59 protein-coding genes and 2 pseudogenes (2 of these 61 only partly in view) are annotated in these 57,245 nt (G+C 52.8%); 38 read left to right on the forward strand and 23 right to left on the reverse strand.

Annotated elements, in window-relative coordinates:
- Positions 1–346, forward strand: the 3' portion of a protein-coding gene (osmV, locus tag NA197_RS01405) for an osmoprotectant ABC transporter ATP-binding protein OsmV (protein WP_000593088.1). Its footprint begins 803 nt before the window's first position; only the last 346 of its 1,149 coding nucleotides appear in the window; the start codon falls outside the window, past its left edge; its stop codon occupies positions 344–346.
- A 135-nt stretch (positions 347–481) separates the two neighbouring features.
- Positions 482–1,771, forward strand: coding sequence for a voltage-gated ClC-type chloride channel ClcB (gene clcB / locus NA197_RS01410; RefSeq protein WP_000554904.1), 1,290 nt, complete (start codon positions 482–484; stop codon positions 1,769–1,771).
- Here the strand turns inward: clcB and bioD are convergent.
- The 3 genes from bioD to NA197_RS01425 all read right to left on the reverse strand — a co-directional run bounded on the left by bioD (position 1,727) and on the right by NA197_RS01425 (position 4,795).
- Positions 1,727–2,422 carry a dethiobiotin synthase gene (bioD, locus tag NA197_RS01415; RefSeq protein ID WP_000919210.1) on the reverse strand — a complete coding sequence of 232 codons (696 nt, stop codon included), beginning with the start codon at positions 2,420–2,422 and terminating at the stop codon, positions 1,727–1,729. The genes clcB and bioD overlap by 45 nt on opposite strands.
- A 125-nt stretch (positions 2,423–2,547) precedes the next feature.
- Positions 2,548–3,768: a sugar metabolism global transcriptional regulator Mlc gene (gene mlc, locus NA197_RS01420; protein WP_000225092.1), complete on the reverse strand. Its 1,221-nt coding sequence runs from the start codon at positions 3,766–3,768 to the stop codon at positions 2,548–2,550.
- A 127-nt stretch (positions 3,769–3,895) separates the two neighbouring features.
- Positions 3,896–4,795, reverse strand: a complete 900-nt coding sequence (locus tag NA197_RS01425) for a LysR family transcriptional regulator (protein ID WP_001019577.1) — start codon at positions 4,793–4,795, stop codon at positions 3,896–3,898.
- A 119-nt stretch (positions 4,796–4,914) separates the two neighbouring features.
- Here NA197_RS01425 and NA197_RS01430 point away from each other — a divergent pair, with 119 nt between their 5' ends.
- Complete coding sequence (locus tag NA197_RS01430; RefSeq protein ID WP_000091792.1) at positions 4,915–6,168, forward strand: MFS transporter; 1,254 nt, start codon at positions 4,915–4,917, stop codon at positions 6,166–6,168.
- A gap of 66 nt (positions 6,169–6,234) precedes the next feature.
- Here the strand turns inward: NA197_RS01430 and NA197_RS01435 are convergent, their stop codons facing one another.
- Positions 6,235–6,327 (reverse strand): KPN_01571 family protein, encoded by a 93-nt coding sequence (locus NA197_RS01435; RefSeq protein WP_023227479.1) that lies wholly within the window; start codon positions 6,325–6,327, stop codon positions 6,235–6,237.
- Between the two features lie 235 nt (positions 6,328–6,562).
- Between NA197_RS01435 and asr the strand changes: the two genes are divergently transcribed.
- Both asr and NA197_RS01445 read left to right on the forward strand, forming a co-directional pair.
- Entirely contained in the window at positions 6,563–6,814 is a 252-nt protein-coding gene (asr, locus tag NA197_RS01440) for an acid resistance repetitive basic protein Asr (protein ID WP_058116173.1), read from the forward strand.
- A gap of 268 nt (positions 6,815–7,082) precedes the next feature.
- Entirely contained in the window at positions 7,083–7,904 is an 822-nt protein-coding gene (locus tag NA197_RS01445) for a trypsin-like serine peptidase (RefSeq protein WP_000549649.1), read from the forward strand.
- Positions 7,905–7,942: 38 nt separating this feature from the next.
- Here NA197_RS01445 and mdtI read toward each other — a convergent pair whose 3' ends face one another.
- The 3 genes from mdtI to NA197_RS01460 all read right to left on the reverse strand — a co-directional run bounded on the left by mdtI (position 7,943) and on the right by NA197_RS01460 (position 8,903).
- Positions 7,943–8,272, reverse strand: a complete 330-nt coding sequence (gene mdtI, locus NA197_RS01450) for a multidrug/spermidine efflux SMR transporter subunit MdtI (protein WP_023227478.1) — start codon at positions 8,270–8,272, stop codon at positions 7,943–7,945.
- A complete protein-coding gene (gene mdtJ, locus NA197_RS01455; RefSeq protein ID WP_064043437.1) occupies positions 8,259–8,621 on the reverse strand; it encodes a multidrug/spermidine efflux SMR transporter subunit MdtJ in 363 nt (120 codons plus the stop codon). Before mdtJ ends, mdtI begins: the two co-directional genes overlap by 14 nt.
- 111 nt (positions 8,622–8,732) lie before the next feature.
- Positions 8,733–8,903 (reverse strand): protein YdgV, encoded by a 171-nt coding sequence (locus NA197_RS01460; protein WP_001539987.1) that lies wholly within the window; start codon positions 8,901–8,903, stop codon positions 8,733–8,735.
- Between the two features lie 135 nt (positions 8,904–9,038).
- Here NA197_RS01460 and NA197_RS01465 point away from each other — a divergent pair, with 135 nt between their 5' ends.
- Entirely contained in the window at positions 9,039–10,073 is a 1,035-nt protein-coding gene (locus NA197_RS01465; protein ID WP_023233748.1) for an AI-2E family transporter, read from the forward strand.
- A 174-nt stretch (positions 10,074–10,247) separates the two neighbouring features.
- Here NA197_RS01465 and pntB read toward each other — a convergent pair whose 3' ends face one another.
- Positions 10,248–11,636 carry a Re/Si-specific NAD(P)(+) transhydrogenase subunit beta gene (gene pntB, locus NA197_RS01470; protein WP_000014056.1) on the reverse strand — a complete coding sequence of 463 codons (1,389 nt, stop codon included), beginning with the start codon at positions 11,634–11,636 and terminating at the stop codon, positions 10,248–10,250.
- Positions 11,637–11,646: 10 nt separating this feature from the next.
- Entirely contained in the window at positions 11,647–13,176 is a 1,530-nt protein-coding gene (gene pntA, locus NA197_RS01475) for a Re/Si-specific NAD(P)(+) transhydrogenase subunit alpha (RefSeq protein ID WP_064043438.1), read from the reverse strand.
- Between the two features lie 526 nt (positions 13,177–13,702).
- Here pntA and ydgH point away from each other — a divergent pair.
- Together ydgH and NA197_RS01485 are read left to right on the forward strand one after the other, a co-directional pair.
- The gene (gene ydgH / locus NA197_RS01480) at positions 13,703–14,647 is read left to right on the forward strand and encodes a DUF1471 family protein YdgH (RefSeq protein WP_000769294.1); all 945 of its coding nucleotides are present in this window, start codon (positions 13,703–13,705) and stop codon (positions 14,645–14,647) included.
- A gap of 298 nt (positions 14,648–14,945) precedes the next feature.
- A complete protein-coding gene (locus NA197_RS01485) occupies positions 14,946–16,328 on the forward strand; it encodes an amino acid permease (protein WP_000412353.1) in 1,383 nt (460 codons plus the stop codon).
- A 61-nt stretch (positions 16,329–16,389) separates the two neighbouring features.
- Here NA197_RS01485 and NA197_RS01490 read toward each other — a convergent pair whose 3' ends face one another.
- Positions 16,390–16,725: a GlpM family protein gene (locus tag NA197_RS01490; RefSeq protein WP_000524877.1), complete on the reverse strand. Its 336-nt coding sequence runs from the start codon at positions 16,723–16,725 to the stop codon at positions 16,390–16,392.
- A gap of 126 nt (positions 16,726–16,851) precedes the next feature.
- Between NA197_RS01490 and rstA the strand changes: the two genes are divergently transcribed.
- The 5 genes from rstA (at position 16,852) to tus (ending at position 23,490) form a co-directional block, all read left to right on the forward strand.
- Positions 16,852–17,583, forward strand: coding sequence for a two-component system response regulator RstA (gene rstA / locus NA197_RS01495; protein WP_001080048.1), 732 nt, complete (start codon positions 16,852–16,854; stop codon positions 17,581–17,583).
- A 479-nt stretch (positions 17,584–18,062) separates the two neighbouring features.
- Positions 18,063–19,214, forward strand: a complete 1,152-nt coding sequence (gene ompS2 / locus NA197_RS01500; RefSeq protein ID WP_000824320.1) for a porin OmpS2 — start codon at positions 18,063–18,065, stop codon at positions 19,212–19,214.
- A gap of 152 nt (positions 19,215–19,366) precedes the next feature.
- The gene (locus NA197_RS01505) at positions 19,367–21,073 is read left to right on the forward strand and encodes an amidohydrolase (RefSeq protein ID WP_074181628.1); all 1,707 of its coding nucleotides are present in this window, start codon (positions 19,367–19,369) and stop codon (positions 21,071–21,073) included.
- A 110-nt stretch (positions 21,074–21,183) separates the two neighbouring features.
- Positions 21,184–22,485 carry a two-component system sensor histidine kinase RstB gene (gene rstB / locus NA197_RS01510; protein WP_064043440.1) on the forward strand — a complete coding sequence of 434 codons (1,302 nt, stop codon included), beginning with the start codon at positions 21,184–21,186 and terminating at the stop codon, positions 22,483–22,485.
- A gap of 75 nt (positions 22,486–22,560) precedes the next feature.
- Complete coding sequence (gene tus / locus NA197_RS01515) at positions 22,561–23,490, forward strand: DNA replication terminus site-binding protein (RefSeq protein ID WP_064043441.1); 930 nt, start codon at positions 22,561–22,563, stop codon at positions 23,488–23,490.
- On the opposite strand, the gene fumC is transcribed toward tus, so the two are convergent.
- On the reverse strand, positions 23,487–24,890 hold the full coding sequence (fumC, locus tag NA197_RS01520; RefSeq protein ID WP_064043442.1) for a class II fumarate hydratase: 1,404 nt from the start codon (positions 24,888–24,890) through the stop codon (positions 23,487–23,489). The genes tus and fumC overlap by 4 nt on opposite strands.
- Positions 24,891–25,057: 167 nt before the next feature.
- Positions 25,058–26,704: a class I fumarate hydratase gene (gene fumB, locus NA197_RS01525; protein ID WP_000066609.1), complete on the reverse strand. Its 1,647-nt coding sequence runs from the start codon at positions 26,702–26,704 to the stop codon at positions 25,058–25,060.
- 199 nt (positions 26,705–26,903) lie between these two features.
- Here fumB and manA point away from each other — a divergent pair, with 199 nt between their 5' ends.
- From manA to add, 5 genes and pseudogenes are all read left to right on the forward strand, one after another.
- Positions 26,904–28,079, forward strand: coding sequence for a mannose-6-phosphate isomerase (gene manA, locus NA197_RS01530; protein ID WP_001170618.1), 1,176 nt, complete (start codon positions 26,904–26,906; stop codon positions 28,077–28,079).
- Positions 28,080–28,181: 102 nt separating this feature from the next.
- Complete coding sequence (locus NA197_RS01535; protein ID WP_064043310.1) at positions 28,182–29,690, forward strand: YdgA family protein; 1,509 nt, start codon at positions 28,182–28,184, stop codon at positions 29,688–29,690.
- 118 nt (positions 29,691–29,808) lie between these two features.
- A pseudogene (locus NA197_RS01540) lies at positions 29,809–30,029 on the forward strand (glucose PTS transporter subunit EIIB); the annotation flags it as partial.
- Between the two features lie 9 nt (positions 30,030–30,038).
- A pseudogene (locus NA197_RS01545) lies at positions 30,039–30,170 on the forward strand (transcriptional regulator); the annotation flags it as partial.
- Between the two features lie 225 nt (positions 30,171–30,395).
- Entirely contained in the window at positions 30,396–31,397 is a 1,002-nt protein-coding gene (gene add, locus NA197_RS01550; protein WP_000565565.1) for an adenosine deaminase, read from the forward strand.
- Between the two features lie 74 nt (positions 31,398–31,471).
- Here the strand turns inward: add and NA197_RS01555 are convergent, their stop codons facing one another.
- A complete protein-coding gene (locus NA197_RS01555) occupies positions 31,472–32,512 on the reverse strand; it encodes an oxidoreductase (protein ID WP_000998242.1) in 1,041 nt (346 codons plus the stop codon).
- A 207-nt stretch (positions 32,513–32,719) separates the two neighbouring features.
- Here NA197_RS01555 and blr point away from each other — a divergent pair, with 207 nt between their 5' ends.
- The 12 genes from blr (at position 32,720) to gstA (ending at position 43,060) form a co-directional block, all read left to right on the forward strand.
- Entirely contained in the window at positions 32,720–32,845 is a 126-nt protein-coding gene (gene blr, locus NA197_RS01560) for a division septum protein Blr (protein WP_001708800.1), read from the forward strand.
- Positions 32,846–33,142: 297 nt separating this feature from the next.
- Positions 33,143–33,358 (forward strand): transcription modulator YdgT, encoded by a 216-nt coding sequence (gene ydgT / locus NA197_RS01565; RefSeq protein WP_000217946.1) that lies wholly within the window; start codon positions 33,143–33,145, stop codon positions 33,356–33,358.
- Between the two features lie 88 nt (positions 33,359–33,446).
- The gene (locus NA197_RS01570) at positions 33,447–33,887 is read left to right on the forward strand and encodes a DUF2569 domain-containing protein (protein ID WP_000214061.1); all 441 of its coding nucleotides are present in this window, start codon (positions 33,447–33,449) and stop codon (positions 33,885–33,887) included.
- Between the two features lie 76 nt (positions 33,888–33,963).
- Positions 33,964–34,545 (forward strand): electron transport complex subunit RsxA, encoded by a 582-nt coding sequence (rsxA, locus tag NA197_RS01575; protein WP_000133179.1) that lies wholly within the window; start codon positions 33,964–33,966, stop codon positions 34,543–34,545.
- Positions 34,545–35,123 (forward strand): electron transport complex subunit RsxB, encoded by a 579-nt coding sequence (gene rsxB, locus NA197_RS01580; protein WP_001092600.1) that lies wholly within the window; start codon positions 34,545–34,547, stop codon positions 35,121–35,123. Before rsxA ends, rsxB begins: the two co-directional genes overlap by 1 nt.
- Positions 35,116–37,230 (forward strand): electron transport complex subunit RsxC, encoded by a 2,115-nt coding sequence (gene rsxC / locus NA197_RS01585; protein WP_208215003.1) that lies wholly within the window; start codon positions 35,116–35,118, stop codon positions 37,228–37,230. Before rsxB ends, rsxC begins: the two co-directional genes overlap by 8 nt.
- Positions 37,231–38,289 (forward strand): electron transport complex subunit RsxD, encoded by a 1,059-nt coding sequence (gene rsxD / locus NA197_RS01590; protein ID WP_064043312.1) that lies wholly within the window; start codon positions 37,231–37,233, stop codon positions 38,287–38,289. It abuts the gene before it with no gap.
- A 3-nt stretch (positions 38,290–38,292) separates the two neighbouring features.
- Positions 38,293–38,913: an electron transport complex subunit RsxG gene (rsxG, locus tag NA197_RS01595; protein ID WP_000920820.1), complete on the forward strand. Its 621-nt coding sequence runs from the start codon at positions 38,293–38,295 to the stop codon at positions 38,911–38,913.
- Positions 38,914–38,915: 2 nt separating this feature from the next.
- The gene (locus tag NA197_RS01600; RefSeq protein WP_001289628.1) at positions 38,916–39,608 is read left to right on the forward strand and encodes an electron transport complex subunit E; all 693 of its coding nucleotides are present in this window, start codon (positions 38,916–38,918) and stop codon (positions 39,606–39,608) included.
- Positions 39,608–40,243, forward strand: a complete 636-nt coding sequence (gene nth, locus NA197_RS01605; protein ID WP_001030318.1) for an endonuclease III — start codon at positions 39,608–39,610, stop codon at positions 40,241–40,243. Before NA197_RS01600 ends, nth begins: the two co-directional genes overlap by 1 nt.
- A gap of 601 nt (positions 40,244–40,844) precedes the next feature.
- Entirely contained in the window at positions 40,845–42,350 is a 1,506-nt protein-coding gene (gene dtpA, locus NA197_RS01610; protein ID WP_000100911.1) for a dipeptide/tripeptide permease DtpA, read from the forward strand.
- A 104-nt stretch (positions 42,351–42,454) separates the two neighbouring features.
- On the forward strand, positions 42,455–43,060 hold the full coding sequence (gene gstA, locus NA197_RS01615; RefSeq protein ID WP_000765727.1) for a glutathione transferase GstA: 606 nt from the start codon (positions 42,455–42,457) through the stop codon (positions 43,058–43,060).
- A gap of 58 nt (positions 43,061–43,118) precedes the next feature.
- On the opposite strand, the gene pdxY is transcribed toward gstA, so the two are convergent.
- The 5 genes from pdxY to anmK all read right to left on the reverse strand — a co-directional run bounded on the left by pdxY (position 43,119) and on the right by anmK (position 47,693).
- Complete coding sequence (gene pdxY / locus NA197_RS01620; RefSeq protein WP_000789732.1) at positions 43,119–43,979, reverse strand: pyridoxal kinase PdxY; 861 nt, start codon at positions 43,977–43,979, stop codon at positions 43,119–43,121.
- A 59-nt stretch (positions 43,980–44,038) separates the two neighbouring features.
- Entirely contained in the window at positions 44,039–45,313 is a 1,275-nt protein-coding gene (gene tyrS / locus NA197_RS01625; RefSeq protein ID WP_000168626.1) for a tyrosine--tRNA ligase, read from the reverse strand.
- 126 nt (positions 45,314–45,439) lie between these two features.
- Positions 45,440–46,096: a pyridoxamine 5'-phosphate oxidase gene (gene pdxH / locus NA197_RS01630; RefSeq protein WP_064043313.1), complete on the reverse strand. Its 657-nt coding sequence runs from the start codon at positions 46,094–46,096 to the stop codon at positions 45,440–45,442.
- A gap of 58 nt (positions 46,097–46,154) precedes the next feature.
- A complete protein-coding gene (mliC, locus tag NA197_RS01635; protein ID WP_001132086.1) occupies positions 46,155–46,484 on the reverse strand; it encodes a C-type lysozyme inhibitor in 330 nt (109 codons plus the stop codon).
- Positions 46,485–46,571: 87 nt separating this feature from the next.
- Complete coding sequence (gene anmK, locus NA197_RS01640) at positions 46,572–47,693, reverse strand: anhydro-N-acetylmuramic acid kinase (RefSeq protein WP_064043314.1); 1,122 nt, start codon at positions 47,691–47,693, stop codon at positions 46,572–46,574.
- 271 nt (positions 47,694–47,964) lie between these two features.
- On the opposite strand from anmK, the gene slyB reads away from it, so the two are divergent.
- Positions 47,965–48,432 (forward strand): outer membrane lipoprotein SlyB, encoded by a 468-nt coding sequence (slyB, locus tag NA197_RS01645; protein WP_000597179.1) that lies wholly within the window; start codon positions 47,965–47,967, stop codon positions 48,430–48,432.
- 47 nt (positions 48,433–48,479) lie between these two features.
- Here slyB and slyA read toward each other — a convergent pair whose 3' ends face one another.
- Positions 48,480–48,920 (reverse strand): transcriptional regulator SlyA, encoded by a 441-nt coding sequence (gene slyA / locus NA197_RS01650; RefSeq protein WP_000764556.1) that lies wholly within the window; start codon positions 48,918–48,920, stop codon positions 48,480–48,482.
- Positions 48,921–49,114: 194 nt separating this feature from the next.
- Here slyA and NA197_RS01655 point away from each other — a divergent pair, with 194 nt between their 5' ends.
- From NA197_RS01655 to NA197_RS01665, 3 genes are read left to right on the forward strand one after another with little or no spacing between them, the layout of a single operon-like run.
- Positions 49,115–49,351: a DUF1656 domain-containing protein gene (locus NA197_RS01655; protein WP_000649756.1), complete on the forward strand. Its 237-nt coding sequence runs from the start codon at positions 49,115–49,117 to the stop codon at positions 49,349–49,351.
- A 2-nt stretch (positions 49,352–49,353) separates the two neighbouring features.
- Positions 49,354–50,214 carry an efflux RND transporter periplasmic adaptor subunit gene (locus NA197_RS01660; RefSeq protein WP_064043315.1) on the forward strand — a complete coding sequence of 287 codons (861 nt, stop codon included), beginning with the start codon at positions 49,354–49,356 and terminating at the stop codon, positions 50,212–50,214.
- On the forward strand, positions 50,214–52,253 hold the full coding sequence (locus tag NA197_RS01665; RefSeq protein ID WP_023240032.1) for an FUSC family protein: 2,040 nt from the start codon (positions 50,214–50,216) through the stop codon (positions 52,251–52,253). Before NA197_RS01660 ends, NA197_RS01665 begins: the two co-directional genes overlap by 1 nt.
- Here NA197_RS01665 and sodC2 read toward each other — a convergent pair.
- From sodC2 to NA197_RS01680, 3 genes are all read right to left on the reverse strand, one after another.
- Positions 52,229–52,750 (reverse strand): superoxide dismutase [Cu-Zn] SodC2, encoded by a 522-nt coding sequence (sodC2, locus tag NA197_RS01670; RefSeq protein WP_000826813.1) that lies wholly within the window; start codon positions 52,748–52,750, stop codon positions 52,229–52,231. The genes NA197_RS01665 and sodC2 overlap by 25 nt on opposite strands.
- Before the next feature lie 79 nt (positions 52,751–52,829).
- Positions 52,830–53,726: an aldo/keto reductase gene (locus NA197_RS01675; protein ID WP_000250721.1), complete on the reverse strand. Its 897-nt coding sequence runs from the start codon at positions 53,724–53,726 to the stop codon at positions 52,830–52,832.
- Between the two features lie 50 nt (positions 53,727–53,776).
- The gene (locus NA197_RS01680; RefSeq protein ID WP_001538148.1) at positions 53,777–54,016 is read right to left on the reverse strand and encodes a DUF1289 domain-containing protein; all 240 of its coding nucleotides are present in this window, start codon (positions 54,014–54,016) and stop codon (positions 53,777–53,779) included.
- 102 nt (positions 54,017–54,118) lie between these two features.
- Here NA197_RS01680 and NA197_RS01685 point away from each other — a divergent pair, with 102 nt between their 5' ends.
- From NA197_RS01685 to rnt, 4 genes are all read left to right on the forward strand, one after another.
- Entirely contained in the window at positions 54,119–54,718 is a 600-nt protein-coding gene (locus tag NA197_RS01685) for a TetR/AcrR family transcriptional regulator (RefSeq protein WP_001041823.1), read from the forward strand.
- A 58-nt stretch (positions 54,719–54,776) separates the two neighbouring features.
- Positions 54,777–55,874, forward strand: coding sequence for an alkene reductase (locus NA197_RS01690; protein WP_000092927.1), 1,098 nt, complete (start codon positions 54,777–54,779; stop codon positions 55,872–55,874).
- A gap of 68 nt (positions 55,875–55,942) precedes the next feature.
- A complete protein-coding gene (gloA, locus tag NA197_RS01695) occupies positions 55,943–56,350 on the forward strand; it encodes a lactoylglutathione lyase (protein WP_001237787.1) in 408 nt (135 codons plus the stop codon).
- 100 nt (positions 56,351–56,450) lie between these two features.
- The gene (rnt, locus tag NA197_RS01700) at positions 56,451–57,098 is read left to right on the forward strand and encodes a ribonuclease T (protein WP_064043316.1); all 648 of its coding nucleotides are present in this window, start codon (positions 56,451–56,453) and stop codon (positions 57,096–57,098) included.
- A gap of 77 nt (positions 57,099–57,175) precedes the next feature.
- Here the strand turns inward: rnt and grxD are convergent, their stop codons facing one another.
- Positions 57,176–57,245, reverse strand: the 3' portion of a protein-coding gene (gene grxD / locus NA197_RS01705) for a monothiol glutaredoxin 4 (RefSeq protein ID WP_000108176.1). 278 nt of this gene lie beyond the right edge of the window; 70 of the gene's 348 nt are visible here — the last part of the coding sequence; its start codon lies beyond the right edge, outside the window; the stop codon is at positions 57,176–57,178.

Raw genomic sequence — 57,245 nt, forward strand, 5'->3', positions numbered from 1 at the left:
GCCTTCCATGCCGTTAAGCGAGGCGTTCGGCATTATGGATGATCACGATATTCGCGCCATTACCGTCATTGACAACGACGGTAAGCCACTGGGATTTGTGAAGCGCCGGGAGGCTCGGAACGCCAGCGGAATCTGCGCCGATATCACCCATCCTTTCCGTATTACGGGCAAAGCGGAAGATAATCTGCGTATTGTGCTGTCCAGATTGTACGAAAGTAATACCAGCTGGATGCCGATCGTTGATGAAGACGGACGCTATAACGGTGAAATCTCTCAGGATTACATCGCCGATTATCTCAGCTCAGGCCGCACGCGTCGGGCGCTAAATATTCACGAAAACAGCTAACGCTGCCGCCGGATGGCCTCTCGCTATCCGGCAATATCATTATTGTACGCAATATTATATCGCACATAGTGCTTTTGCGTCTGACGCCATTTCCCCGCAGAATAGGCTATCCTGAAACTCCCTGTTTACCCGCTCATGCATCGTTTACACGCTTACCCGGATCTGCGCGCGATGTTTCGTCGCCTGCTGATCGCTACGCTCATCGGTATTCTCGCGGCGCTGGCTGTCGCCGCCTTCCGTCATGCGATGCAATTGCTGGAGTGGATTTTCCTGAGTAATGACACCGGCAGTCTGGTGAATGCGGCTGAGGGGCTTTCGCCCTGGCGACGGCTGATTACGCCGGCGCTTGGCGGCCTGGCCGCTGGTCTGTTGCTGTGGGGGTGGCAAAAAATGAACCAACAGCGCCCCCATGCGCCCACTGACTATATGGAAGCATTGCAAACCGACGGGCAATTTGACGTTGGCGCCAGTCTGGTGAAATCGCTGGCCTCGCTGCTGGTCGTGGTCAGCGGCAGCGCAATTGGTCGCGAAGGCGCAATGATCCTCCTCGCCGCGCTGGCGGCATCCAGCTTTGCCCGACGCTTCACGCCGCGTGAGGAATGGAAATTATGGATCGCCAGCGGCGCCGCTGCGGGCATGGCGGGCGCTTACCATGCGCCGCTGGCGGGCAGCCTGTTTATCGCGGAAATCCTGTTCGGTACCTTAATGCTGGCTTCCCTCGGCCCGGTTGTCGTTTCCGCCGTCGTCGCCCTGCTAACCACCCATCTATTAAACGGTAGCGATTCACTACTCTATACCGTACATCTGACCGTTGATCTCCACGCGCGGGAGTACGTCATGATAGTCAGTACCGGCCTGGTCGCCGGTCTGTGCGGCCCATTGCTGATGTGGCTGATGACGGCCAGCCATAATAGTTTCTTACGCTTAAAACTGTCCCCGCCCTGGCAACTGGCGCTGGGCGGGCTTATTGTCGGATTACTGTCGTTACTCACGCCCACGGTATGGGGAAACGGCTATAGCGTCGTACAATCATTTCTGCTCTCCCCGCCGCTATTCTTGCTGATTGGCGGAATTTTTGCGTGCAAAATCCTGGCTGTGCTCGCCAGCAGCGGGTCTGGCGCGCCGGGCGGCGTCTTTACGCCAACATTATTTGTCGGATTATCAATTGGAATGTTTCTGGGTCGGATATGGGGATTCTGGCTGCCAGGCTCGGATGAAATAGCGATTTTATTGGGGCTGGCGGGTATGGCGACGCTACTGGCGGCGACAACCCATGCGCCGATAATGTCCACCCTGATGATTTGTGAAATGACCGGCGAGTATCAGTTACTCCCCGGTCTGCTGATTGCCTGTGTAGTCGCGTCAGTGCTCTCGCGAACGTTACGCCATGATTCTATCTACCGCCAGCACGCTGCCGAGCATTGACAAACGAATATACTGCCCCAGCTCACGCTGCTCGGCGCGCGGCAGGTACGGTAGCTCGCCAATCAGCGGCGCTGGCAGTTTTTTCCCAAGCACATCAATAATTTCAGCATAATGCGCCAGGCCAGGATTGATACGATTCGCCACCCAGCCAATTAAGGGCAGTCCATCATTAGCGACAGCTTGCGCAGTCAGTAGCGCATGATTAATGCACCCCTCCTGAATCCCTACCACCATCAATACCGGTAACTGTTCCTGTACCACCCATTCAGACAATGGACGTAAATCATTCATCAAACTACGCCAGCCACCAGTGCCCTCCACAACCACGTGGTCCACTTTATCGCTCAGGCTCGCCAGACCGTTGGACAGCAAGGTGTAATTTATAGGACAGCTATGCGCGACGCTGCTTTCCTCTTCGCTTAACGCGATCGGATTAATCGCCTCATACGGCAACTCCAGCGAAGAGACGCTTTGCAATACCAGCGCGTCTTTGTTGCGCATCCCTTCTGGAGTCTCTTTGCTCCCTTTAGCGACAGGTTTATACCCTGCAACGCTCTTACCACCCGACGCTAACGCTTGTAGTAATGCGCGGGAAACCACCGTCTTCCCAACAGAAGTGTCTGTACCTGTAATAAAGAAACGCTTCAGCATCACTAACTCCACCGTTATGCTTCGAAAATATAAGCCAGGAAAATAATACAGTGGAGAAAGTCTAAGATATGGCAAGGGCAATCAGCTTGAGTTAGCGCAAATTTTTGTACAACAGTTAAAAAATGTTAACCCTGTAATAGACGAATCAACAAAGAGCCGTTATACATCGCGTCTTTTACCAACGCCGCCCCGGCCATCGTGCCCTGGTTGGTAAACTGCGTGCTTTCCACAACCGTATTCCTGCTGTAGGCGGGCAGCGCCTGTTGACGGATACTGTCAGCAATGGCTGGAAAAAGGATATCAGCCGCTTTACTTAGCGGCGAACCAATAAGAATTTTTTGCGGATTAAATAAATTCACCATGATAGCCAGAATGCGTCCGACATGCGCGCCAACGCCGCTAATAATATCTTTTGCTAATAGATCTCCCTGCATCGCCGCCTGACACAGTGAATCTACCGTTAACGGCTGGCCGTGCAACATTGAACTCATCGACTGATTAAGCCGAAGCTGCGTAAGTTCCAGCACGCTATCGACGCTGGCGATGGTCTCCAGACAGCCATGATTACCGCAATAACAGCGCTTACCATAAGGATCGACCTGGGTATGCCCAATCTCTACCAGACTGCTACTGCCCGCATGAAGCAAGTGACCGTCGGTGATAACGCCCGCCCCCACATTATGATCAATCACCACCTGGATAACGTCGCGCGCGCCGCGTGAAGCGCCAAAAAGCGCCTCTGCCATCGTCCAGGCGCTAATATCATGCTGAATGTAAACCGGTACGCCAGTGTGCCGCTCCAGCGCATCTCCCAAAGGCATCTCTTTGACATCTTCGTAATACGGCATCCGGTGCACAACGCCGTTTTCGGTATCGATAATGCCCGGTAACGTAATGGCAATGGAGGTCAGACGCTCCAGTTTCTGCTGATGGCGGGTAAAAAACCGATCAACGTGCGTAATAATTCGCTCAAGCAACGGCGTGGCTTCGGTTAACGGCAGCGCCAGACACTCTTCTACCACCAGTTTGCTGCTAAGATCGCGTAGCGCAAGGAAAATTTCGCCACGGCTAATACGAATAGATAAATAGTGCCAGGCTTCCGTTTCCACCATCAGCCCGACGGCGGGACGTCCACGACTGCCCGCCTCTTTAATTTCAAGTTCCTGAACCAAATGCGCTTCCAGCATTTCGCGAACAATTTTCGTAATACTGGCAGGCGCCAACTGCGCCAGACGAGACAGGTCAATTCGCGATACCGGTCCGAGCTGATCAATCAGGCGATACACTGCGCCAGCATTGGTCTGCTTAATTTGATCGATATGCCCAGGCTGACTATCAGCAACCACCGCTCACTCCCTTTATTTTCGCGCTCCGAAATAATCTGTGTGCTATGGTGAAACACTTCAATACTCGCCGTCAACTTTTTGCTTAGCCGTGTGATTAACTGCACATTTTCACCCTTTTTAAGCGTAATTAATCCCGTCGGGCAGCCAGTAATAGCAGTTGGCAAAACCGCTGTACGGCATGACTCTGTTCATGATGCTTTGGCCATACCAGCCACATTTCAGATACGGCGTCCTCTTCCGCCAGGGGAACCCAGCGCATCTCGCTCATCTGTACACGCTTAAAGGATGCCGGCAGAATCGAGACACCCAGTCCCGCCGCCACCAGACCGATAATGGTCATTGCCTCGCCAACCTCCTGCGTGATGGTCGGCGACAGGTTATAGCGCCGCATCAGGCCGAGGATATCGTCGTAGAGGCCCGTCCCGACATGCGGATCGAAAAAGACGAAAGGTTCTTCCGCCAGTTCTGTCAGACTGACGACCGGCTTTTGCGCCAGCCGATGTTCGCGCGGGATCATGGCCATAAGCGGCTCATGCAAAATCACCTCGCGATTAAGTGTGTCGGGCAACGGCGTATTCCGCAGTAAGCCAATATCCAGTACGCCTTCGTTGAGCGGCGCGATTTGCTCACGCGTATTCATTTCACGCGTTTGCATATGCACCCCCGGATAGGACTGGCGGAACAGCGAAAAGGTATGCGATACCGCCCGAATAAAAGGCGCTGAAGACGTAAAGCCAATACGGATTTCACCCGCTTCGCCCTGATGCAACCGCTCGGCGCGAGCGGCGGCGTCGTTTACCAGACTCAGGATATGTCGGCTATCCACCAGAAACTGTCGCCCGGCGGCGGTTAACGCTACGCTGCGGTTGGTCCGCGCCAGTAATCGCGCGCCGACCTGCTGCTCCAGAATTTGTATCTGCTGACTGAGCGGCGGCTGCGAGATATTGAGGCGCGCGGCGGCGCGACCAAAATGCAGCTCTTCTGCTACCGCCACAAAGTAACGTAAATGACGTAATTCGATATTCATATTTTTAACGTCTTATTTGAGACAATTAATATATTAGACAGAATATTTTGCTTTTTCTATGCTTTACATGTCGGTTATACCCGTCTCCTGTTGACGGAGATGTAAAGCAAGGATTTAACGTGAGTCGTACAACTATTCTCGATGACGCCACGGCGAGCGATATCGATGAACAACGCCATTCTCAGCCGGTTCAATTTATTAAACGCGGTACAGCGCCTTTCATGCGCGTCACGCTGGCCCTTTTTTCCGCGGGCCTGGCGACTTTCGCGCTCCTTTATTGCGTTCAGCCTATACTACCGGTACTTTCCCAGGAGTTTGGCGTCTCCCCCGCCAGCAGCAGCGTTTCACTTTCTATTTCTACCGCCATGCTGGCTATCGGCTTACTTTTTACCGGCCCGCTTTCTGATGCGATAGGCCGTAAACCGGTGATGGTCACCGCCTTGTTATTAGCCTCCTGCTGCACATTGTTATCAACCATGATGACCAGCTGGCATGGTATTCTGATTATGCGCGCGCTGATCGGTCTGTCGTTAAGCGGCGTCGCCGCGGTGGGAATGACCTACCTGAGCGAAGAAATCCATCCCAGCTTTGTCGCTTTCTCTATGGGACTCTATATTAGCGGTAATTCCATCGGCGGGATGAGCGGGCGTTTATTAAGCGGCGTCATGACCGACTTTTTTAACTGGCGCATCGCGCTGGCGGCCATCGGATGCTTTGCGCTGGCGTCCGCGCTGATGTTCTGGAAGATTTTACCCGCCTCGCAACATTTCCGTCCCACGTCGCTACGGCCTAAAACGCTATTTATTAATTTCCGTCTCCACTGGCGCGATCGAGGGTTACCACTGCTGTTTGCGGAAGGTTTTTTACTGATGGGCGCGTTCGTCACCCTGTTTAACTACATTGGTTATCGCCTGATGCTCTCCCCTTGGGAATTAAGCCAGGCCGTGGTCGGACTGTTATCCGTAGCCTATCTCACCGGCACATGGAGCTCGCCGAAAGCTGGCGCAATGACCTCACGCTATGGCCGGGGGCCGGTGATGCTGTTCTCTATCGCAGTAATGCTGGGCGGGCTTTTACTGACGCTTTTTACCTCGCTTTGGCTGATTTTTGCCGGGATGCTGCTTTTTTCCGCCGGCTTTTTCGCCGCGCACTCCGTGGCCAGTAGTTGGATTGGCCCGCGTGCGCGCCGGGCGAAGGGACAGGCCTCGTCACTTTATCTTTTCAGCTATTATCTGGGGTCCAGTATCGCCGGGACGCTAGGCGGCGTATTCTGGCATAGTTACGGCTGGAACGGCGTAGGCGGTTTTATCGCGCTAATGCTGGTGCTGGCCATCCTGGTCGGGACGCGGTTACATCATCGTCTTCACGCCTGAAAAGAAATAATCCGGCGATAGCAACGTGCGCTATCGCCGGGCTGGTTTCACGCCACAACTCACTGTTCACCACAGACCTGTCAGGCTTGATACGCCCATAACTTCTCTGATTGCATCCAGCGCCAGAAGCGTAAATACCATCCAGATTATCGGATTCATATACGGTGTGCCTGTTATTCTGGAGGGCGGATATTACCGACTCTGCGACCAAAAATAACGGCCGGTAACGTAAAGCTACCTATTATGGTGGGGGCTTACATCGCGTTACCGGGGGATTGTACATAGCGTTACATGCCGAAACCAATCACTCACGGAAGCCTTTTGATAACAGCGATATAGTCATTTCACCGGCCCCGCAGTGGGGTTGAATGAAAACCAAATCGAGGGTATCAAAATGAAAAAAGTATTAGCTCTGGTTGTTGCCGCTGCAATGGGTCTCTCTTCCGCAGCATTCGCGGCTGAGACTGCAACGCCTGCAAAAACCGCAGCGCCTGCCAAAACAACCCAGAACACCCAGCACCACAAAAAGCAGCATAAAAAAACTGTTGAGCAAAAAGCGCAGGCGGCTAAAAAGCACCAGAAAAAAGATGGCAAAAAAGCCCCGGCCAAATCTGTGTCAAAAACAACTTCGCAGCCGGCTGCGTAAGTCGTAACATGCTGCGGCGCGCCCCCGCGCCCGTTTTTACGGCGCTAAATTGTTCTGGTTTAGCGCCGCCTTCCGGGAGGGCAAAAAAGTGTCTCGCTACCGCTTTGAGCTCATTCTTATCGTGCTTATTTTATGCGCCGTTATTGCCACGCATTTCTATCTTTCCTGAGTGTAGTTATCTGATTTTACTCCCACTTTCTTACCGTCACGTCTATAGTAGTACTGAGGGTTTGTTGTTAATAATCATAATTACCCACCAGAGTGTGATATGCATAAAACCATTGCTGTATTACTGGGCATAGTGTGTTTTTTACCGGTTATGGCGAAAGCCAGGGGGGCTGAAACAGACGCCACGGATGCCAGCGACGTCAAAACGCTTTTTTTTAACCATGACGATCGGGTGCCCGTCGCCGATCCTACCCAATCGCCGTGGGATGCCATCGGGCAACTAGAGACCGCCAGCGGTAATTTGTGTACGGCAACACTTATCTCCCCGCATATCGCCCTGACAGCAGGTCACTGCCTGCTAACGCCACCGAAAGGAAAACCAGACAAGGCGGTTGCGCTGCGTTTTGTGGCGCGAAAAGGAGTATGGCGCTATGAAATCCACGGCATTGAAGGCCGCGTTGAACCGTCGCTGGGCCGACGTCTGAAAGCGGATGGCGATGGCTGGATTGTGCCGCCTGCCGCGGCAAGCTGGGATTTTGGTCTGGTAATATTGCGCTACCCACCTTCCGGTATCACGCCAGTGCCTTTATTTACCGGCGATAAAGCGGCGCTCACTGCGGCGTTGAAAGCCGCAGACCGAAAAGTCACGCAGTCCGGTTATCCAGAAGATCATCTGAATGCGCTCTATTCCCATCAGGATTGCGTCGTGACCGGCTGGGCGCAGAATGCCGTACTCTCACACCAGTGCGACACGTTACCTGGCGACAGCGGCTCGCCGCTCTTATTGCACACGGATAGCGGATGGCAGCTTATTGGCGTACAAAGCTCCGCCCCTGCGGCTAAAGATCGCTGGCGCGCCGATAACCGCGCTATATCCGTCACCGGCTTTCGCGATAAGCTGAAAGCTCTGGCGCAGGATTAATGCGGGAATCGCTGCCTGACCGGCAGGCAGCGATCGTCTCAGGCAAATTTGATCATGACCATTCCGGCGAGCAGCAATATCACGCCAACCCAGCCTTTGGGGTTTAAGCGCTGGCCGAAGAGCACCCAGCCCGCCGCCAGCGTGGCGGCAATACCAAAACCGCCCCATAGCGCATACGCCACCGACAGGTCTATCCCTTTTACCGCCTGGGAAAGCGCGCTGAAGGCGGCCAGAACAGCGGCAAGCGATAAGATGCCATAGCATTTACGGCGAAAGCCGTCCGAAAATTTCAACAGTACGTTAGCCGCGATTTCCAGTATTATTGCCAACCCAAGCCAGGCGCCGTGTATCCATTCAAATTGTTGCACGAGTCGCCTCCTTCACCGGTTTGCCGGGTTTACGCGTCCCTGATTTGATCAATACGATGCCGGCGACCAGCGTCAGCAAGCCGGCAATCTTCATGGTTGATAATGCTTCATCAAATAGCAGCACGCTAAAAATGGTAATAAATAAAATGCCGATCCCTTCCCATAAGGCATACGCCACACCCAGGGCAATCTTTTTTACCGCAAAAGAAAGAAATATATATGACAGCGTGATCATCACCAGCATTAAAATAAAACCCGCCTTGCCATTACCCACGCTAGCCCATTTCATTGAGAGCGTGCCGGTAATTTCAGTCGCGATAGCCAGAGCTAATAAAATCCAGTAAAACATGACACTTCTCCTGCATGAGAATATACTCTTTCGAGTCTGCTGCACGCAGCAAACTAAAAAATAAAATCAGTTAGCACAGCGCATTGCGCCAGCTCAGGCAGAAGTAAGAGACTAAAGCGCGTTACGCCAGTGCTGCTCGCCGATAAGCAGGAAAAAGGAGGTAGAATGAAGATGCGTTTGCGTGGAGAAAAAAGCGCTGAACATATTGTCCATAATATTACAATTATCCGCAGTGTTGCTTCTCGTCATCGCGGATGATAATTGTCCTCGGTAGTTGAACACGCCTGATTTGTATCATAAGCCAGGAATTAACTCAAAATATTTTCACTTCTTTACCTGAAGTGTTTGATTTTAACCAGAACAGGTCGACCGACATCACATTATTATTCGTGTCGGCATCAGAAAACAGGGACTGATATGGCAAAACCGATCATCACGCTCAATGGTCTAAAAATCGTCATTATGCTGGGAATGCTGGTGGTTATTCTGAGCGGTATCCGCTTCGCCGCAGATATCATTGTTCCCTTTATTTTGGCGTTATTTATTGCAGTCGTTCTCAATCCCGTTGTGCAACGGATGACCCGATGTCGAATTCCGCGCGTTATCGCCGTATCATTGCTCATTGTGATTATTGTTATGTTAATGGTACTGCTACTGGCCTATTTGGGGACATCATTAAATGAACTGGCCCGTACCCTACCGCAGTATCGCTCCTCATTGGTGATACCGTTGCAACGTATCGAACCGTGGTTGCAGCGAGCAGGCATTGGCGTGTCGGTTGATGAGCTGGCGAAATATATCGATCCAAACGCCGCCATGACTCTGGTAACGAACCTGCTCACCCAGCTGTCCAATGCCATGTCGTCCATCTTTTTATTGTTATTGACCGTGGTATTCATGCTGCTGGAGGTTCCACAACTGCCTGAAAAACTGCAACAGATGATGAGCCGTCCGTTGGAAGGTATGGCGGCAATTCAACGCGCGCTTGATAGCGTTTCACATTATCTGGTGCTAAAAACAGCGATCAGTATCGTGACGGGACTGGTCGCATGGGGAATGCTGGCCGCTCTGGATGTCCGCTTCGCCTTTGTCTGGGGTCTACTGGCCTTCGCGCTGAACTATATCCCTAATATTGGATCGGTGCTCGCTGCCCTGCCGCCCATTATTCAGGTGCTGGTATTTAACGGGTTTTATGATGCGCTGCTGGTGCTGGCGGGCTATCTGCTGATTAATCTGGTCTTCGGCAATATCCTTGAGCCACGTATCATGGGACGTGGTTTAGGACTTTCAACCTTAGTGGTATTTTTGTCGTTAATTTTCTGGGGCTGGCTATTAGGTCCGGTGGGCATGCTGCTCTCCGTTCCGTTAACCATCATTGTCAAAATCGCCCTCGAACAGACCACCGGCGGGCAGAGTATCGCCGTTCTGCTTAGCGATTTAAACAAAAGATAAAATGCAATATATACACAAAATCATTCAAGATGCATCGCGGCGGCAAGGGAAGAAATCCCCGGGAGCATAGATAACGATGTGACCGGGGTTTCTGAGCGCAGCTAACAAAGAGGCAGCTTAAAGGATGAAGTGTATAAAAACGGCCTCCGAAGAGGCCGTCGCACGATTAAAAGATTAAAGCGCTTTCAGAATTGCATCCACGCTGGCTTTGGCATCGCCAAACAGCATTTGCGTATTCTCTTTAAAGAACAGCGGGTTCTGCACACCAGCATAACCGGTATTCATTGAACGCTTAAAGACCACGACATTCTGTGCTTTCCACACTTCGAGAACCGGCATACCGGCGATCGGGCTGCGGGGATCGTCTTGCGCCGCCGGGTTCACCGTATCGTTCGCGCCAATCACCAGCACGGTATCGGTATCGGCGAAATCATCATTGATTTCGTCCATCTCCAGCACGATGTCATAAGGCACTTTCGCCTCCGCCAACAGCACGTTCATATGCCCCGGCAGGCGACCCGCCACCGGATGAATGCCGAAACGCACGTTGATCCCGCGCGCACGCAGTTTTTCGGTGATTTCCGCCACCGGATACTGCGCCTGCGCTACCGCCATCCCGTACCCCGGCGTAATAATGACGGAGTGGGAGTTTTTCAGCATCTCAGCGGTCTCTTCCGCCGTGATTTCGCGATGTTCGCCAGCTTCCTGATCGTCGCCCGTTGAGGAGCCGTCAGTACCGAACCCACCGGCAATAACGCTGATGAAAGAGCGGTTCATCGCTTTACACATAATGTAAGACAGGATCGCGCCTGACGAACCGACCAGCGCGCCGGTCACAATCAGCAAATCGTTGCTTAACATAAAGCCAGCCGCCGCGGCAGCCCAACCGGAATAGGAGTTCAGCATTGAAACAACCACCGGCATGTCCGCCCCGCCGATAGAGGCGACCAGATGCCAACCAAACGCCAGCGCGATAATGGTCATCAGCAGCAGCGCCAGAACCTGTAGACCCACGCTTTCGGTACGAACAAAAACCAGCAGCAACAGGAAAGAAACAACCAGCGCCGCCAGGTTCATTTTGTGACGGTTAGGCAACATCAACGGCTTAGAAGAGATTTTGCCGCGCAGTTTACCAAACGCTACGATCGATCCAGTGAAAGTGACTGCGCCAATAAAGATACCGAGGAAGACTTCGGTCAGATGGATATTCACCAGCACCGGCGCCAGACTGGCGTCATGGTACAGATAGCTGTTAAAGCCAACCAGTACCGCCGCCAGGCCCACGAAACTGTGCAGAATCGCGACCAGCTCCGGCATCTCGGTCATCTCAACTTTTTTCGCCATGCGGATGCCAATCGCGCCGCCAATAATCATGGCGACCAGAATCCATGCCACGTTGCCGGTATCCGGCCCAAAAATGGTCGCCAGCAACGCGATCGCCATCCCGGCAATACCGAAGTTATTCCCCTGGCGGGACGTTTCATGCTTTGAAAGCCCGGCAAGACTGAAAATAAACAGGATCGCGGCAACAATGTATGCAGCTGTAACTAATCCTCCAGACATGTGTTACCCCTTAGTTTTTCCGGAACATTTTCAGCATACGCTGAGTCACGGTGAAGCCACCGAAAATATTAATGCTGGCGATAAGCACCGCGATAAAGCTCAGGAAGCTGACCCAGCCGCCCTGACCAATTTGCAATAATGCCCCGACAACAATAATCCCTGAAATTGCGTTGGTCACCGACATTAATGGCGTATGAAGCGCATGAGACACGTTCCACACCACGTAATAACCAACCACGCAGGCGAGCGCAAACACGGTAAAATGGCCGAGGAACTCTTTTGGCGCGACATCGGCCAGCCAGCCAAAAAGAATGATCGCCAGCGCCATTAACGCATACTTCCGCCAGGGTGAAGTGGGCTTTTCCGGCTCTTTTGGCGCAGGTGCTGCTTTAGGCGCGGCCTGTGACTGCGCGGAAACCTGGATTGGCGGCGCAGGCCAGGTAATGTCGCCGTCGCGAATCACCGTCACGCCACGGATCACGACATCGTCAAAATCCACGTCAATATTGCCGTCTTTCTCTTTGCACAGCAGCTTCAGCAGGTTAACCAGGTTGGTGCCATAAAGCTGGGATGACTGCGTCGGCAAACGCCCCGGTAGATCGGTATAGCCAATCACTTTCACGCCATTGTCCGTCGTCACAACCTGATTGGCGACGGTATATTCGCAGTTACCGCCATTCTGCGCGGCCAGGTCGACAATCACGCTGCCGGCCTTCATAGAATCGACCATATCGCGGGTAATCAGCTTCGGCGCAGGTTTGCCCGGAATCAACGCGGTGGTAACAATGATGTCGACCTCTTTGGCCTGGGCGGCAAAGAGCGCCATTTCCGCTTTGATAAACGCCTCGGACATCACTTTGGCGTAACCATCGCCGCTACCGGCTTCCTCTTTAAAATCCAGTTCGAGGAACTCAGCCCCCATACTCTGGACCTGCTCTTTGACTTCAGGACGAGTATCAAACGCGCGGACAATCGCCCCCAGGCTGTTTGCCGCGCCGATAGCCGCAAGACCGGCTACGCCCGCGCCAATCACCATCACCTTCGCCGGTGGCACTTTCCCGGCGGCGGTGATTTGCCCGGTAAAGAAGCGCCCAAATTCATGTGCGGCCTCTACAATGGCGCGATAACCCGCGATATTCGCCATTGAGCTTAACGCGTCGAGCGACTGCGCGCGGGAAATACGCGGCACGGAGTCCATCGCCATCACCGTAACCTTACGTTCGGCAAGTTTCTCCATTAACCCAGGATTTTGCGCAGGCCAGATAAAACTGACCAGCGTAGTTCCGGGGTTCAGTAAAGCGATTTCATCTTCTTCAGGCGCATTAACCTTGAGAATAATTTCCGACTGCCAGATAGCATTGCCGTCTACAATATCCGCGCCAGCCTGCGCAAACGCTTTGTCGTCAAAACTTGCCAGTTGACCCGCCCCGCTTTCGATAGCGACGCTAAACCCCAGCTTCAGTAGCTGCTCTACCGTTTTCGGCGTCGCAGCGACACGGGTTTCATTGGGTAACCGCTCTTTTGGTATGCCAATTCGCATAAATGTTCCCTTCCATCGATATTTTTGATGATGGTTTGTCAGTAAGCGCGAGAAGCGTACGCCTGCCCGCGTTTGAGGTAAATGTTACCCCAGCAGAATAAAACCGTTACAAACTCTCTATAACCTACTGAAAATAACGCCTGTGATCTAGCGCCAAAAAACAGAATTTTTTATCAAATTTGCAAAACATGAACGATTCAGCCGCTAAGCAGCCATAATGCCTTGAAAATGGCCTGCGAGGGCTGATAATTCGCTCAAATTTGACAGCAAAACATCATTAAACCCCTGGCGCGATCAAGAAATTAACATTAAATTAACTTATTAAATTTATGCGCTTCATTAGCTTAGCCGCCCGGACGCCGTTTTTTTCGACATATCGGCAAATGTTATCATCAAAGATAGGATACATGACACGATGCGTGAAAAATCCCGCAGACATCCATATGGTTTAAATGCAATAATCAGCCACGTTTCTAGTCAATAACAATACCAGTACCTGGTTTGCGCAAGGCGAAGGATTATTTTTATGAAGCTTAAGAACACTCTCCTGGCGTCGGCTCTGCTTTCTGCGGCTGCTTTTTCTGTCCATGCAGCAACAGAACTGACGCCGGAGCAAGCGGCTGCACTAAAACCTTATGACCGCATCGTTATTACCGGTCGTTTTAATGCTATTGGCGATGCGGTCTCCGCCGTGTCCCGCCGCGCAGATAAAGAAGGCGCAGCCTCCTTCTATGTTGTCGACACCTCGGAGTTCGGCAACAGTGGTAACTGGCGTGTTGTGGCGGACGTGTATAAAGCCGACGCGCCGAAAGCCGACGCGCCCAAAAATCGTGTCATTAATGGCATCGTGGAATTACCGAAAGACCAGGCCGTACAATTAGAACCGTATGATACCGTCACCGTTCAGGGCTTCTACCGTAGCCAGCCGGAAGTTAACGATGCCATTACGAAAGCGGCGAAACAAAAAGGCGCATATGCTTTCTATATTGTTCGTCAGATAGATGCGAATCAGGGCGGAAACCAGCGCATCACTGCATTTATCTATAAACAAGATGCGAAAAAACGCATCGTCCAGAGCCCGGACGCTATTCCGGCAGACTCTGAAGCTGGCCGCGCCGCGCTGGCTCAGGGCGGCGAAGCTGCGAAGAAAGTCGAAATTCCAGGCGTCGCCACGTCAGCCTCGCCGAGCGCCGAAGTAGGCCGTTTCTTCGAAACGCAATCCTCCAAAGGCGGGCGTTACACTGTCACACTTCCGGATGGCACAAAAGTTGAGGAACTGAATAAAGCGACGGCTGCGATGATGGTGCCTTTCGACAGCGTTAAGTTCACCGGCAACTACGGCAATATGACAGAAATCTCCTACCAGGTCGCCAAACGCGCGGCGAAGAAAGGCGCTAAGTATTATCATATTACGCGTCAGTGGCAGGAGCGCGGTAATAACATCACCATCAGCGCCGACCTCTATAAATAAGGCGCGCGTCGCCATCAGGCTTTCTCGCCGGATGGCGGCATACCTGCCTTATCAGGCCTACACTATCGTTCAACGGCAGGCCTGATAAGCCGCCATCCGGCACTTTCTCGCGGGATGCCAGTTCCGTCAAATATCGCGATGAATCTCACTTTTCGCTTTTTTGGCGATAAATCTTATCCAGGCCGTTGCATGCGGTCCCTTCTCTCCGTAAAATCCCGCGCCTTAGTGGCTTTCACCATTTTTATGCGTTTTGCCATAATAATTATTCTTCCAATTTCATTTTTATAGCTGGATACCAATGGAAAAAAAACTGGGACTGAGCGCGCTGACCGCGCTGGTTTTAAGCTCAATGCTTGGCGCAGGTGTTTTCAGTCTGCCCCAGAATATGGCCGCCGTTGCCAGTCCGGCTGCGTTGTTAATTGGCTGGGCCATTACCGGCGTGGGGATACTCCTACTGGCATTCGCCATGTTAATCCTTACGCGCATTCGCTCCGAGCTTGACGGCGGCATCTTTACTTACGCCCGCGAAGGCTTCGGCGAACTGATTGGCTTTTGTTCTGCCTGGGGCTATTGGCTGTGCGCGGTCATCGCCAACGTATCCTATTTGGTTATCGTCTTTTCAGCGCTGAGTTTCTTTACCGATACGCCTGCCCTGCGTCTGTTTGGCGACGGTAATACCTGGCAGGCTATTGTCGGCGCTTCAGTCCTGCTCTGGATTGTCCATTTCCTCATCCTGCGCGGCGTACAAACGGCAGCCAGCATCAATCTGGTTGCGACTCTGGCGAAACTGTTGCCGCTCGGCGCGTTTATTGTGCTGGCTATCATGATGTTCAAACTGGATACCTTCACACTGGACTTCACCGGTGTTGAACTCGGTATTCCCGTATGGGAACAGGTCAAGAACACCATGCTTATTACGCTGTGGGTGTTTATTGGCGTTGAAGGCGCCGTCGTCGTCTCGGCCCGAGCGAAAAATAAACGCGATGTAGGCCGCGCCACGCTACTGGCAGTACTCGCAGCGCTGGGAATATATCTCCTGGTCACGCTGCTTTCTCTTGGCGTTCTTGCGCGTCCGGAACTGGCGGAGATGCGCAACCCGTCGATGGCCGGTCTGATGGTGAAAATGATGGGGCCGTGGGGAGAAATTATTATTGCAGCGGGACTGATTGTGTCTGTCTGCGGGGCTTATCTAAGCTGGACTATCATGGCGGCAGAGGTGCCGTTTCTGGCGGCAGCCTATAAATCCTTCCCGGGCATCTTCGCGCGACAAAATGCGCAAGGCGCGCCTTCTGCATCGTTATGGCTCACCAATATCTGTGTGCAAATCTGTCTGGTGCTGATCTGGCTGACCGGTTCGGACTACAACACGCTATTGACGATTGCGTCAGAAATGATTCTGGTGCCCTACTTTCTGGTCGGCGCATTTCTGCTGAAGATTGCAACGCGTCCCCTCCATCGGGCGGTCGGTATCGGAGCCTGTATTTATGGCTTATGGTTATTATATGCGTCGGGCCCTATGCACCTGCTGCTGTCCGTCGTACTGTACGCGCCTGGATTACTGGTTTTCCTGTATGCGCGTCGGACGCACAAGCATGACAATGTATTAAATCGTCAGGAAGTCGTGCTGATTGGTTTATTGCTGGTCGCGGCGGTTCCGGCTACGTGGATGCTGGTGGGTTAACAACCTCCCTATCGTAATATCCGTCTGTATTACGATGGGGAAACCACGGTCTTTGCCAATATTAATGCCATTTAATCCAGCAAAAAATCAGCAGCCACGCGCTTAGCCCCCAGCAGACCACCGCACCGCCAAGCGCGACGGGCAGGCGCATCACGCCGCTGAAATACCATAGCGTTGCAAGATAAATGAAATAAGGAATGATCGACCACATGCTAAAGACGATGGTGGTACGCATCGCGTCGATGCCCCGCTCGCTAGCCACGATATAGTGCGCGATAAGCGCAAACGTTGGAAACAGAGGAATTAATCCGGCGATATAATAATTTTTTGTTTTTGACAGCAGACCAATCAATACGACGACCAGCGCCCCCAGGGCAGCTTTAATCACGAGTCCCATTACCTTGCCTTAACATGCTAATAACAACAGCATGTAGCATAACGGAACCGCTCTCGTTTAGAAAAGATTTATGGAAGGGAAAACAGAGGAGGTGTATGTTGGCGTTTTCTATTCTCCATTTATAATATGAACCGCATTGTATTTGTTGAAGACGACGCTGAAGTGGGTTCTCTCATTGCCGCTTATCTGGCGAAACATGATATTGATGTCATTGTTGAGCCGCGTGGTGACCGGGCGGAGGATCTTATCCTCACCACTCAGCCCGATCTGGTTTTACTGGATATTATGCTTCCAGGTAAAGATGGCATGACGATATGCCGCGATTTACGCCACCGCTGGCAAGGCCCGATTGTCCTGCTCACCTCGCTGGACAGTGATATGAATCATATTCTGGCGCTGGAGATGGGCGCCTGCGACTACATCCTCAAAACCACGCCTCCGGCCGTTTTGCTGGCGCGTCTGCGCTTACACCTCCGGCAAAGCGAACAAACGCAACAGGCAAAAAGTCTTCAGGAGAGCGCGCTTACGCCGCATAAAGCGCTGCGTTTTGGCGCGTTAACCATCGATCCCCTTAACCGGGCGGTCCAGCTCAATGGCGATTTCATATCGCTCTCCACCGCCGATTTTGAATTGCTCTGGGAACTGGCGACACACGCCGGACAAATTATGGATCGCGACGCGTTGCTAAAAACGCTGCGCGGCGTCAATTATGATGGTCTGGATCGCAGCGTGGATGTGGCGATTTCCCGCCTGCGTAAGAAACTGCTGGATAGCGCTGCTGAGCCCTATCGTATAAAGACCATTCGCAATAAAGGCTATCTTTTTGCCCCTCATGCCTGGGACGAAACGACGGGATAAGTGAGCCGACAGATTTTACCTGCCTTTATCAAGTCATAGTGGCGATGCTCATCACCGCCACTGTTCAAAAAACAGGCATTGCATACATGGATGCTATTTTTATTAGTCGGAACAGCCCCTTTATTACCGTTTTCTCTGCATTGCGGTTCTTCATTACGTCTTTTTCGCCCAAGAAAATTAAATTAAAAAAACTCGAAGCCAGTTCACAAAATTGATAACAGAATGTCTGCCCGCCGCTATATTGCCGTCTTTTTTCGCAAATTGTGAAATAAAACAAATCACAACCATGAATATATAATAACAAATATATTCACCATAAATATATGCGTTTCCGATAGTAACTTTTGTATTAATTAATAACATATAAGAAAAGTTAGCATTTGCTGAAATAATATTATTCAGATTAGGATGCCTTTGATTCAACGAATCTGTAGAAGTTCAATCTTTTGCAAATAAGTTAAGTTTTTAAGGATAAAAAAATGAAAAGAAAAGTATTGGCACTTGTCATCCCGGCTCTGCTGGCTGCTGGCGCAGCACACGCCGCTGAAATTTATAACAAAGACGGCAACAAACTGGACCTTTACGGGAAAGTAGACGGCCTGCACTATTTCTCTGATGACTCTTCTAAAGATGGCGATCAGACCTATATGCGTGTCGGCTTTAAAGGCGAAACACAGATTAACGACCAACTGACCGGTTACGGCCAGTGGGAATATAACGTTCAGGCTAACACTACCGAAGGCGAAGGCGCTAATTCCTGGACTCGTCTGGCATTCGCCGGCCTGAAATTCGGCGACTACGGCTCATTCGACTATGGTCGTAACTACGGCGTCCTGTACGACGTGGAAGGCTGGACCGATATGCTGCCTGAGTTCGGCGGCGACTCCTATACTTACGCTGACAACTACATGACCGGTCGTGCTAACGGCGTGGCCACCTACCGTAACACTGATTTCTTCGGTCTGGTAGACGGTCTGAACTTCGCGTTGCAATATCAGGGTAAAAATGAAAGCCAAAGCGCTGACGATGTAAATATCGGTACCAATAACCGTAATAATGGCGACGATATTCGTTACGATAACGGTGATGGCTTCGGTATTTCTACTACCTATGATATTGGCATGGGCTTCAGCGCAGGCGCTGCGTATACCACTTCCGATCGTACTAATGAGCAAGTCAATGCTGGCGGCACGATTGCTGGCGGCGACAAAGCGGATGCATGGACAGCTGGCTTGAAATATGATGCCAACAACATCTATTTAGCGACTATGTATTCTGAAACCCGTAATATGACGCCTTATGGTAAAACGGATGCGGGTTATGCTGGCGGCGTAGCAAACAAAACGCAAAACTTCGAAGTTACAGCCCAATATCAATTTGATTTCGGTCTGCGCCCGGCGGTTTCTTTCCTGATGTCTAAAGGTAAAGATCTGACCTATAACAACGTTAATGGCGATGATAAAGACCTGGTTAAATATGCTGATGTAGGTGCTACCTACTATTTCAACAAAAACTTCTCCACCTATGTTGATTATAAAATCAACCTGCTGGATGATGACGACCAGTTCTATAAAGATGCCGGTATCAGCACTGATGATATCGTCGCGCTGGGTATGGTTTACCAGTTCTAATTATTCATTAATTCTTCTCAAGCCCGCCGTTTCGGCGGGCTTTTCTTTTTTCATCACCACCGTTCTAAAAACAGAACGCACTGTTCCCTGGGTACGGATTGAACGATTCTTGTTCGCTCTCTATGGTTTGCTTATCGCCCGACAAAAGGAACATGCTAATGATCAGTCTCGTCCCGCCTCTGCTTTCCAGAACCGCGCTTCTCTTTCTGCTCACGGCCACAGGCGCAGCCACCGCCGCCCGCCCGGCAGCGGATATTATTTTGCATAACGGTAATATCATCACTCTGAATGATGCCCAGCCGCAGGCCAGCGCGCTGGCGATTTCCGGCTCGCGGATTGTGGCGATTGGCGATGATACGGCGACAAATGAATGGCGCGGCAACCATACCCGTACCATCGATTTACAGGGTAAAACCGTGATACCCGGCCTGACCGATACCCACATTCATGCCATTCGCGGCGGACAAACCTGGACATTCGAAACCTACTGGTACGACAGCCCTTCGCTTAAAGACGCGCTGGATAAATTACGCGCCGACGCTAACCGTCGTCCCCACGATCAATGGGTAGCCGTAGTGGGATCGTGGATACCGGCGCAATTTGCAGAAAACCGGGCGCCGACGGTAGCCGAACTGAGCCACGCCCTTCCCGATCATCCGGCTTATATTCAGTATCTGTACGACTATGCGTTAGTGAATCAGCGCGGTATAGACGTACTTGGCCTTAACAACACCCCTCCTCCTGATTTAGCGGGAATCCGCGTAGAGCGCGACGCAAAAGGTAGCGCCACGGGGAAATTATTTGGTGACATCGCCGCGTTCAATCAGCTTTTTGCCAGCATAAGTCGTAACGCCGATCGCGAGGGCGGTCTGCGGCAATTTTTCGCTGATATGAACGCTCGCGGCGTGACCGGCATCATTGACCCCTCTGCCGGGCCTGCCGCCGCTTATGAGCCTTTATTTGCAATGCGAAACCAGGGGGATTTACCGCTGCGCGTGGGGTATCGCATTCCGGTACAGCCGGAAGCGAAAGGTCATGAAGCGCAGTGGTTCAGCAACCTGATGGCCTTTCGCCCGGCGCGTGCCGATGACGGGCAACTGGCTTTTCTTGGCCTGGGGGAAAGCCTGGTGGCCGGAATGAATGACGGCGTGCGGATGGCCCCAGGATTTTCTTCCTCAGAGCAGGACAAAACCGCGCTTCGCCAGGTCGCGACGCTTGCGGCAAAACGGGGAATACCGCTTGAGATCCACGCCTATACCGATGACAGCGCCGACGCGATATTGACGATTTTTGAGCAGGTAGCGCAGCAGTACGATCTGCGCCCTCTCCGCTGGTCTATTGCGCACCTGAATACCGGTTCGCCACAGACGCTTGAGCGAATGCGTAAGCTGGGCCTGGCATACACTGTGCAAATGGGGCCTTACTTTGAGGGGCTTGCCATCCGTGACGCCAACCCACCCGGCGCGACGGACAATTCGCCGCCGGTTCGACTGGCGCTGGATAAAGGACTTGTGGTAGCTGGCGGCACCGATTCGACGCGTATTGGCATTGCCGGTGTCTGGCACGCTATCGAATATCATATCACCGGTATAGCGTCAGGCGGTTCCGTGCGTAAACCCGCCAGCGAGCGGCTCACGCGTCTGGAAGCGCTAGCGTTATATACACGTCATGCCGCCTGGCTCGCCTTTGCCGAACAACACCGGGGCCAGCTTAGCGTCGGAAAACAGGCCGATCTGGCGGTACTCAATCAGCCATTTATGACGATGCCGGAAGACAGAATTGATACCATTCGCGCTATTTTGACGCTTGTCGATGGACGCATTGTTCACGAAAGTCCGGAACTTAACGCCGGACAATGAGGTTGTCAGTTGACGCAAAGCCTGCTTTTATAACCCACCAGCGGCGCTGACGGGAAATCTTTTTCGTCAGCGCGCGATAGAGCTAATGTATTGAGATCCGGTGGGCGTTGATGAAAAAGCTGTTTGTGCAGTTTTACCTTTTGTTGTTCGTCTGTTTTCTGGTCATGACCTTATTGGTCGGACTGGTGTACAAATTCACTGCCGAACGCGCGGGCAGGCAATCGCTCGACGATCTGATGAAAAGTTCGCTCTATCTGATGCGCAGCGAACTGCGGGAAATTCCGCCGCGTGAATGGGGGAAAACGTTAAAAGAGATGGACCTGAACCTCTCTTTCGATTTACGCGTTGAACCGTTAAATCACTATAAGCTTGATGCCGCCACCACGCTGCGACTGCGTGAAGGCGATATTGTCGCGCTTGACGATCAATACACCTTTATTCAGCGTATCCCGCGCAGCCATTACGTCCTGGCGGTTGGCCCGGTTCCCTATCTCTATTTCCTGCATCAAATGCGACTGCTGGATATCGCCTTAATGGCGCTCATTGCCTTTTCTCTCGCCTTTCCTGTGTTTATCTGGATGCGCCCGCACTGGCAAGAAATGCTCAGGCTCGAATCCGCCGCGCAGCGCTTTGGCGAGGGTCATTTGACTGAACGCCTGCATTTCGATAATGGTTCCAGTTTCGAACGTCTGGGCGTCGCGTTCAACCAGATGGCGGATAACATTAATGCTCTGATCGCCAGTAAAAAACAGCTGATTGACGGTATCGCCCATGAGCTTCGCACGCCGCTGGTACGTTTACGCTATCGGCTTGAAATGAGTGAAAATCTGACTCCGCCGGAATCACAGGCGCTCAATCGCGATATTGGTCAACTGGAAGCGCTGATTGAAGAACTGCTCACCTATGCGCGCCTTGACCGACCACAAAATGAACTGATGTTGACCAAACCCGACCTCCCCGCCTGGTTGTTCGCGCATTTGCAGGATGTGCAGAGCGTGAACCCGGAACGCGCCGTAAATCTTCTCACATGTGTAATCGGCGATTATGGCGCGCTTGATATGCGGTTAATGTCGCGAGTGCTGGATAACCTGCTGAATAATGCGTTGCGCTACAGCCGTACCACCGTTCAGGTCAGTCTGTTACTCGACGGCAGTCAGGCAACGCTGATAGTCGAAGATGATGGCCCCGGCATTGAAGCGGATGCGCGAGAGCGCGTATTTGAACCTTTTGTCAGACTCGACCCCAGTAGAGACCGGGCGACAGGCGGCTGCGGGCTTGGACTCGCCATCGTACACTCTATCGCTCTGGCGATGGGCGGTAGCGTCGTCTGTGACGATAGCGAACTGGGCGGCGCAAAATTTAGCTTTCGCTGGCCGGTCTGGCACGCGATGCCCGACATGACCGCGGCCTGACGTATTTTGCACGCTGGTTGAGCGGCGGGAACTGTGCTATACAGATAGTATGTTGTAACTAAAGTGAGTGATACCATGTCCCGCTACGATCTCGTTGAACGCCTGAATGGCACTTTTCGCCAGATAGAACAACACCTGGCGGCGCTGTCGGATAATCTACAGCAGCATTCGCTACTTATCGCCCGTGTCTTTTCACTGCCGCAGGTGACCAAAGAGGCGGAACATGCGCCGCTGGATACTATCGAGGTCACGCAACATCTGGGGAAAAAGGCCGAAGCGCTGGCGCTACGTCACTATCGCCATTTGTTTATTCAACAGCAGTCCGAAAACCGCAGCAGTAAAGCCGCCATCCGCCTGCCTGGCGTCTTATGCTATCAAGTGGATAATGCGACACAGTTAGATCTGGAAAATCAGGTACAGCGTATTAACCAGTTGAAAACCACCTTCGAGCAGATGGTTACGGTAGAGTCCGGTCTTCCCTCAGCGGCACGTTTTGAGTGGGTGCATCGGCATCTACCCGGCTTAATTACGCTGAACGCTTACCGCACGCTGACGCTTATCAATAACCCCGCCACCATACGTTTCGGCTGGGCAAATAAACATATTATTAAAAATTTAAGCCGGGATGAGGTTCTGAGCCAGTTGAAAAAAAGCCTCGCGTCGCCGCGCAGCGTCCCGCCGTGGACGCGCGAACAATGGCAATTCAAGCTGGAACGAGAATATCAGGATATCGCCGCCTTACCGCAGCAGGCCAAACTCAAGATTAAGCGCCCGGTTAAGGTACAGCCGATCGCCCGCATCTGGTATAAAGGCCAGCAGAAACAGGTGCAACACGCCTGCCCCACGCCGATTATCGCATTAATCAACACGGACAACGGCGCTGGCGTGCCGGATATTGGCGGGCTGGAAAACTATGACGCCGATAATATTCAGCATCGTTTTAAACCACAGGCGCAGCCGCTGCGACTGATTATTCCGCGACTGCACCTGTATGTGGCGGATTAACGTCCCGGCGTCATACTGCCAACCATTAACTCCGGACGTACCCAGGCGTCGAACTCCTCGTCGCTAAGGTATCCTAATGCCACGGCTGAGGCTTTGAGCGTCAGCCCTTCTTTATGCGCCTTCTTCGCAATCTCCGCCGCTTTATCGTAACCGATGTGCGTATTGAGCGCAGTGACCAGCATCAGCGACTCATTCAGCAACTGCGTAATACGCTCGCGGTTTGGCTCGATTCCTGACGCACAGTGTTGATTGAAACTCGCCATGCCATCGGCCAGCAGGCGCACCGTTTGCAGAAAATTATGAATAACCATCGGACGATAGACGTTGAGCTCAAAGTTGCCCGATGCGCCCCCCATATTGATGGCCACATCGTTACCCATCACCTGGCAACATAGCATCGTTACCGCTTCACACTGGGTCGGGTTCACTTTACCAGGCATAATGGAACTGCCTGGCTCATTCTCCGGGATAGCAATCTCGCCAATGCCGCAGCGCGGGCCGGACGCCAGCCAGCGAACATCATTGGCGATTTTCATCAGCGAGGCCGCCAGTCCTTTTAATGCGCCATGCGCCTGTACCAACGCGTCACAGGTCGCCAGCGCTTCGAATTTATTCGGGGCGGTAACAAACGGCGCTGCGGTAATCGTCGCCAGTTCCTCGGCCACGCGCCGGGCATATTCCGGGTGGGTATTAAGCCCTGTCCCCACTGCGGTTCCGCCGAGCGCCAGTTCCGCGATGTGCGGTAAACTGTGCTCAATGTGCCTGAGGTTATGTTCCAGCATGGCTACCCAACCGGAAATCTCCTGGCCTAAGGTGAGCGGCGTCGCGTCCTGCAGGTGAGTACGGCCAATTTTGACAATATCGGCGAAAGCGTGGGATTTATCGCGAAGCGTATCCGTTAATGCGGATAATTGCGGGATAAGGTGTTCGCGTAACGCCAGTAACGCCGCCACGTGCATGGCGGTTGGGAACACATCGTTTGAGCTTTGACTCTTATTGACGTCATCATTGGGATGCACCTTGCGTTCCATACCGCGAACGCCGCCCAAAATTTCACTGGCGCGGTTCGCTAACACTTCATTCATATTCATGTTGCTTTGCGTACCGGACCCGGTCTGCCAAATCGCCAGCGGAAACTCATCAGCATGTTTTCCCGCCAGCACTTCATCAGCCGCCTGGATAATCGCGCTGGCTTTTTCCGCCGCCAACAACCCTAAGTCCTGGTTGACCTTCGCAGCAGCGCGCTTGGTCAACGCCAGAGCGTGAATGAGCGAGACGGGCATTTTCTCCGTGGAAATCCGAAAATGCTCCAGCGAACGTTGAGTCTGTGCCCCCCACAGTTTATCTGCCGGGACTTCAATCGCGCCCATTGAATCTTTCTCGCGGCGTACCGTTACCATTACCTGCTCCTTACTCAAGTTGATGAGATCATGTGTCGACATTGCTCACATGTTTGCGGTCTTATGAGTATTAACGATAACAACACAACGGTGTAGACCGGATAAGGCGCTTGCGCCGTTCTCCGGCAAAATAGCGAATCATGTTACCGCCCCGCAGGGCGGCGACATTACTTAACGCAGCGTGCGCACTGCGATGACTGAATCTGCTGGAAGAAATCGTTGCCTTTATCATCCACCAGAATAAAGGCCGGAAAATCCTCCACTTCAATTTTCCAGATAGCCTCCATACCCAGTTCAGGATATTCCACGCACTCCAGGCGCTTGATACTACCCTGCGCCAGAACGGCTGCCGGGCCGCCGATACTGCCCAGGTAGAAGCCGCCATGTTTCTTACAGGCATCGGTCACCTGCTGGCTGCGGTTGCCTTTCGCCAGCATGATCATACTGCCGCCCTGCGACTGGAGCTGATCAACATAAGAGTCCATTCGTCCTGCAGTAGTCGGCCCAAGCGACCCGGAGGCATACCCTTCCGGCGTTTTTGCCGGCCCCGCATAATAGATAGGATGATCTTTGATGTACTGCGGCAAACCTTCGCCTCTGTCCATCCGTTCTTTCAGTTTAGCGTGCGCGATGTCGCGGCCCACAATAATCGTGCCGTTCAGCGACAGGCGCGTTGATACCGGATACTGCGACAGTTGTTGCAGTATCTCGCTCATGGGACGGTTAAGATCAACGCGCACCGCCTCGCCCTCTCCCGCCTGGCGCAGCGCCTCAGGAATATATTTACCGGGATTGCGCTCCAGCTTCTCGATCCAGATCCCTTCCCGGTTGATCTTCGCTTTAATGTTTCGATCCGCGGAGCAGGATACGCCCATACCTACCGGACACGATGCCCCGTGGCGCGGCAATCGGATGACACGAATATCGTGAGCGAAATATTTGCCGCCGAACTGCGCGCCCAAGCCAAGATTTTGCGCCTCAAGCAACAATTCTTTTTCCAGCTCAATATCGCGGAAGGCCTGCCCGTGTTCATTGCCTTCGGTTGGTAGCGCATCATAGTATTTTGCCGAGGCCAGCTTAACGGTCTTCAGGTTCGCTTCCGCCGAGGTGCCGCCAATGACAAACGCAATGTGATACGGCGGACAGGCGGCGGTGCCCAGCGTACGCATTTTATCAACGAGATAATTTTTGAGCTTACCCGGCGTCAGAAGCGCTTTTGTCTCCTGATAGAGGTAGGTTTTATTCGCCGATCCGCCGCCTTTAGCGATACAGAGGAATTTATATTCATCGCCATCGACGCTGTAGAGATCGATCTGCGCCGGCAGGTTAGTACCGGTATTGACCTCTTTGTACATATCCAGCGCCGCGTTCTGTGAATAGCGCAGGTTATCTTCGATATAGGTATTATATACGCCGCGAGCCAGCGCCGCTTCATCACCTCCACCAGTCCAGACGCGTTGGCCTTTTTTGCCGACAATAATGGCCGTACCGGTATCCTGGCAGGTGGGCAACACGCCCTTGGCCGCGATATCGGAGTTTCGCAGGAATTGCAGCGCGACATATTTGTCGTTTTCACTGGCCTGCGGATCGCGCAGAATATCCGCCACCTGCTGCTGATGCGCGGGACGTAACATAAAAGACGCATCGTGGAAGGCCTGACGCGCCAACAACGTTAGCGCTTCCGGCGCGACTTTCAGGATCTCTTGTCCTTCGAATTCGGCGACGGAAACATGTTCGCTGGTCAACAAGTAGTACTCGGTATCGTCCTTTTTGAGGGGAAAAGGGTCTTGATAAAAGAAGGGTTTGTTTGACATTGTGCTCTCACTTACCGCTCGGTATGGTTATTCTCTGGGCAGGTGTTCCATTGCCCGACTCAAAGCGAGTAACACTATCCTACACAATTTTTTAACAAAAACTGAGACAAGTACGACTTTTTACGCGCGGAGGTTACTTCATGCGGGTTTCTTGGTTTAATACCTCCCATTGATCTCCACATTGAAACAGGGCTTGATAATGCAAAAACTCATTAACTCAGTGCAAAACTATGCCTGGGGAAGTAAAACTGCGTTAACGGAACTTTATGGCATCGCCAATCCGCAGCAGCAGCCAATGGCTGAACTCTGGATGGGCGCGCATCCCAAAAGCAGCTCGCGAATCACCACCGCCAACGGCGAAACCGTCTCCCTGCGTGACGCCATCGAAAAGAATAAAACCGCCATGCTGGGCGAAGCGGTAGCCAACCGTTTCGGCGAACTGCCGTTTCTGTTTAAAGTACTGTGCGCCGCGCAGCCGCTCTCTATTCAGGTGCACCCGAATAAGCGCAATTCCGAAATCGGTTTCGCGAAAGAAAATGCGGCGGGTATCCCCATGGATGCCGCAGAGCGGAACTATAAAGATCCTAACCATAAACCAGAGCTGGTTTTTGCCCTGACGCCTTTCCTGGCGATGAACGCGTTCCGCGAATTTTCTGACATTGTCTCTTTACTGCAACCTATCGCCGGCGCGCATTCCGCTATCGCCCACTTTTTGCAGGCGCCGAACGCTGAACGTCTGAGCCAGCTTTTCGCCAGCCTGTTGAATATGCAAGGCGAAGAAAAATCCCGCGCGTTAGCCGTACTCAAAGCGGCGCTTAACAGCCAGCAAGGCGAACCGTGGCAAACGATCCGCGTGATTTCAGAGTATTATCCTGACGACAGCGGGCTTTTCTCTCCTTTGTTGCTGAATGTGGTCAAACTGAATCCCGGCGAGGCGATGTTCCTGTTTGCCGAAACGCCTCATGCTTATCTGCAGGGCGTTGCGCTGGAAGTCATGGCGAACTCCGATAACGTTCTGCGCGCTGGCCTTACGCCAAAATATATCGACATCCCTGAGCTGGTCGCGAACGTGAAGTTCGAACCTAAGCCTGCTGGCGAGTTACTGACTGCCCCGGTAAAAAGCGGCGCGGAGCTGGACTTCCCAATTCCGGTTGACGATTTTGCTTTTTCACTGCACGACCTGGCGCTTCAGGAGACGAGCATCGGCCAACACAGCGCCGCGATTCTGTTCTGCGTTGAGGGTGAGGCGGTGTTACGTAAAGATGAACAGCGTCTGGTACTGAAGCCGGGTGAATCGGCCTTTATCGGCGCGGATGAGTCTCCGGTTAACGCCAGCGGCACGGGCCGTTTAGCGCGTGTTTATAACAAGCTGTAGCAACGTACTGAATTTTTTAACAACTCTTGCTAAGCTTATAACAGACGTAAAACTCCTCCAGGCGGTTTAATCCGCCTGGTTTCATTTTTATGGACAATTGATATGAAAAAAACACTGGTAGCTGCAGGTGTAGTAATTGCACTTGGCATCGTCTGGACAGGCGGCGCCTGGTATACGGGGAAAAAGCTGGAGAACCATCTTGCAGAAATGGTGACTCAGGCCAATGAACAGCTCAAGCGTACTGCGCCGGAGGCCGGTGTCGAATTAAGTTATCAAAACTACCAGCGTGGCGTGTTCAGTAGCCATCTGCAACTGGTTGTCAAACCGGTTGCAGGCGCAGACACTACCTGGTTGAAGCCCGGGCAAAGCATTGTGCTGGACGAGTCCGTTTCACATGGCCCCTTCCCGCTCGCCCAGCTCAAAACGCTCAATCTGATCCCTTCTATGGCGTCGGTAAAAACCACGCTGGTGAATAACGATGCGGCAAAACCCCTCTTTGATATCGCGAAAGGCGACACGCCCTTTGTCATCAATACCCGCATTGGTTATGGCGGCGATACCCGCTCCGATATCTCTCTCAAGCCGTTAAACTACGAGAATGCCGGTGAAAAGGTCGCCTTTAGCGGCGGCGAGTTCCAGCTTAACGCCGATAAAGACGGTAATGTGGTTTCGCTGTCGGGCGAAGCGCAGAGCGGCCTGGTCGATGCCGTTAACGAATATAATCAGAAGGTACAACTCACCTTTAATAATTTGAAAACAGACGGTACCAGTAAGCTGGCAAGCTTTGGCGAGCGTGTAGGCGACCAAAAGTTAACGCTGGATAAACTGTCCATCGCCATTGAGGGTAAAGAGATGGCGGTGCTGGAAGGGATGGAAATTGCCGGCAAGTCCGATCTCGTCAACGACGGAAAAACCATTAACAGCCAGTTGGATTACTCGCTTAACAGCCTGAAAGTGCAGAATCAGGATTTGGGCAGCGGTAAATTAACGCTGAAAGTCGGTCAAATCGACGGCGAAGCCTGGCACCAGTTTAGTCAGCAATATCATGCGCAAACGCAGGCGCTGCTGAATCAGCCGGACGTGGCGCAGAATCCTGAGCTTTATCAGCAAAAAGTCACTGAAGCGTTCTTTAGCGCTCTCCCCGTGCTGTTAAAAGGCGATCCGGTACTGACCATAGCGCCGCTTAGCTGGAAAAACGCCAAAGGGGAAACCACGCTGAATCTGTCGCTGTTCCTCAAAGATCCGGCAACCACAACGGCACAACCGCAAACGCTGGCGCAGGAAGTCGACCGCTCCGTGAAATCGCTGGATGCGAAACTGGCAATTCCGATGGACATGGCGGTCGAGTTTATGACGCAGATAGCAAAGCTGGAAGGCTATCAGCAGGATGATGCGGAAAAACTGGCAAAACAGCAGGTGCAGGGGCTGTCCGCAATGGGTCAGATGTTCCGACTGACAACGCTGAAGGATAATACTATCGCCTCCAGTTTGCAGTACGCCAATGGCCAGATCACGCTCAACGGACAAAAAATGCCGTTGGAAGACTTTGTCGGCCTGTTTGGAATGCCGGCGCTTTCCGTTCCGGACGTTCCGGCGCTGCCTCAACAATAATCGCCTTGCCGGGTGTCGCGACGCTGCACCCGGTCTGCGCCGAACGACGCGCAGCCTCTACTTTTGCGTTACCAGGCGAGCGGCTATCGTTTGACTCCGCACATGGTGCTCGTCGTGAGCATTAGGCGGCACGGAAAACATCGTGAGTCTGGACAACTGCATCCCCCCCTACGCCTGTCAGTGAAAGATATGTCGTTTGTCGATGTCCAGGCATTGAAGGACAATCACGCGACAGGCATCGTACAGCTCAATCAGCATAATTTGCAGGTAATTATCGGCCCGCAGGTTCAGTCGGTAAAAGATGAAATGGTTGGCCTGATGAATACCGTTCAGGCATAAGGAAGGGATATGTTCGATTTTTCACAGGAAGTTGACCGACGCGGGACATGGTGTACGTAGTGGGATTATGTCGCCGATCGTTTTGGCGAAGCCGATCTGCTCCCCTTTACGATCTCGGATATGGATTTTGCCACCGCACCGTTCGCTGATACTGTCTACAGGCGGGGGGTTGACCCTTTATCCTGAGAGGCGATAACAGAGACGGCCCCCGTGAGCTGACCGGGGGCGCGTTAAAGAGAATGATACAAAATTTCTTCCGCGCTCTCGCGAAGTTGCAACGTAATGACTCCGTTTTTGCAAAATTTCCAGAGCATTATCAATCTGTAGTATAATGGTGCGCACTTTTATTAAAAATTGAGTGCGCCCATGATTGATATTACGCTTCCTTTGACTGACATCCACCGCCACCTTGATGGCAACATTCGCGCCCAAACAATTCTGGATCTTGGTCGGCAGTTCAACATCGCCCTTCCCGCCCAAACGCTGGAAACGCTGATTCCGCATGTCCAGGTCACCTCAACCGAACCCGATTTAGTAAGCTTTCTCACTAAGCTCGATTGGGGGGTAAAAGTCCTGGCATCGCTTGACGCCTGCCGCCGTGTGGCCTTTGAAAATATTGAAGATGCCGCACGTAACGGCCTGCATTACGTCGAGCTTCGCTTTTCGCCCGGCTATATGGCGATGGCGCATCAGTTACCGATCGCAGGCGTGGTTGAAGCCGTTATCGACGGCGTACGCGACGGCTGTAACACGTTTGGCGTCGAGGCGCGACTCATTGGCATTATGAGCCGTACCTTCGGCGAGGCGGCATGTTTACAGGAGCTTGATGCGCTGCTGGCGCACAGAGAGAAAATCACCGCGCTGGATTTAGCCGGTGATGAGCTGGGCTTTCCCGGCAGTCTGTTTTTGTCGCACTTTAATCGGGCGCGCGATGCGGGCTGGCATATTACCGTTCACGCTGGCGAAGCCGCAGGGCCGGAAAGTATCTGGCAGGCGATTCGCGAACTGGGAGCCGAACGTATCGGACATGGCGTAAAAGCTGTCGAAGATCGCGCGTTAATGGATTTTCTTGCACAGCAGCGTATCGGTATTGAATCCTGTCTGACTTCGAATATTCAGACCAGTACCGTCGCATCGCTGGCAGACCATCCGCTCAAAACCTTCCTTGAGCATGGCGTTCTCGCCAGTCTTAATACGGACGATCCGGCTGTTCAGGGCGTAGATATTATCCATGAATATCACGTTGCCGCGCCAGCGGCAGGATTGAGCCGCGAACAGATTCGCCAGGCGCAGATTAACGGTCTGGAAATCGCCTTTTTGAGCGATGGCGAAAAACGTGCGCTGCGCGAAAAAGTGGCCGCGGCGTAAGATTGCTTTATTGATGCTAACGCCCTCTCTCCGCCTGCGATTTAATGCTATCCCAGGCGGAGAAATGCGACATCTCAGGCAAGACACAGCGTCGCGCGATGTTTTGCCGATTCCATGCCCAGTTCAATCAACTCCATAATTTGAATCGCCTGGCTTGCCGGCACGGGATTTTCACCGTTACCGTTTAACGCATCGCGGATGGCGGCATAATATGCCGGGTAGTTACCCGGCAACGTAAGCCAGTTCTCTTCTTTGCGCGTCTCTCCCTCAACCAGGGTCAATACGCCGTCACGCATGTCGTATCCCCAGTCTTCCTGCGGTAAACGCTCGCCGTTTTTTAACCGTTCTTCCTGGGGATCGAGGCCATATTTAACATAGCTACCGCGCGAACCATGAACGATGTATCGCGCGGATTCCGCCGCGGCCAGCATCGTACCGTGCAAAATCACGCGGCGCTGGGGGTAGGATAAAATCGCGTGGAAATAATCTGTAGATTGCGCGCCCGGACGCAGTTGCGCTAAATCCACCGTCATGCTGACCGGCAGGCCAAAAAGTTGAATGGCCTGATCCAACAAGTGCGGCGCCAGATCGTACCAGATACCACTTCCCGGCCCGCCTTGCTCGCGCCAGCGGTCGCGCACCTGGGGACGAAAGCGATCAAAGTGGGATTCAAACAAGGACACCTCGCCGAGCACGCCATCCGCCAGCAAGGCTTTCAGCGTCAAAAAATCGCTGTCCCAGCGTCGGTTGTGGAAGACGGAAAGTACCCGGCCAGTGCTCCGCGCTAGCGCATCCAACTCTCGCGCCTGTGACAGTGTCACGGTAAAGGGTTTATCAACCACCACATGCTTACCGGCTTCCAGCGCAGCTTTCGCCAGCGGGAAATGGGTATCGTTGGGCGTCGGGATCACGATCAGGTCGATATGCGGATCGTTAAATAAATGTCGGGGCTCAGAGACCACGGAAACCGCCGGCCAGTCTGCTTTCACTTTTGTTTCATCGCTGCTGGATACCGCCGCAAGCTCTAGCCCTGGCGTTCCCATAATTAAGGGCGCATGAAAGGTTTTACTGGCGTAGCCATAACCGATTAACCCAACGCGGATTTTGTCATTCATCTCACTGCCTCCGGTTTTAGATATCGCTATTCCACACCATCGTGCGATTAGCCGCAATAGCGTCCTGACCATCAACGTAGCATCAAATGATTAACTTGTTACAGAACAGGGGCTGAAATCGTTTCCCTCCCTCTTGCCGACCGTTCGCCAGGAAAGTAACATTTACCCCCTGTGTTTATGGATAAATCAAAGCAAATGTCGTCAGTAATGAATCGTCTTATTGAATTAACTGGGTGGATAGTTCTCGTTATCTCAGTCATTCTTTTAGGTATTGCCAACCATATTGACAATTACCAACCACCAGAGCCCACGGCTTCCGTTCAGAAGAAGTAAGCGTCAGATAATGTAAAGGCGTTTTCGCGTGGTACGGTAAGCGGCGCCCCGGGGGTGCAAAGAAAAGTCAAAAACCGGCAAAAAAAAACGAAATATGTTCTATCTGGTCTGACGTTTATTGCCTGTTGTAGGAAAGCGCGTTAACCTTTCGCCCCAGGCGCCATGTGGCGCCTGACTCTTTACCGGTAAGAATATTCCCTTTTTACCTGCACCCCTGACCTCTCACTGGTGCGGTTTTGTTTATTTTTTATCAGTGACTACTCCGTTGGCATTATATTTAATATGGATCAACTTTATATGACTGTTCAGGATTATCTATTAAAATTCCGCAAAATTAGTTCGCTCGAAAGTCTGGAAAAACTGTTCGACCACCTTAACTATACCCTTACTGATGACATGGACATCGTTAATATGTATCGCGCTGCAGATCACCGCCGTGCCGAGCTGGTTTCCGGAGGACGCCTGTTTGATGTAGGTCAGGTTCCGCAATCCGTCTGGCGCTATGTGCAATAAAGAAAGTAGCGTTTAACATCAAAAACCTTATAATATTTGCCCCAAAATGAGCGGCATGACCGTTAACGCGCGTAACCCCGGAGAAGATATGACTACAACACCGCCACAACGAATTGGAGGCTGGCTTCTTGGCCCGTTAGCCTGGCTGTTAGTCGCGTTGTTGAGCGCCTCGCTGGCGTTATTACTCTACGTTATGGCGCTTGCCACACCGCAAACGTTCAAGACGCTTAGCGGACAGGAAACCGGTAATTTACTGCTATGGGGCATTTCATTTATTACCGCTATCGCCATGTGGTACTATACCTTGTGGTTGACGATCGCATTCTTCAAGCGCAGACGCTGCGTGCCGAAGCATTACATTATCTGGCTGCTGGTGTCGGTGTTACTGGCGGTTAAAGCATTTGCCTTTTCGCCCGTCTCAGATGCCTTTGCCGTGCGTCAGTTACTCTTCCCACTGTTGGCGACGGCGCTCATTGTGCCTTATCTCAAACGTTCAGCGCGCGTTAAAACAACGTTTGTTAATCCGTAATAACCCTACAGTTAACCTGTTGTCGCCTGTGGTAGTTTGACAGATAATAGGCGGCTTTTTTATTTCAGGCCGAAACATGACTGATTACCTGCTGCTCTTTGTCGGAACTGTACTGGTCAATAACTTTGTACTGGTCAAATTCCTGGGCCTTTGTCCCTTTATGGGCGTATCCAAAAAACTGGAAACCGCCATGGGGATGGGCCTCGCGACGACCTTTGTCATGACGCTGGCGTCGATATGCGCCTGGCTTATCGACACCTGGATACTTATTCCGCTGGATCTGATTTATCTGCGGACGCTGGCCTTTATCCTCGTCATTGCTGTGGTCGTACAATTTACCGAAATGGTTGTACGGAAAACCAGCCCGGCGTTATACCGCTTGTTAGGCATCTTCTTACCACTGATTACCACTAACTGTGCGGTTCTGGGCGTAGCGTTACTGAATATTAATCTCGGTCATCACTTTCTTCAGTCGGCGCTGTACGGATTTTCCGCCGCCGTCGGTTTTTCATTAGTGATGGTTCTGTTCGCCGCTATCCGCGAACGCCTTGCCGTGGCGGATGTGCCCGCCCCTTTTCGTGGTAACGCGATAGCATTGATTACCGCAGGATTAATGTCTTTGGCCTTTATGGGCTTTAGTGGTTTGGTGAAGTTGTAATGAATACTATCTGGATTGCCGTTGGCGCCCTGACCCTTCTGGGTCTGGTGTTCGGCGCCATTCTGGGTTATGCCTCCCGCCGATTCGCGGTTGAAGATGATCCGGTTGTTGAAAAAATCGATGCGATTTTGCCGCAGAGCCAGTGTGGTCAGTGCGGCTATCCCGGCTGTCGCCCCTACGCCGAAGCCGTGGGTCTCCAGGGCGAGAAAATCAATCGTTGCGCGCCCGGCGGCGAAGCCGTCATGCTGAAAATGGCAGAGTTGCTAAACGTAGAGCCGCAACCATGCGATGGTGAAGAACAGCAGGCCGCGCCAGTACGTATGCTGGCAGTTATTGATGAAAATAACTGCATTGGCTGCACAAAATGCATTCAGGCCTGCCCGGTTGACGCCATCGTTGGCGCAACGCGCGCCATGCACACGGTCATGAGCGATCTCTGTACTGGCTGTAATCTGTGCGTCGATCCGTGTCCGACGCACTGCATCGAATTACGTCCGGTGAATGAGACGCCCGACAGTTGGAAATGGGATTTGAACACCATTCCCGTTCGCATCATTCCCGTGGAACAACATGCTTAAACTATTTTCCGCTTTCAGAAAAGATAAAATCTGGGATTTCGACGGTGGTATTCATCCGCCCGAAATGAAGTCCCAGTCAAACGGCACGCCGCTGCGCCAGGTGCCTTTGGCGCCGCGCTTTGTTATCCCTTTAAAACAGCACATTGGCGCTGAGGGCGAGCTGTGCGTTAGCGTCGGCGATCGCGTGCTACGCGGCCAGGCGCTTACCCGTGGACGTGGGAGAATGCTGCCGGTACACGCGCCCACCTCCGGGACGGTTATCGCTATTGCCCCCCACTCGACGGCGCATCCTTCGGCGCTGGCGGAGTTAAGCGTCATCATTGATGCCGACGGCGAGGACCGCTGGATTGAGCGTGATGGCTGGTCTGATTACCGCGCCCACAGCCGTGAAGCGCTCATTGAACGCATTCATCAGTATGGCGTTGCCGGGCTTGGCGGCGCAGGGTTTCCCACCGGCGTTAAATTGCAGGGTGGCGGCGATAAAATCACCACGCTTATTATCAATGCCGCAGAGTGCGAACCTTATATTACGGCGGACGATCGTCTGATGCAGGACTGCGCCGCGCAGATTGTGGAAGGTATTCGCATCCTGGCGCATATTCTGCAACCGCGTGAGGTATTAATCGGCATTGAAGATAACAAACCGCAGGCTATTTCCATGCTGCGCGCCGTACTGGCTGACGCCCACGATATTTCGTTACGTGTGATCCCAACCAAATACCCTTCCGGCGGCGCAAAACAGCTCACCCAAATACTGACGGGAAAACAGGTTCCCCACGGCGGGCGCTCCTCTGATATTGGCGTGCTGATGCAAAACGTCGGTACGGCGTATGCCGTTAAACGCGCCGTGATTGACGGCGAACCGATCACAGAACGCGTCGTCACCTTAACGGGTGAAGCGGTAAGCCGCCCGGGTAACGTCTGGGCGCGGCTCGGCACTCCCGTTCGCCATTTGCTTAACGATGCCGGGTTCTGCCCTTCTGCTGACCAGATGGTCATCATGGGCGGCCCGTTGATGGGATTCACCCTTCCCTGGCTTGACGTACCGGTCGTAAAAATCACCAACTGCCTGCTGGCGCCATCCGTGACTGAAATGGGAGCGCCTCAGGAAGAGAAAAGCTGTATTCGTTGCAGCGCTTGCGCTGACGCTTGCCCTGCCGACCTTTTACCGCAGCAGCTTTATTGGTTCAGCAAAGGGCAGCAGCATGACAAGGCTACCGCTCACCATATTGCTGATTGTATAGAATGCGGCGCCTGCGCCTGGGTCTGCCCCAGTAATATTCCGCTCGTCCAATATTTCCGTCAGGAAAAAGCGGAGATTAATGCGATCAGGCTTGAAGAAAAACGCGCCGCCGAAGCCAAAGCGCGTTTTGAGGCTCGTCAGGCAAGACTGGAGCGCGAAAAAGCCGCCCGCCTTGCACGTCATAAGAGCGCAGCGGTACAACCAGCGGCAAAAGATCAGGATGCCATTGCCGCTGCGCTGGCGCGGGTAAAAGAGAAACAGGCGCAGGCCACGCAACCGGTGGTTATTCAGGCGGGTAGTCTGCCAGACAATAGCGCCGTCATCGCGGCCCGTGAAGCGCGTAAAGCGCAAGCGCGCGCTAAACAAGCCGCTCATCCGGTGGCTGACAGCGCGATATCCGGCGGCGACCCGCGTAAAGCCGCAGTGGAGGCGGCTATCGCTCGCGCCAAAGCCCGCAAACAGGAGCAGCAGGCCGGAAGCGAACCTGCCGAACCGGTCGATCCGCGCAAAGCCGCGGTGGAGGCGGCCATCGCCCGCGCCAAAGCCCGCAAACAGGAGCAGCAGGCCGGAAGCGAACCTGCCGAACCGGTCGATCCGCGTAAAGCCGCGGTGGAAGCGGCCATCGCCCGTGCCAAAGCCCGTAAGCAGGAGCAGCAGACCGGAAGCGAACCTGTCGAACCGGCCGATCCGCGTAAAGCCGCAGTGGAAGCGGCTATCGCCCGCGCCAAAGCCCGCAAGCAGGAGCAGCAGGCCGGAAGCGAACCTGCCGAACCGGCCGACCCGCGTAAAGCCGCGGTTGCTGCGGCGATCGCCCGCGTTCAGGCAAAAAAAGCAGCACAGCAGCAGGTTGTTAACGAGGATTAAATGGTATTCAGAATCGCAAGCTCGCCTTATACCCATAACCAGCGCCAGACATCGCGAATCATGTTGCTGGTATTAATCGCCGCTCTGCCGGGGATTGCCGCGCAGACGTGGTTTTTTGGTTGGGGAACGCTTTTCCAGATCGTTCTGGCTGCTATCACGGCGCTCGTCGCGGAAGCCATTGCCCTCAGGCTGCGCAAACAATCGGTCGCCAGTCACCTGCAGGATTATTCCGCGTTATTGACGGGGCTTTTGCTGGCGGTCAGCATCCCTCCGCTCGCGCCCTGGTGGATGGTCGTGCTGGGAACCGGATTCGCCATTATTATCGCTAAACAGTTATATGGCGGGCTGGGACAAAACCCCTTTAATCCGGCCATGATCGGTTACGTGGTGCTATTAATTTCCTTTCCGGTGCAAATGACAAGCTGGTTGCCGCCTTATGAAATAGCCGCAACAACGCCCGATATGCTGGACACGTTGCGGATGATTTTTACCGGGCATACCGCCAGCGGCGGCGATATGACGCTGCTACGTATCGGTATTGACGGTATCAGCCAGGCGACGCCGCTGGATACGTTTAAAACGTCCTTGCGCGCCAGGCACTCCGTTGAGCAAATCATGCAGTACCCGATATACAGCGGTGCGCTGGCTGGCGTGGGCTGGCAGTGGGTTAACCTCGCCTGGCTTGTCGGCGGCGTATTCCTGCTGTGGCAAAAAGCCATCCGCTGGCATATCCCGGTCAGTTTTCTGCTCACGCTGGCGCTATGCGCCGCGTTAGGTTGGCTTTTCTCGCCCGCTACGCTGGCCTCGCCGCAGCTTCATCTGCTGTCAGGCGCCACCATGCTGGGCGCATTTTTTATCTTGACGGATCCGGTTACCGCCTCCACGACCAACCGTGGACGTTTAATTTTCGGCGCGCTGGCTGGGGTATTAGTGTGGCTGATTCGTAGCTTCGGCGGCTATCCGGACGGCGTTGCTTTTGCTGTCCTGTTGGCGAATATCACGGTTCCTCTGATCGACTACTACACGCGCCCCCGCGTCTATGGACATCGCAAAGGATAAACCATGCTGAAAACGATTCGTAAACACGGTATTACGCTGGCGCTTTTTGCCGCAGGCTCTACGGGATTGACCGCGGTGATTAATCAGATGACAAAATCAACCATCCACGAACAAGCGCTGCAACAACAACATGCCTTGTTTGATCAGGTATTGCCGCCAGATCGTTACAATAATAATCTGCAAGAGAGCTGTTATCTGGTCGATGCGCCCGCCCTCGGCAAAGGCACACACCGTGTTTTTATCGCTCGCAAGGATGATAAACCCGTAGCGGCCATCATTGAGGCCACCGCGCCAGATGGCTATTCCGGCGCTATCCAGCTTATTGTTGGCGCAGATTTCAACGGTACTATCCTGGGGACGCGCGTGACGGAACATCATGAGACGCCAGGGTTAGGTGATAAAATTGAGCGCCGTTTGTCTGACTGGATTACCCACTTTAGCGGTAAAACCATCAGCGGTGAAAATGATACGCACTGGGCGGTGAAAAAAGATGGCGGTGATTTTGATCAATTTACCGGGGCGACAATAACGCCGCGCGCCGTAGTGAATGCGGTTAAACGCGCCGGGCTGTACGCCGAATCACTGCCCGCTCAGCTCCCCCATTTAACCGCCTGTGGAGAATAACCATGAGCGAAATAAAAGACATTGTTGTTCAGGGGTTATGGAAAAATAACTCTGCTCTGGTGCAGCTACTTGGCCTGTGCCCTTTACTGGCGGTGACGTCTACGGCAACCAACGCTCTGGGTCTGGGTCTGGCCACGACGCTGGTATTAACGCTGACCAACCTTACGGTGTCCGCACTACGTCGCTGGACGCCGGCAGAAATCCGTATCCCGATTTACGTTATGATCATTGCTTCGGTGGTAAGCGCAGTACAGATGCTGATCAATGCGTATGCGTTCGGTTTGTATCAGTCTTTAGGGATTTTTATTCCGTTGATTGTAACGAACTGCATTGTTGTTGGTCGCGCCGAAGCGTTTGCCGCGAAAAAAGGACCGTGGCTTTCCGCGTTGGACGGTTTTTCCATCGGCATGGGCGCGACAGGCGCGATGTTCGTGCTGGGCTCACTGCGCGAGATCCTCGGGAATGGTACGCTTTTCGATGGCGCGGATAGCCTGCTGGGAGGCTGGGCAAAAGTATTACGGGTCGAGATATTTCACACCGACTCGCCTTTCCTGCTGGCGATGCTGCCGCCAGGCGCGTTTATCGGCCTGGGGCTCATGCTGGCGGTAAAATATCTTATTGATGAAAAAATGAAGAAACGCCGCGCCGAAACCGCGCCTTCCGCTGTTCCGGCAGGTGAAACAGGGAAAGTCTGATGAACAAAGCAAAAAGGCTGGAAATTCTGACGCGCCTGCGCGACAACAATCCGCACCCCACAACGGAACTCAATTTCACGTCGCCGTTTGAGTTGCTGATTGCCGTGTTGCTTTCCGCGCAGGCAACCGACGTCAGCGTGAACAAGGCTACCGCCAAACTTTACCCGGTCGCCAATACACCAGCCGCGATGCTGGAACTGGGCGTAGAAGGCGTGAAATCCTATATCAAAACCATCGGTTTATTTAACAGTAAAGCGGAAAACGTGATTAAGACCTGCCGTATTTTACTGGACAAGCATAATGGCGAAGTGCCGGAGGATCGGGCGGCGCTGGAAGCGCTTCCCGGCGTGGGGCGTAAAACCGCTAACGTAGTACTAAATACCGCCTTCGGCTGGCCGACCATCGCCGTTGATACGCATATATTTCGTGTATGCAACCGAACACAGTTCGCGCCGGGTAAAAATGTCGAGCAGGTAGAAGAGAAGTTGCTGAAAGTGGTGCCGAATGAGTTCAAAGTGGACTGCCATCACTGGTTAATTTTGCATGGCCGCTATACCTGTATCGCCCGAAAACCCCGCTGCGGCTCCTGCCTCATTGAAGATCTTTGCGAATACAAAGAAAAAGTCGATATTTGATATGGTCGGAGCGCGTCCGTCACGCCAGCGCGCTCCCACCTTCGGCCTGGATCTATTTTAGCCATCAATCATTCCAGTCTCTGTCCTTTTTCTGATGTAATGTGCTTTCGTTTTCCCTCCACGTCAGGTTAATCATTTTTTTAATCGCAAAAAATTCTATCTATCCGTGATCAGGATCACTTTGATAACTTCATGTGAAATTTAATGACATCTAAGGTTACATTTACAACCGGATAGACTGACGCCCCGTTTTCACTACAAAACATTACTCTGCCATTTTTTCAGATAATGGCCTATATCACTGCTTTTCACCTTAAATAGCAGAAGATATCGCCTTTCACCCAAACTAATGGCCTTTTTGCAGTGTAAAAATCTGCCATTCTTCAAATGAAGAAATTTAACGCTGGATAACATTTCTGACATCGGACGATTCAACCAGAAGAGTTATATGTAACAGATTATTACAAAGCTCTTGTCTGGAGAGGAAAGATAGTGAACATTACCTGCCGTTTCCCCTCCAATATAACAATCGGACGGATGAGTCTGACTCATCACGCGCCAGACAATCCCTGTTAATACGGGGCGTAAAAAAGAGGTAAAAGTGTCTACTGCAAACAAAAAACCAACTGAAAGCGTCAGTTTGAACGCTTTCAAACAACCGAAGGCGTTCTATCTCATCTTCTCGATAGAGTTATGGGAGCGTTTTGGTTATTACGGCCTGCAAGGCATTATGGCCGTCTACCTGGTAAAACAACTGGGTATGTCAGAAGCGGATTCCATCACCCTTTTCTCTTCCTTCAGTGCGCTGGTGTACGGCCTGGTCGCCATTGGCGGTTGGTTAGGTGATAAAATTCTGGGCACCAAACGCGTTATTATGCTGGGTGCCGTGGTGCTGGCTATCGGTTATGCGCTGGTCGCATGGTCTGGTCATGACGCTGGCATCGTCTATATGGGCATGGCGGCTATCGCTGTGGGTAACGGTCTGTTTAAAGCTAACCCGTCTTCCCTGCTGTCTACCTGTTACGCGAAGGACGATCCGCGTCTCGACGGCGCATTTACGATGTATTATATGTCCGTCAACATCGGCTCCTTCTTCTCTATGCTGGCGACGCCGTGGCTGGCGGCGCGTTATGGCTGGAGCACCGCGTTTGCGCTTAGCGTCGTCGGTATGCTGATAACCGTCGTTAACTTTGCTTTCTGCCAGCGCTGGGTGAAAAGCTACGGTTCCAAACCCGACTTTGAACCGATCAACTTCCGTAATCTGCTGCTGACCATCGTGGGTATTGTCGTTCTGATTGCGGTCGCCACCTGGCTGCTGCACAACCAGGATATCGCGCGTATGGTGCTGGGCGTAATCGCTCTTGGCATCGTCATTATCTTCGGTAAAGAAGCGTTTTCCATGCACGGCGCGGCACGCCGTAAAATGATCGTCGCCTTTATTTTGATGCTGCAGGCGATTATCTTCTTCGTACTGTACAGCCAGATGCCGACGTCGCTGAACTTCTTTGCCATTCGTAACGTCGAGCACTCTATTCTCGGTATCGCGTTCGAACCGGAACAGTATCAGGCGCTGAACCCATTCTGGATCATTATCGGCAGCCCGATTCTGGCCGCTATCTATAACAGGATGGGCGATACGCTGCCGATGCCGATGAAATTCGCCATTGGTATGGTGCTGTGTTCCGGCGCGTTCCTGATTCTGCCGCTGGGCGCCAAATTTGCGAACGATGCCGGCATCGTATCCGTAAACTGGCTGATCGCAAGCTACGGCCTGCAAAGTATCGGTGAGCTGATGATCTCCGGTCTGGGACTGGCAATGGTCGCACAGTTGGTTCCGCAGCGTCTGATGGGTTTCATCATGGGTAGCTGGTTCCTGACAACGGCAGGCGCTAACATCATCGGCGGTTATGTCGCCAACCTGATGGCTGTGCCGAGCGACGTGACTGACCCGCTGATGTCCCTGGAAGTCTATGGTCGCGTATTTATGCAGATTGGCATAGCAACCGCCGTTATCGCCGTCCTGATGCTGCTGACAGCGCCTAAGCTGAACCGTATGACCCAGGACGATGATACCGCTGAAAAAGGCTCTAAAGCCGCTACAGTTTAATTTTCCGGGAAACAACATTCAGGCCGCTAACTGTGCGTTAGCGGCTTTTTTTTTGCTCGTCCCCGCACTACCATACTTTAAACCTCAGCAAAAAGGAGTTACCGATGAAACTGTTCTACAAACCGGGTGCCTGCTCTCTTGCTTCCCATATTACCCTGCGCGAAATTGGCAAAGACTTTACGCTTGATGGCGTCGATCTCGCAAAAAAACGCCTGGAAAACGGTGATGATTACCTGGCAGTCAACCCTAAAGGACAGGTTCCGGCTCTGCTGCTGGATGACGGCACACTGTTGACTGAAGGCGTCGCCATTATGCAGTACCTCGCCGACAGCGTTCCCGACCGCCAGCTTCTGGCGCCGGTAAGTAGTCTTGCTCGCTATCATACGCTGGAATGGCTCAACTATATTGCAACGGAACTGCATAAAGGCTTTACCCCGCTGTTCCGCCCTGACACGCCGGAAACACTCAAACCCGCCGTTCGCGCCGGTCTGGAAAAGAAATTGCAGTATGTGGATGAGTCGCTTTCAGACGACCAGTGGATTTGCGGCCAGCGTTTTACCATTGCAGACGCTTATCTGTTTACCGTATTGCGTTGGGCCTATGGCGTAAAACTGAATATGGACGGGTTAACGCATATTGAAAGTTATATGCAGCGTGTCGCAAAAAGACCGACCGTTGCGGCAGCGCTTAAAGCGGAAGGACTGAATTAATGTCATGTTGCCGGATAGCTCGCTGTAGCGCCATCCGGCCTCTTTTTAGCAGCAATAATTACAGCCGCGTTGCGCTGAAGTAATGTTCAGGGTTAGCGATCCTGTCCTGGGCCGCCACGACCTGCAGTTCGTACTCCTGCATCGTTTTGGTGGCGATCATAATCTCATAGACTGCCGCCGTAACGTGCTCCAGCGCCTGCTGCAACGTCGCGCCCTGCAAAAGTTTGACCAGCAATAAACCACTGGTGACATCGCCAACGCCAACCGGCTGACGTGAACCGAAATCCACCAGCGGACGGCTAATATGCCAGGCTTCCTGCGCTGTCACCAGCAGCATTTCAAAGCGTTCTGAACTGTAACCGGCGCGGGCGAGATGTTTTACCAGTACAATTTCTGGTCCCTGAGCAATCAGTTCACGCGCCGCCTGCACGGCGTCATCCACATTATTCACGCTATGTTTGCTGAGAATTTCCAGTTCAATCAGGTTAGGCGCGATAATATCGCTGGCGGGTAGCGCATAACGCACATGGAACTCTGCGACGCCAGGCGCCACGATACAGCCCTTTTCCGGATGCCCCATCACGGGATCGCAGAAATATTTTGCCTGCGGATTTGCCGCTTTAACCTGGCGCACAATACCGAGAATGTGTTCTCCCTGCTCGGCAGATCCCAGGTAACCGCTAAGCACGGCGTCGCAGTGCGCTAACTGGCCAATGTCCGCAATCCCCTGGACAATCTCAGTCAGATGGCTGGGCGGCATGACACAGCCGGTCCATTTACCATATTGCGTGTGGTTAGAAAACTGAACGGTATTCAGCGGCCAAACATTCGCGCCAAGACGGCGCATGGGAAATTCGGCGGCGCTGTTGCCCGCATGTCCGAAAACAACATGGGACTGGATAGCGAGGATATTCTTCATTTTTTTACCTGAACATCAAAAATAAGGGAGTGATTTCTCACTCCCTGTTACTTAATGCCTTATTTCCAGCAAATCAGACAATAGTTCTTTTTGCCGCGACGTAATAAGGTGTAGCGGCCAAACAGACGGTCCTCATCGTTAAAGATGTATTCAGGATCGGATTGTTTTTCACCATTGATAGTGACAGCGTTGGAGGCGATAGTCTTACGCGCCTGACCACGCGACGGCTGGAGTTCGGCGTCTACCAGCGCCTGCATCAGGTCGGCGCCTTTTTCCATTTCAACCATCGGTACGCCGTCCTGCGCCAACTGCTCAAAGTCAGCTTCGCTCAGCGCGCTCAGTGAACCGCTGAACAGGCATTCAGTGATCCGTTTCGCCGCGACCAGCCCCTCCTCGCCATGAACCAGGCGCGTCACCTGCTCGGCCAGCACATACTGCGCGCGCGGCGCTTTACCGCTGTTTTTATCTTCTTCTTCCAGGGCATTGATCTCTTCAATGTCCATAAAAGTGAAGAATTTCAGGAAGCGATAAACATCGGCATCCGCGGTGTTAATCCAGAACTGGTAGAATTTGTACGGACTGGTTTTCTTCGGATCCAGCCAGACAGCGCCGCCTTCGGTTTTACCGAATTTCGTGCCGTCAGCTTTGGTGATCAGTGGAACGGTCAAACCAAATACCTGATTCTGGTGCAGACGACGGGTCAGGTCGATACCGGAAGTGATGTTCCCCCACTGGTCAGAACCGCCAATCTGTAAGGCAACGCCGTGCAGTTTATTCAGACAAGCGAAGTCGTACCCCTGTAGCAGGTTATAAGAGAACTCCGTGAAAGAGATACCCTGATCGTCACGGTTCAGACGCTGCTTCACCGCTTCTTTGTTGATCATCTGATTAACGGAAAAATGTTTACCGATATCGCGCAGGAAAGTCAGCACATTCATGCTGCCGAACCAGTCATAGTTATTGGCCGCGATGGCGGAGTTTTCGCCGCAATCAAAGTCCAGGAATGGGGCAACCTGTTTACGAATTTTCGCCACCCACTCCTGAACGGTCTCTTCAGTGTTCAGTTTACGCTCGGCGGCTTTAAAGCTCGGGTCGCCAATCAGACCGGTCGCGCCGCCTACCAGCGCAACAGGTTTGTGCCCTGCCTGCTGGAAGCGTTTCAGGCATAACAATGGAACCAGATGCCCCAAATGCAAGCTGTCAGCGGTAGGATCGAAGCCGCAATAGAGCGCGATCGGGCCTTGCGCCAGTCGCTCTGCCAACGCGTCTTCGTCCGTCACCTGGGCTACCAGCCCCCGCTCTTGCAATTGTTTAATCAAGTTACTGCTTGCCATCAAAATCTCCATGTATAAAACGACTGCACCTTTGCCGGTACACGACTTTTCGCCAGACGCGAAAGAGACATAGCATAAAACGGCGGATTCATCCGCACCAGTGCTTAAAACAAGATTTTTGCATCTTTAGGGCGCAAGACGGTCGATTCTCCACGCGCCGTCGTCGCGTTGGTATAAAAAGCGATCGTGCAGACGATGTTCGCCGCCCTGCCAGAACTCCATCTGTTCGATACTCACGCGAAAACCGCCCCAGAAGCTGGGTAGCGGCACTTCGCCCTGTTGAAACTTCTGCTTGAGCTCCAGGAATTTGCTTTCGAGGATACCGCGCGCGGAAATCCGGCTGGATTGTTTAGAGACCCATGCGCCGATCTGGCTGTCGCGCGGACGGCTGTGGAAATACCTCACCACCTCAAGTGTGGAGAGACGCTCGGCTTTGCCTGTCACCATCACCTGGCGTTCAAGCATATGCCAGGGAAATAACAGGCTGATACGCGGATTGTGCTCAATCTGATGCGCCTTGCGGCTTCCCAGGTTGGTATAAAAGACCAGGCCTTTTTCATCATAATGCTTGAGCAACACAATACGCTGGTACGGTTGCCCCTTGTCATCTACGGTCGCCACGACCATTGCCGTCGGATCGGCCAGTCTGGCGTCGCACGCTTGCCCAAGCCAGCGCTCAAATAAGGTTAACGGTTCAGCGGGTAAATCGCGGCGACGCAAGCCGCCTTTCGTGTATTCACGGCGCAGATGCGCGATCTGCTGCAATTGGTCGTTATCAGACATGGCGTTGATCAGAAATAATCAGTGGGTGGCGCTATTGTGCGCCCCCATACTGAAAATCTCAACGCTTCGGATTTTGTAACTGACAGTTATTAAGCACAATTCTGTCTCGTTTATAGACCGTGGCGCTCTCGCCTTGCGACCAGAAAACATAAATCCCGTCGGTATAACGCGCGCCCGAGGCCGAGATTCCTTGCTTCAGGGTCAGCAGCTTATTGTCATAAACAAAACTGACCTCTTCACGCGGGTTATTGACTTTAACGGTAAGCGGCTTCTCATCACACTGATATTCCAGCGTATCCGTTTGCATACGTTCAACAAATTGTTGATAAACGCTACAGCCGGTCAGCAGCACAGGTAAACACATTATTGCGATCTTTTTCATAGGCATATCCCGAAAGCTCTCCTGCTTCTGGAAGGGCAAACGCCCCTTCCTGACCTTGCTAGTTTACCTATATAGGGTCCGGGAAAAATTCAGTTAACTCTGAGTTATTGGGTTAGCCGGGTAAATAGCGCCTAAAACACTGGCTTCTGTAGCCCCCGTCACGGAAGGTAAATTTCCCGGCAGGCCCGCGAGCGTTCGCCAGGCAAGCCATGCAAAGGCCAGCGCTTCCATATCATCGCCGCTGATCCCCGCCTTATCGGTGGTCGAAACCTCGATACCTGGCAACAGCGCCGCCAGACGGGCCATCACTAACGGATTCCGGCCACCGCCGCCACAGACCATCAGCCGCTCGCAGCCGCCGTTGAGCAGCACCTGTTGGGCGATGGAGACCGCCGTCAGCTCCGCCAGCGTGGCCTGTACATCGCGCGCGTCTGCGCCAGGGAAAGCCGCAAGATGGCGCTCTAACCAGCCATAGTTGAAATATTCGCGTCCTGTACTTTTGGGCGCCGACGCAGCAAAGTACGGATCGCGCAACATCTTTTGCAGCAATGGAAGAATAACCTGACCTTCTTTCGCCCATGCCGCGTCTTTGTCGTAGGGCTGCGCGCATTGTCGCCAAATCCACGCATCCATCAACATATTACCCGGCCCCGTGTCGTACCCGCGCACCGCCTGTCCGGGGAAAAGCAGAGATAAATTGGCGATGCCGCCGATATTCAGGACCATACGTTTTTCCGTCGGATGTCCCAACAGCGCGTGATGGAAAGCAGGCACCAACGGCGCGCCTTGTCCGCCCAGCGCAATATCCCGCCGCCGAAAATCGCCGACCACTGTAATCCCCGTATGGGCGACGATGTGATTATTATCGCCAATTTGCAGCGTATGCGGGGCCTCGCCGGTCGGTTCATGCCAGACCGTTTGCCCATGACAACCAATGGCGACGATATCCCGCGGCTGCAAACGTTGTTGCGCTAACATCGCATTAACCGCCTGTGCAAAAAGCCGGCCTAACTGGGTATCCAGCTGGCCGAGTTGCGAGAGCGTAAGCGGCTGTCCCTGGCAAATATCGAGAATGCCTTTTTTCAGATGAACGGGAATGGGCCAGGTGAGACTTGCCTGTTGCGCAACCATGGTTTCATCAATTGCCGCCAGTACAACATCAACGCCATCAAGGCTGGTTCCGGACATAACGCCAATAAAACGGCCCGATTTCATACCTCTTCCTTTTAAGCTGGGTTAAGCCTTAACACTCGGCATAACGTATTTTGTAATGCTATGCCCACGTCACGTTTTTTGCCGTGTCGTCCACGGATATCAATGACCTATCTTTTCTTGCTTCCGACTTCGTTTAAGATTGGTTAATTAACTTCTGATTATGATTTTTACATTCTTTCAGCAGAAGATATGACCTTAACTGCATAAATGCCATATAATTTAGCTATAGGGATGCTGACATAGCGTTTCGTGAAGAACAGGAGATGGGTAAATGATTAAACGTGTACTGGCCGTTTCACTGATGGGGTTATCCTTAGCTGGGTGTGTTAACAATGATAGCCTTTCGGGTGATGTTTATACCGCATCCGAGGCTAAACAAGTTCAGAATGTAACGTACGGTACTATCGTTAACGTTCGTCCGGTTCAAATTCAGGGCGGTGATGATTCTAACGTGATTGGCGCTATCGGCGGCGCGGTGTTGGGCGGATTCCTCGGCAACACTATCGGCGGTGGTACGGGTCGTTCACTGGCGACCGCGGCAGGCGCGGTGGCTGGCGGCGTAGCGGGCCAGGGCGTCCAGAGCGCAATGAATAAAACCCAGGGTGTGGAACTGGAAATTCGTAAAGACGATGGCAACACCATTATGGTTGTGCAGAAACAAGGAAATACGCGTTTCTCGGCAGGTCAGCGCGTCGTGCTGGCCAGCAACGGCAGCCAGGTTACCGTCTCTCCACGCTAAACCAGGCTTTACGTGTGGTCACATGGCCACACGTATGCCCCTGCACCTCAATCGTGAGAGTGCAATTCCATAATGTTGTGTTCAAGTTTGGCGATAAGTTTAATCAGAAGCTCAATCTCCTCTGAAGAAATCCCAGCCAAAATTTCACCGCGCGTTTTATGAATGACCGCTTCCATCTCAGTGATTAGCGGCTCCGCTTTCTCGGTCAGTTTAATGCGCTTAGCGCGACGATCGCTGGCGCAGGTTTGCCGCGAAATTAGCCCCTTGTCTTCAAGTTGATCCAACGTGCGTACCAGCGATGGCTGCTCAATGCCTATCGCTTTAGCCAATTGAATCTGCGACTGGTCAGGCGGCAATTGATGAATATTGTGCAACGTGACCCAATGTGTCTGCGTCAATTCCAGAGGCTTGAGGCGATGGTCAATCAGAGCACGCCAAATGCGCACCAACCGTGCCAGATCAGAACCTAGTGGCGATTCCAATTTCATCTCCTTATAATTAGCTTGCTAAGTTATTATGCTGATTTTAGAATAGTGTGCAGTATTTGTATTCTCAAAACAAATGTATTGCTAAATTTGCTTACCAATAGACATTTTTTCAGACATAGTGCGCACCTGGCACCTGTAGCTTCGGTTTTGGCTAAAACTAAAGCATCGATGTCTGACGCAAAGGAACATTGCTTGTGAAGTGTATACTCAACGCCACAGGATTGCCCTTACAAGATCTCATGTTGGGAGCATCTGTTTACTTTCCGCCATTCTTCAAAGCCTTTGCGCTTGGGTTCGTTATCTGGTTGTTTATTCACCGACTCCTGCGTGACCGGATATACTCTGATGAAATCTGGCATCCCCTGTTAATGGATCTCTCCCTCTTTACGCTTTGCGTATGTCTGGGCCTCGTTTTACTGATCGTGTGGTAAATATGTCGTTAAAAACAATAAAATATTTTTCTACTCTCATTGTCGCCGTCGTCGCCGTTCTGGCCGCGTGGTGGTTATGGAATTACTATATGCAATCGCCATGGACACGCGATGGTAAAATCCGCGCGGAACAGGTCAGCGTAACGCCGCAGGTTTCTGGCAGCATTACCCAACTCAATATCAAAGATAATCAGTTCGTCAACGCCGGGGACGTTCTCTTTGTCATTGATAAAACGCCCTTCCATATTACAGAACTTAACGCGCAGGCGCAGTTGGCCAAAGCGCAGTCCGATCTGGCAAAAGCGAATAATGAAGCCGATCGACGTCGACATTTATCGCGTAACTACATCTCTGCTGAAGATCTGGATAGCGCCAATCTGAATGTTAAAGCGATGCAGGCCAGCGTAGATGTCGCACTGGCAACGTTAAAACAGGCGCAGTGGCAGCTTAGCCAGACGGAAGTAAAAGCGCCGGTATCCGGCTGGGTGACCAACCTTTCCACGCGTACCGGTGATTATGCCAGCACCGGTAAGCCACTTTTCGCCCTGGTAGATAGCCATTCATTTTATGTAATGGGATATTTCGAAGAAACCAAACTACGCCATATCCGCGAAGGTGAGCCTGCATTAATAACACTGTATAGTGGCAATGTTAAGTTACAGGGTCACGTTGGCAGTATCGGGCGCGCTATTTACGACCAAAGCGTGGAAAGTGACTCCGGTTTAGTGCCCGATATCAAACCCAACGTACCGTGGGTACGTCTGGCGCAACGCGTACCGGTACGTATCGAATTTGACGCTTTACCGCAGGATATCACGCTCGTCTCCGGCACTACCTGCAGCGTAGCCATTGGACAGCGGTAATGAAACTCTCCCTGCCGGCCCTGCGAAATACGCCCTGGTTTAAAGCGACCTCCGGCCAGTGGCGTTACGCGTTGCGCAATACCATTGCCATGTGTCTCGCGCTGACATTCGCTTATTATCTCAATCTGGATGAGCCCTACTGGGCGATGACTTCGGCCGCAGTGGTGAGCTTTCCGACCGTAGGCGGCGTAATCAGTAAAAGTCTGGGGCGTATTGCCGGGAGTTTACTCGGCGCGACCGCCGCGTTAATTATTGCCGGCCATACGCTGAATGAACCCTGGTTGTTCTTATTTAGCATGGCCGCCTGGATCGGTTTTTGTACCTGGGCCTGCGCGCATTTTACCAATAATGCCGCTTATGCTTTCCAGTTGTCCGGCTACACGGCGGCGATCATCGCGTTCCCGATGGTTAATATTGTAGAAATCACGCAGTTGTGGGATATCGCCCAGGCACGTGTATGTGAAGTTATCGTCGGCATCCTCTGCGGCGGCATGATGATGATGATCCTGCCCAGCACATCGGATGGTACCGCCCTGCTCACCGCGTTGAAAAACATGCATGCGCGCTTACTGGAACATGCCAGTCTACTGTGGCAGCCGGAGACTACCGACGCTATCCGCTCCGCGCATGAGGGGGTCATTGGGCAAATCCTGACCATGAACCTGCTGCGTATTCAGGCCTTCTGGAGTCACTACCGTTTTCGCCGCCAGAATGCATTGCTAAATGCATTGTTACACCAGCAATTACGGCTAACCAGCGTGATCTCCAGTCTGCGTAGAATGCTTTTAAACTGGCCGACGCCGCCGGAAAACAGCCGCGAAGTCATTGAACAACTCTTAGCTGAGTTGGCAAAACCGCGCGCGGACAGCTACACCGTGGCGCGGATTATTGCGCCGCTACGCCCGCAGGATGAACAGGATTATCGTCACCTCGCGTTCTGGCAGCGATTACGCTATTTTTGCCACTTATATCTGCGCAGCAGCCGCCAGTTATATCTGATCGAAAGCGGCGCGCCGGTGGATCAAATCCATATCCGCCGCACTCCCGGCCTTGCGCGGCATACGGATAACGCAGAGGCCATCTGGAGCGGCGTGCGTACCTTTTGCACGCTCACGGTGATTGGCGCCTGGAGTATTGGCGCGCAATGGGAATCAGGGCCCGGCGCATTAACCCTGGCGGCGATCAGTTGCGTCCTCTACTCCATCGTCGCCACGCCGTTTAAGTCGCTTTCCTTATTGATGCGTACTTTAGTGCTGCTGTCCTTATTCAGCTTCGTGGTGAAATTTGGCCTGATGGTGCAAATCACCGATCTGTGGCAATTCTTACTTTTCCTTTTTCCGCTGTTCGTCACGATGCAACTGCTTAAACTGCAGATGCCTAAGCTGGCGGGACTGTGGGGGCAGCTTATCGTTTTTATGGGCTCATTCATCGCCGTGACCAATCCACCGGTGTACGACTTCGCTGACTTCCTTAACGATAATACCGCCAAGATCGTCGGCGTCGCGATTTCCTGGCTGGCGTTTGCGATTTTGCGCCCCGGTTCCGATGCCGTAAAAAGCCGCCGCCATATCCGCGCGCTACGCCGGGATTTCGTCGATCAGCTTAGCCGTCACCCTTCCCATAACGAAAGCGAGTTTGAATCGCTGACCTATCATCACGTCAGTCAGCTCAGCAATAGCCAGGATGCGCTGGCGCGCCGGTGGTTATTACGTTGGGGAGTGGTACTGCTGAACTGCTCGCATGTGGTGTGGCAGCTGCGCGCCTGGGAGTCGCGTTCCGATCCGCTTTCCCGGGTGCGGGATATTTGTATATCCCTGCTGCGCGATGTGATGAGCGAGCGCGGCGTGCAGCAACGCCCGCTTGCCGTCACGCTACAGGAACTACAGCGTATCTGCGACACGCTCGCACATCATCATCAACCCGCCGCGCATGAACTGGCGGCGATTATCTGGCGTTTACACTGTTCGCTGTCGCAGCTGGAACAGGCTCCAGCGCAGGGAACACTGTCTCCGGGTTATTTAATGACGCCGCAGGCGTAACGCGTTCCGCCGCCGCCGAGCGGTTTCGGCTGATCGGACATGTTATCGCCGCCCACATGGATCATGAGCGCTTTATCTTTCACTTCATCAAGAGACTTCAGACGCGGCGCAGTAACCGGTTCGGTGGCGATGCCATCATTATTAACGACTAACACCGGGAGGTCGCCCAGATGCCCCTGGCCTTCCGGTCCTTCATGCTTGCCGGTATTTTGTGGGTCCAGATGACCACCAGCGGCTTCTGCGGCAACCGCTTTGCCGTCTTTAATCGCGGGCTGGCAGCTACCGTTGGCATGAATGTGAAAACCATGCTCGCCCGGCGGCAACGCTTTAAGGTGTGGGGTAAATTTTAAGCCGCCTTCGGTTTCATCGATGACGACGGTGCCGATAGACTGTCCTACGCCTTGCGCCGTCACCAGATTCATCTCTACTTTCTCGCTGGCAGCCTGCGCACCCGCACAGGCCAACAGCGTTACTATCGCTAAACTTAATCGCTTCATAAAACCTCCGTTACATGTGGTCGCCTGTTAAGTGTAAACCACTGGCGAAAACATGAACGGAAAGTCAACGAGTTGGCGATTACGGCACGTCATAACCCAGTGCCGCCTTGCGGATTCGGAACCACTGTTGACGCGACAATGACAGCGTTTCCGCTTCTAGTGCGGCGCGTACGCGTTCGATTTTACCCGAGCCAATAATCGGCAGCGGCTGCGACGGCAAACGTAAAATCCAGGCATAGACCACCTGTTCAATAGAACTAGCGTTGAGTTCTTGCGCGATAACGGAAAGTTCCTGGCGCAACGGCTGATAAGCCTCATCATTAAACAGCCGACCGCCGCCAAGACATGACCAGGCCATCGGACGAATACGCAGTTGCTGTAATTGATCTAATGTGCCGTCCAGCAACAAAGGCTGGTGAACCGGCGAGATCTCCACCTGGTTGGTCGCCAGGGTGAACGGCAGGCGCGATTGCAGTAACGTAAATTGCGCTGGCGTAAAATTAGAAACGCCAAAATGGCGCACTTTGCCGCTTTGGTGCAGATGTTGAAACGCCTCGGCGACGTCATCCGCATCCATTAACGGATCGGGACGGTGAATTAACAACATATCCAGATAATCTGTCGCCAGATTTTTTAATGACTGTTCGGCGCTCAGAATAATATGGCGGCGATCGGTAATATAATGACCGAGCCTATTTTCCGCTCTGGCGGTGGTCGCAATACCGCATTTGGTAACGATTTGCAGTTTTTCCCGCAAATGCGGCGCCAGCGTTAGCGCCTCGCCAAACGCCGCTTCGCACTGATAACCGCCATAAATGTCCGCATGGTCAACGGTAGTGACGCCCAAATCCAGATGTTCTTCGATAAAACTCACTAACTGACGCGCGGACATATTCCAGTCCATCAAACGCCAGTAACCCATGACAAAACGCGAAAACTCCGGGCCTTGTGGAGCGATAGTGACACGCTGAACCATAACAGATTCCTCATAGAGAATAATGAGGTTGAGTATACGCAATTCCGCGTTTAAAAGAGTGAAGGTTGTTGAGGATCTTCCGATGGGAGAGGCTTGTTTGCGCGTATTTTACGCAAGAAACGCTGGCGACAAAGCCGCAGTACATTTTGTTTCTCGGCATCACTCATTTTTTGCCAGTTAAACCGTTCGTCGCGGCTACGCATACAGCCCCGACAAAAGCCACGCTCATCAGACTGGCAGATACCGCGACATGGGCTTGCTACAGGAAAAAACTCCAACTGCTCGGCCACATCCCCTCCTCAACGTTTGGCGCTTATGACTATTGAAGACGCTAACTGACATTATGGCAACTCTGCTTGCAGTAGACCGACTGGTCTACTATACTGCCTGTCATGAATAAGCAAACCGAACACGATACCCGCGAACATCTGCTGGCCACCGGCGAGCAGCTTTGTATGCAACGGGGTTTTACCGGCATGGGGCTTAGCGAGTTGCTCAAAACCGCCCAGGTGCCTAAAGGGTCGTTTTATCACTACTTTCGCTCGAAAGAAGCCTTCGGCGTCGCCATGCTTGAGCGACATTACGCCTGCTATCATCAGCGTCTTACGGCGCACTTCACCTCCGGTCCCGGTAATCATCGCGATCGTCTTCTCGCCTGGTATCAGGAAACGTTAAAGCAGTTTTGCCAGCAAGGCGCCATTAGCGGTTGCCTGACGGTGAAACTGTCAGCGGAGGTCTGCGATCTGTCGGAGGATATGCGCTCTACGATGGATAAAGGGGCGCAGGAGATCATGGCACTGCTTGCACGCGCGCTGGAAGATGGCCGTAATAGCCACTGTTTACATTTCACCGGCCAGCCGTTGCCACAGGCGCAGGTACTTTATGCCCTGTGGCTGGGCGCCAATTTGCAGGCCAAAATATCCCGTAGCGCCGCGCCGCTGGAAAATGCGTTGGCGCATGTTAAGACCATCATTGCAACGCCTGAGCAGTAACGGGCGTTTTTATTTCCTTTATTACAAGACGACCGGTCTACTTATATCAGGAGCCACTATGTCATCAGCAAAACTGTTTACCCCCCTCAAGGTGGGTGCCATCACGGCGACAAATCGCGTATTTATGGCGCCTTTGACGCGTTTGCGGAGTATTGAACCGGGCGACATTCCTACGCCGTTAATGGCGGAATATTACCGTCAACGCGCCAGCGCCGGATTGATCATCAGCGAAGCCACACAAATCTCCGCACAGGCGAAAGGCTATGCCGGCGCACCGGGATTACACAGCGATGAGCAGATCGCCGCCTGGAAAAAAATCACTCAGGGAGTTCATGCTCAGGGCGGCCATATGGCGGTGCAACTGTGGCATACGGGCCGTATTTCACACGCCAGCCTGCAACCAGGCGGACAAGCGCCCGTCGCGCCATCCGCTATCAATGCGGGAACCCGCACCTCTTTGCGTGACGAAAACGGTCAGGCCATCCGCGTAGAAACTTCCACGCCGCGCGCGCTGGATACTCACGAGATCCCCGGGATCGTCAACGATTTCCGCCAGGCTATCGCCAATGCCCGAGAGGCGGGCTTCGATCTGGTGGAGCTGCACTCCGCGCACGGTTATCTGCTGCACCAGTTCCTCTCACCGTCTTCTAATCACCGTACCGATCAGTACGGCGGCAGCGTAGAGAATCGCGCCCGTCTGGTGCTGGAGGTGGTTGATGCCGGCATTAAGGAATGGGGCGCGGACCGTATCGGCATCCGCCTTTCTCCTGTCGGCACTTTCCAGAATGTCGATAACGGCCCAAATGAAGAAGCTGACGCCCTTTATCTGATTGAAGCGTTAGGCAAACGCGGCATCGCTTATCTGCATATGTCTGAACCAGACTGGGCGGGCGGCGAACCGTACAGCGACGCGTTCCGTGAAAAAGTGCGCGCGCGTTTCCACGGTCCCATCATCGGCGCTGGCGCCTATACGCCAGAAAAAGCGGAAGATCTGATCGAAAAAGGGCTGATTGACGCCGTGGCGTTTGGTCGCGATTACATCGCTAACCCGGATCTGGTAGCGCGTCTGCAATGTAAAGCGAAACTCAATCCACAGCGTCCCGAAAGTTTTTATGGCGGCGGCGCGGAAGGCTACACTGACTACCCTACTCTGTAATTTCATTGATAGCGGCCGCACATCGCCGCTATACTTTGAATATCTTGACTATTTTAAGGACAACGAAAATGCGTTTATTGCATACTATGCTGCGCGTCGGCGATTTGCAGCGTTCCATCGCTTTTTACACTAACGTTCTGGGCATGAAATTGCTGCGTACCAGTGAGAATCCGGAATACAAATACTCGCTGGCCTTTGTGGGATATGGTCCGGAAACGGAGGAAGCGGTCATCGAACTAACTTATAACTGGGGCGTTGAGAGCTACGACATGGGCAATGCGTACGGGCATATCGCGCTGAGCGTTGACAATGCCGCTGAAGCCTGTGAACGCATTCGTCAGAACGGCGGTAACGTGACCCGTGAAGCGGGGCCGGTAAAAGGCGGTTCGACCATCATCGCCTTCGTTGAAGATCCGGATGGCTATAAAATCGAATTGATTGAAGCTAAAGACGCAGGCCGCGGTCTGGGTAACTGATCCCCCGCCGGGCGCAGGTCACTGCGCCCGTTGTTTTACTGCATCCCGGCGTAAAATTTGCCATAATACGCGCTGCATTTTTTCGTATTAAGAGACTCAGATGTCCGATAACGCTCAACTTTCCGGTCTGTGCGACCGTTTTCGTGGTTTTTATCCTGTCGTCATCGACGTTGAAACTGCAGGATTTAACGCTAAAACCGATGCGCTGCTCGAAATCGCCGCCATCACGCTGAAAATGGATGAACAAGGCTGGCTGATGCCGGACACGACGCTGCATTTCCATGTAGAGCCGTTCGCTGGAGCCAACTTACAGCCGGAAGCGCTTGCGTTTAACGGTATCGATCCCTCTAACCCGCTACGCGGCGCGGTGAGTGAATATGAGGCGCTACACGCTATTTTCAAAATGGTGCGTAAAGGTATCAAAGAAAGCGGTTGTAGTCGCGCCATTATGGTCGCGCATAACGCCACTTTTGATCACAGTTTTATGATGGCCGCCGCAGAGCGCGCCTCGCTGAAACGTAACCCGTTTCATCCGTTCGTCACCTTTGATACTGCGGCATTGAGCGGACTGGCGCTGGGACAAACGGTGTTATCAAAAGCGTGCCTGGCGGCAGGTATGGAGTTTGACGGTGAAAAAGCCCATTCCGCTTTGTATGATACCGAGCGGACAGCGGTGCTGTTTTGTGAAATCGTCAATCGCTGGAAGCGCCTGGGCGGCTGGCCGTTACCTTTGTCGACGGACAAATAACGAGGCTAACAACGCCGCTCTTGCTTTCTATGGCAGTAAAAAAGCGACCTTTACAGGTCGCTTTCCCCTTGCACAGATTACTCTGCGTCCGGCTCCTGAGTTTTATATTTTGCCGCAGTTTCTTTAATAAGCTGCTGCAGCTCACCA

This window comes from Salmonella sp. NW884, from assembly GCF_051700745.1.
Classification (GTDB): domain Bacteria; phylum Pseudomonadota; class Gammaproteobacteria; order Enterobacterales; family Enterobacteriaceae; genus Salmonella; species Salmonella enterica.

Bases quoted from the DNA above. Each gene is read 5' to 3' on its own strand.
- anmK (WP_064043314.1), bottom strand. From the start codon at position 47,693: ATGAAATCGGGCCGTTTTATTGGCGTTATGTCCGGAACCAGCCTTGAT.
- NA197_RS01675 (WP_000250721.1), bottom strand. From the start codon at position 53,726: ATGGTTCAGCGTGTCACTATCGCTCCACAAGGCCCGGAGTTTTCGCGT.
- NA197_RS01685 (WP_001041823.1), top strand. From the start codon at position 54,119: ATGAATAAGCAAACCGAACACGATACCCGCGAACATCTGCTGGCCACC.
- rsxC (WP_208215003.1), top strand. From the start codon at position 35,116: ATGCTTAAACTATTTTCCGCTTTCAGAAAAGATAAAATCTGGGATTTC.
- rstA (WP_001080048.1), top strand. From the start codon at position 16,852: ATGAACCGCATTGTATTTGTTGAAGACGACGCTGAAGTGGGTTCTCTC.
- nth (WP_001030318.1), top strand. From the start codon at position 39,608: ATGAACAAAGCAAAAAGGCTGGAAATTCTGACGCGCCTGCGCGACAAC.
- rnt (WP_064043316.1), top strand. From the start codon at position 56,451: ATGTCCGATAACGCTCAACTTTCCGGTCTGTGCGACCGTTTTCGTGGT.
- rsxD (WP_064043312.1), top strand. From the start codon at position 37,231: ATGGTATTCAGAATCGCAAGCTCGCCTTATACCCATAACCAGCGCCAG.
- asr (WP_058116173.1), top strand. From the start codon at position 6,563: ATGAAAAAAGTATTAGCTCTGGTTGTTGCCGCTGCAATGGGTCTCTCT.
- NA197_RS01435 (WP_023227479.1), bottom strand. From the start codon at position 6,327: ATGAATCCGATAATCTGGATGGTATTTACGCTTCTGGCGCTGGATGCA.
- mliC (WP_001132086.1), bottom strand. From the start codon at position 46,484: ATGCCTATGAAAAAGATCGCAATAATGTGTTTACCTGTGCTGCTGACC.
- pntB (WP_000014056.1), bottom strand. From the start codon at position 11,636: ATGTCTGGAGGATTAGTTACAGCTGCATACATTGTTGCCGCGATCCTG.
- pntA (WP_064043438.1), bottom strand. From the start codon at position 13,176: ATGCGAATTGGCATACCAAAAGAGCGGTTACCCAATGAAACCCGTGTC.
- NA197_RS01485 (WP_000412353.1), top strand. From the start codon at position 14,946: ATGGAAAAAAAACTGGGACTGAGCGCGCTGACCGCGCTGGTTTTAAGC.
- NA197_RS01465 (WP_023233748.1), top strand. From the start codon at position 9,039: ATGGCAAAACCGATCATCACGCTCAATGGTCTAAAAATCGTCATTATG.
- mdtJ (WP_064043437.1), bottom strand. From the start codon at position 8,621: ATGTTTTACTGGATTTTATTAGCTCTGGCTATCGCGACTGAAATTACC.
- NA197_RS01690 (WP_000092927.1), top strand. From the start codon at position 54,777: ATGTCATCAGCAAAACTGTTTACCCCCCTCAAGGTGGGTGCCATCACG.
- rsxB (WP_001092600.1), top strand. From the start codon at position 34,545: ATGAATACTATCTGGATTGCCGTTGGCGCCCTGACCCTTCTGGGTCTG.
- NA197_RS01555 (WP_000998242.1), bottom strand. From the start codon at position 32,512: ATGAATGACAAAATCCGCGTTGGGTTAATCGGTTATGGCTACGCCAGT.
- NA197_RS01505 (WP_074181628.1), top strand. From the start codon at position 19,367: ATGCTAATGATCAGTCTCGTCCCGCCTCTGCTTTCCAGAACCGCGCTT.
- NA197_RS01600 (WP_001289628.1), top strand. From the start codon at position 38,916: ATGAGCGAAATAAAAGACATTGTTGTTCAGGGGTTATGGAAAAATAAC.
- NA197_RS01445 (WP_000549649.1), top strand. From the start codon at position 7,083: ATGCATAAAACCATTGCTGTATTACTGGGCATAGTGTGTTTTTTACCG.
- NA197_RS01660 (WP_064043315.1), top strand. From the start codon at position 49,354: ATGTCGTTAAAAACAATAAAATATTTTTCTACTCTCATTGTCGCCGTC.
- pdxY (WP_000789732.1), bottom strand. From the start codon at position 43,979: ATGAAGAATATCCTCGCTATCCAGTCCCATGTTGTTTTCGGACATGCG.
- add (WP_000565565.1), top strand. From the start codon at position 30,396: ATGATTGATATTACGCTTCCTTTGACTGACATCCACCGCCACCTTGAT.
- pdxH (WP_064043313.1), bottom strand. From the start codon at position 46,096: ATGTCTGATAACGACCAATTGCAGCAGATCGCGCATCTGCGCCGTGAA.
- gloA (WP_001237787.1), top strand. From the start codon at position 55,943: ATGCGTTTATTGCATACTATGCTGCGCGTCGGCGATTTGCAGCGTTCC.
- manA (WP_001170618.1), top strand. From the start codon at position 26,904: ATGCAAAAACTCATTAACTCAGTGCAAAACTATGCCTGGGGAAGTAAA.
- ydgT (WP_000217946.1), top strand. From the start codon at position 33,143: ATGACTGTTCAGGATTATCTATTAAAATTCCGCAAAATTAGTTCGCTC.
- fumC (WP_064043442.1), bottom strand. From the start codon at position 24,890: ATGGTAACGGTACGCCGCGAGAAAGATTCAATGGGCGCGATTGAAGTC.
- NA197_RS01535 (WP_064043310.1), top strand. From the start codon at position 28,182: ATGAAAAAAACACTGGTAGCTGCAGGTGTAGTAATTGCACTTGGCATC.
- sodC2 (WP_000826813.1), bottom strand. From the start codon at position 52,750: ATGAAGCGATTAAGTTTAGCGATAGTAACGCTGTTGGCCTGTGCGGGT.
- NA197_RS01425 (WP_001019577.1), bottom strand. From the start codon at position 4,795: ATGAATATCGAATTACGTCATTTACGTTACTTTGTGGCGGTAGCAGAA.
- rstB (WP_064043440.1), top strand. From the start codon at position 21,184: ATGAAAAAGCTGTTTGTGCAGTTTTACCTTTTGTTGTTCGTCTGTTTT.
- clcB (WP_000554904.1), top strand. From the start codon at position 482: ATGCATCGTTTACACGCTTACCCGGATCTGCGCGCGATGTTTCGTCGC.
- slyB (WP_000597179.1), top strand. From the start codon at position 47,965: ATGATTAAACGTGTACTGGCCGTTTCACTGATGGGGTTATCCTTAGCT.
- slyA (WP_000764556.1), bottom strand. From the start codon at position 48,920: ATGAAATTGGAATCGCCACTAGGTTCTGATCTGGCACGGTTGGTGCGC.
- NA197_RS01490 (WP_000524877.1), bottom strand. From the start codon at position 16,725: ATGGGACTCGTGATTAAAGCTGCCCTGGGGGCGCTGGTCGTCGTATTG.
- ompS2 (WP_000824320.1), top strand. From the start codon at position 18,063: ATGAAAAGAAAAGTATTGGCACTTGTCATCCCGGCTCTGCTGGCTGCT.
- gstA (WP_000765727.1), top strand. From the start codon at position 42,455: ATGAAACTGTTCTACAAACCGGGTGCCTGCTCTCTTGCTTCCCATATT.
- NA197_RS01665 (WP_023240032.1), top strand. From the start codon at position 50,214: ATGAAACTCTCCCTGCCGGCCCTGCGAAATACGCCCTGGTTTAAAGCG.
- blr (WP_001708800.1), top strand. From the start codon at position 32,720: ATGAATCGTCTTATTGAATTAACTGGGTGGATAGTTCTCGTTATCTCA.
- tyrS (WP_000168626.1), bottom strand. From the start codon at position 45,313: ATGGCAAGCAGTAACTTGATTAAACAATTGCAAGAGCGGGGGCTGGTA.
- tus (WP_064043441.1), top strand. From the start codon at position 22,561: ATGTCCCGCTACGATCTCGTTGAACGCCTGAATGGCACTTTTCGCCAG.
- ydgH (WP_000769294.1), top strand. From the start codon at position 13,703: ATGAAGCTTAAGAACACTCTCCTGGCGTCGGCTCTGCTTTCTGCGGCT.
- rsxG (WP_000920820.1), top strand. From the start codon at position 38,293: ATGCTGAAAACGATTCGTAAACACGGTATTACGCTGGCGCTTTTTGCC.
- NA197_RS01570 (WP_000214061.1), top strand. From the start codon at position 33,447: ATGACTACAACACCGCCACAACGAATTGGAGGCTGGCTTCTTGGCCCG.
- fumB (WP_000066609.1), bottom strand. From the start codon at position 26,704: ATGTCAAACAAACCCTTCTTTTATCAAGACCCTTTTCCCCTCAAAAAG.
- rsxA (WP_000133179.1), top strand. From the start codon at position 33,964: ATGACTGATTACCTGCTGCTCTTTGTCGGAACTGTACTGGTCAATAAC.
- bioD (WP_000919210.1), bottom strand. From the start codon at position 2,422: ATGCTGAAGCGTTTCTTTATTACAGGTACAGACACTTCTGTTGGGAAG.